The organism is Alkalibacterium psychrotolerans (assembly GCF_054784355.1).
The window spans coordinates 1-41,043 of record NZ_BAAGPH010000005.1 but is presented as its reverse complement, the minus strand read 5'-3'; the positions used below and the strand labels follow the sequence as shown (position 1 = coordinate 41,043).

The following is a 41,043-nucleotide window of genomic DNA, read 5'->3' as shown; positions in this document are numbered from 1 at the left end:
TATGCAAACCAACGGTTAGCTGAGAGAAAGAACAGAAAAGAAATAGCCGTGTAATTTTTAAAAAATAGTCATTTTGAAATTAGACGAGTGTTTCCTTTTTTAAAAAGTTAGTTATGAAATTGGTTCAGTTACATAAAAGAATATGTCTCTTTAATTTTAAACTTAATTACTTTTTAACTGCCTAATAGTACTCATACTTGACATGTCTACGGTCAGATTTGGGTACCTTATATTCATCTACGTAATTACCCACTCCGATAAACATTATGAAGTTTTCGTAGTCAGGAATATTAAACACTTCTCTCAAATTATCTTCCTGTTTAAGATTCAGAGATCCACTAAGCGGCACCGCTGCTATATCATAGTAATGTAACGCATAGAGTAGATTCATAGCGTACATACCGCCGTCGATATTAGCTTGGTTCCTCTCACGAATACGATCATAGTACTGAACATCTGAAGTGATTATAATGAACTTATCAATGTAATCCCCGAAACCACGATTCCCGTTCTGATTTTTCTGAATTGTCTTTTTCAATTTAGGATCTTCTACGACACGAACCCTCCAGGACTGGCGATTACAGGCTGATGGCGTACGTTTAGCTAGCTCAAGGGCTTTTTCCAGACTTTCTATGGACACAGGTACATCAGAATAGTCACGCACACTGTGTCTACTTTCAGAGAAAATCTTGAAATCCTGCTTCGACTGTTCTAGGACACTTTGCTTGGTCTTATGAAGTATACCGCCTGAACAGTTATCAGGTGTTCCCGTTTCAAGCTCTTTCACTTCTTCTTTCAATGAATCGATATTGAATCCAGCTTCATCGTGTACCGCAATATAACTGTGTAGATTACTTAAAGCAGTCTGATAAACATGAGTATCCAAAGGATAACCATTTTTCCGATATTCCTTCATTAAATCCAGTACATTATTCAGAACCTGTTTTCCGAAACCCAATCTCAGTTCTTTGTAAGACAACCCTTTTTCGATTGAGTGGTATTCTTTTGTCAATCGGGCTTCAATCTGATTGAAGGCGGATAAATCCTTTTTGCCAAAGCTGTACTTTAAAAAACGCTCCTGATCTTTTTTGATAAGCTTCTTCATCTGGTGCTCTTTAAGTTGCTTTATTATCAAGAGCCTTAGTGAATTTGGTATCAGTTTTTTAATCTTTTTTTTCATTATTTATTCCTTTCGATTGTTCTATTTACTCAATGCCAAGTTTTTCATACTAACCAATGTTTTCTTATCTATAAGCAGATAAGTAACTAGATAGGCGAATCCTCCTCCAATGACACTAATGATAAGCTCAACTAAATTACTAACATTTCCTGTCGAAAATAGCCTTATGCCGAGAACCACTACTATCAACATAACAGATGCAATGACAGTGTTTTTAAATAAAGCCAAGTAACTTTTAAATGTGGAATGCAAGTACATCGTTGTTAGATATTGTAGTGTCATGGTTTTTATAACCAAGTATACGGCATATAATACAACGATATAATAAATACCCAGCCCAATCAAAGAGAAACTAAGCAGTATTATGATGTAAACTGAATTAACGATTATATCAGTATACAATACCAGATTCGGTTTATTTACCGAATAGAGTAGAGATGTCGCCAGATTCGCTGTCAGGATATAAGGAATATAAGAGAGTGACAGTATAACAAAGAAATCAGCACTTTCTAGCCATTCAGCCCCAAATAGAACTGGAATAAACGAATGAGCAGTCAGTGCGATCCCTATAAATATTGGAAAGGCAAAGATTCCTAAATACTTAGAAATTTTGTTATAGGCATTTGTCAAGCGGGTCAAATCGTTTTTCACCTTAGACAATACTGGGAACATAACTTTTGCAAAAGATGTCGTAATCAGTATTCGTAGCTTACCAAGCATATTCTTGGCAAAGTGATATAGACCAAGTATCTCAGCTGAAAGAAAGTATCCGATGATTAGCTCGTCAATGTGATGAGTAATTTGTGTCATCAACTGTTTGGCAACAATATATACACCAAACTTGATGAAAGGTTTTATTTCGCTAAGTCTAAAATGCCAATAGAGATGAAGCAAGTCCACTCTATATGACTCGATCATTACTAGAATGGCCATAACTGCAACAGAAATAACTTGTCCGAGCACGACACCCAAGAGGCCGAAGTCCAATATTAGAAATAAGACTATTGTAACAACTAGTACAGCTTCACGAATAATTTGAATAATCGACAAGGCTTTAAAATGCAATTCTTTTTCTAGAAAAGCTGTAAAGAGTATAACCGGTGCATTGAAGAACACAGATAAACTTAAGATAGGTAACAAGCTTATCAAGGCTTCCATATCATAGAATGCTGACATGATTGGTGAGAACAGAATAATCAGAACCCCAATAACCACACTAAATGCCGTCTGAAAGACGAATAATGAAGAACGTTCATTTTTAGAAATCTCATCTCTTTGAATGATGGCTGTGCTTACACCGAAATTTTCCAATACAGAAATAAGTGATACAAAGACATTAATAATCGCCATGACACCAAACTCAGTTGGACTAAGGTATCTAGCTTTAAAAATAAGCAGTAATGGGGCAGCTAGCGAATTAATTACGGTTTTTATTGTAGTCCATTTTATGCTGCTTACTGCCTGTTTTTTCAATTTTGACATGTCATGCTTCTCTCCATTCGATCCTTAAAAAACTTTAAATAAATTGGTCGAATTCTGTACATCAGCCAACCTTTTTGAAATAACCTCGGATTCTTTTGAATGTTCATTTAATAATCTGATAACTGCTGCGTTTAATTTATCTTTATCCAAACTTTCACGTACATCAAACATATAATCGTATTGATTAAATAGTTTCAACAACTCATGATACTTAGTCGCCCAACCGATTGCTATACATGGCACTTGATTCTTGTAAGAGTGCACAATCGAATGAAAACGTGAGCCAATAATGAAATCAAGCTTTTCTACAAGAATATCAAATTCTAAAGAACTAATGTCTTTATCAAGCAGAATGACGTTCTTCTGCGGGAACATGTTTTTGATATTTTGACAGACTACCTTATCATTATGAGAATGTCTCAGGATATATATACTCTTTTTATTATCTAAAGCAGTTTCTATAACATACTTATAGGCAGCATACACGTCTTCATTCTTACCGTGCTTAAAGTTTTCTTCGTTGGGCACAATTGCAATAGCATTTTCAACATCTTTATAAGAAGGAAATTCCGGTACATCTGTATAAATATTATTAAGATTCAGATCTTTGTTCATTAGTACCATATCATATGTTCGTTCTACATTATTTAACCCTAGTTCATTCGTAAGAATATCATATCCTTCTTGTTCTCTAGCATAAATTTTGACAGGATACGGCATAGCTTTTTTTATAAGGTAGTTAATGATTACTCTGTTCTTGCCCTCATATGAAAATGGTCCAAACGACTGTGGCATTATAGCCATTTTGATATCATGACTTTTGGCTGTCAGAATACGCAAAAGAAAATCAAGCGAACGGTTGGAGGTGAACTGTGAAGATAACGCATACCCACTAATATCTATCCAAGCTACAACATTGTCTAACATTTTCCCAATCTTTTCTTTTTCACCCTGATATTTACTTTTTGATGGTTTCTTAACTAAATTCTTCAGCTTGTATAGTGACCCGATTGGTCCGCCAATATAATCATAAATCCAGCCAGTAGAAAAAGGCATGATTGTAAATTTATACTGTTTTTTTTCTTCTACAGAACGTTTGAAGTCACTAGTTGAGAGCAAGACGATTTCCGCATCAGGAAACCGTCTCTTCATCTGATCCACAGCAATAAAAGTCATCGCTTGTGCTCCCTTATTAAATAATTCTCCTCCTGAAATAAATACATATTTTTTCATAAGTCACCTCTGCTATTTTTTTAAAATCATGGTTAAACCCCATAGAAGCTGCATATGCTCAATGGGGTATATTTAAATAGTAATTTAAAGTAATTGATCAGTCATTGATTTGTACGACTTTGACAGGCAGATTATATGTGTCTGCCAACCTACGCTGTGCATTATACCATTTTTTTGAATCCTTTAGGCTATTTAATAAAATTACTACTTCTGTATTTTCTGAATGAATATACGCCTCAGACATTTTATTAACGTAACTGTAAGTTGACTTTTCGCTAATCATATTCAGTTTTTTATCTAGCTCGTTCTTCAAATCTTCTGGTAAAGCTGTATTGTGAATGATAACCTTATCATAGTTTAAAGGGTAGGCTATTAATTGAGCCGTTTCTCCTGCTTCAACTTTAGATGAATCATGTAGTAGAAAAATATCATCACTTCCTCTGTTATATGAGAAAGAATAAAGATCTTTATTCCTCAATACGCTCAACAGCAATAAACCAAGCATAGCCACTATCAAACCGAATAATGTTCCAACAATTATATCTGCAGTAAAACCACTAATAAAGTTACCGGGTAGTTCATCCGTTTCAGGTATTTCAGAATCAGATTCAATCAATAGTTGAGGTTCGCTCCATACATGGACCTCTTTATTTTCAAGAAAACTGACCACGCCATCAGTTAATCGATTATAATAAAAATTTGCAACCTCCATATTTTCCACGTCTGAGCCGACATTTACCATAATTGTAAAAACATTGGAATGATTACCTCTTATTACACCAAGCACACCTCGGTTGTTCCCTTGTTTTTCGAAACCGGATTCCTCAAGCTGTTCCATTCGAGATAAAATTGAGACACCAGTCTCATTTTCTGCTTCTCTAACAACTTCGGGTTGGATGACGTATTCTTCAAGTAAAGTTGTATTTGTATATGACCTACCATCCTCATACTCAATATAAATTTGAAAACCAGTAAAGTATTCTGCTTGCTCTTCTGTAATAATAGATGGATCATCGAAAGGTTCTATTTCATCTAATGTCGTATTTGAGCCCAGTAAAAAGTTTGTTGCAAGACTATAAGTGATTCCTACAGCCAAAGCAATTAACACTGCTTTTTTATAATTACGTTTAACAAAACGTTTTAGTTCTGTCCATATGATTTTATTCATTTCTCTCTCCTACTTTTTATAGATATATTTAATAGAGATTGTCAGATATTTCTCATTCCCAATTTAGGCTGTGATGAAATCAGAAGTGATTTCTTTCCTTTGTAAGCTGCACTCTTTTCGGTTGCTGCCTCTGATAAAAACAGGCTATACATAGGAGGGATTAGTGGAATAACAACTTCCCCTTTCACTTCAAAAATAAATAGTGTAAGGATGATAAGAAAAGCAAGAAATCTATTTTCCTTGCGCATCAAACCGACACCTATAGTCATTATTAGTGGTACAAGGTAACTAATAATCAATTGTGGTAACCCACCAAACAGAACTGGTCTCAGAAAACCGACATCCACTCGCATATAATAAGTCCCGGTCTGAAGATTAGTGTAGAACCCATCACCCAGAAGCAATGTTCTAAGTTCAGGAACAAAATACATACTCCAGAGATGGTCGGTAGATCCTACATTGAAGGATCCTGTTGTCACCAGATTCTGAATCGGTGTAACGACCCAACTATACCATTCAGCAAGGGTATCGTTATACTCACTCAGCACTGTAAGTATAAAAAAAAGAAGGATAAGGAGTCCGACAAAGGAAAAAGCCATCTGGATTTTCCTGTTTTTAACCATAATGTAGAGGACACTAATACCAATTATTGCTATCGAACTTAGCAGACCAGAACGTCCGTAAAAAGCATTCCCCAACAATAACAGTATCATATTTAAAAGATCCATCTTTTTAATAGGCTGCGTCGTATTAATATCTTTAACAATAAAATAAATTGTAAAAGCTACTGCTAGGGTCATCATGAATGTGACTGTGAATCCTGAGTATCCTGCCCACCCAAATCTTGCAACATAGGCGGGGTTGTTCCTTATGAGAGCCAAGCCTCTAGGGCTTTCAAGAATTATACTAATCCAAAACTCTCTTATTTGAGGAATTACTAACATGAGGATGGAAACTAATACATAGTTCCTTGCTGTTATTATGAAAATCCTCAGGAAGTTTTCTTTCATTCTGGCCCTTCCTAGCCACCTTTTAATCAGATCAAGTAGAACTACATAAGTTATCAGGTACGACAAGTATCTTACATGAACTGAAAAATATGTAAAATCATATGTCTTATATAGTAATGGAGTGAAGAATGATAATAAAACAGCTAAAATATAAAAAATATTTCCAAGGATGAAAAGCGTTTTGTGCTTTCCGATATTCAAAAACAGTTCATTGACACTCTTTAAGTTAATAATAATGTAGAGGCCTAAAATACCAAAAACAATAATTTGCTGAATAGCTGTACTCACGAAGTTAAAATAAAAGCGAAAGATGAAATAATGAGCAATGAGTATAATAATAAATTGTTTACTTTTTTCTGTCACTATTATCCTCCCTCCTTACATCTGTTAAAGAAATATAATCTTTCTTAAACTCTTCTGAAATTGTTTTCCAATTAAACATCTTGTACTTATCAATTGCGTTCTTTGAGAAAAAATTATAGTCGTTTATGATATCTGCCATTTTATCCGCAATATCCATAGAATCATTTGAGTTTACTGGAAAACCAATTTGGCCGTAATCAAATTGTCCGTCGAAACCTTGCCCTTTAGAATAGATAACAGGTAGTCCTTGGCTCATTGCTTCAGGATAAACAAGTCCAAAGGTTTCAGAATGTGACGGCATTACAAAAATATCATTGCTTCTATAAAGGTCCAAAAGCACGTCCCTGTCAGCCGGAGGTAGCAGTGTCACCTGTAAATCATCTACTGCTGCAAGTTCATCATATATTTCCTGGTCAACAGTTTTGCCGATGAATGTAGCTTCAGTTTGTATTCCATATTTTTCTTTAAGCTTCCTCATTGCCGCTAATACTCCTAGTGCATTCTTTGATTTCTTAAGTTTACCTACATATAGAAGTTTTACTGGACTCTCTGATGCCAGCTCCTTTGGTCTGTATTCATTCTCGAACCAGAATTGATCGATACCATTAGGAATGACCTTGGATTTTTGTTCAAAAGGTTTTTTATCTCCTTTTATGTACTCAGACAGGAGTGTTTGTTTATTGGCTTCAGAAAGAAAAACGATACGTGACGCATCTTTTAAAATTCTTCTGCCGCGAGGCCTTAAATTTATTCTCTTTTTGAAAAAACCATCTATATCTGTCATACCTCTCACAGTTACAATGTAAGGTACACCATACTTATTTGACAAGTATCTCGCTGCATTTCCATCTGTAAACAAAGTATGGGCATGTATAATATCAAAATCTTTGAAATCATACAATTCTTCCATTTTTCTAATTATCTTGTATTGCTTTAATGTAAATATATATTTGTCCTTACCCTTAAAAGTTATAGGTGTTTTTACATTGTATCTAGATTCATATAAAAACTCATCAATTGTTTCATTTTTTACAGGCATGTAAATTGTATTATCAATACATTTGTTCTCAAGTTGCTCAATTAGATTCTCGTGGAGTTTGGACGTTAAATAATTAGAATTAATATGAAAGACTTTTAACATGTTGTATCAACCTTCATTTCTTTTTAAGAACAGAATAAATTTTGTGTATAAGTAAAAATACTGATTTTAAAAGTGGAAGCTTTTCGATTTCTCTGTAAACTTTCCACTGATACTTAATTAGCTTCTTTTTATTTTTGGACAGAGAGCCTTTTCTGACTCTGTAATAAGTTAGCGCTTCTGGCAATCCATAAACATACTTCGCTTTCTTAATGACCTGCAACCACATAACAAAGTCATTTCTCCTTTTAATATCAGGAATAAAAAAAACACCAAGTTCCTTTGCATTATACATAACAGTTGAATTTCCAGGGCAGTATTTAAGGACTCCCTCATAATCTAATTGGGCATGAGATCTAATAACTGCTCCAGTCTCTTCACCAGATTCATTAATTTCCGCATAGTCCGTACTAGTAAACAGATAATTATTTTTTTTCATAAAATTAAGTTGTTTAGTCAGTTTTTCTTTATCCCATAAATCATCACTGTCGAGAAATGCAATGTAATCTCCTGTAACTTCCTTAAGTGCCGTATTTCTAGCAACAGCAGCACCTTGGTTACTTAAAAGCTTCACTAGATGAATCCTGTCATCGTCATATCCATTGATAATTGAAACAGAATTATCATCTGAACAGTCATCTACAATGATTAGTTCCCAATTCTCATGAGACTGTTCAATGATAGAGTCGATTGTTTGCATTATATACTTTTCTGCATTATATGTCGGCATCACTATCGAAACTAGATTATTCGTACTCATAATTATCCCCTACTATTATACTATTTATTGTCTTTATTGTTTAGCTTATTCACAAATCGTCTTAATTTATTCAATAATGGTCTTCTGTCTTCACCAACTAGTCCAATCAGCTCGATAAAAATTTCCAAACCTAATAATAATGCAATGGTAATTAATATTGATCCATATAATGATGATAACGGATATAGTAGCGCAATCATAGAAAAAATTCCAGCAATCAAATAAATAACCAGAACTGTTTGTTTGTGAGTCAACCCCAGTGACATTAATCTGTGATGCATGTGATGTCTATCTGCACTAGACATAGGCATATTATTAAGCTTTCTTCTTAACATGGCATATACTGTATCGGTAATAGGAATTCCCAAGATTACTATTGGAATTATAAGAGAAATTAGCGTGACATTTTTTAAGCCGTATAAAGACATGACCGATATCATAAAACCTAAAAACAGCGCTCCCGTGTCTCCCAGATAAATCCTAGCCGGGAAAAAGTTGTAAGGTAAAAAGCCGATTATAGCACCAACTAGTGTGAAAATAATAATTCCTGTAACAAAACTCGTTGATTCTAAAAAGAACACACCAATAATTCCCATAGTAGTCAAAGCTATGATTGAGACCCCGCTAGCCAGTCCGTCCAGTCCATCAATCAAATTAATCGAATTGGTTATTGCGAGAATCCAAAATATCGTTAGCGAAAAACCCATCCATGTAGGAAGAAAAACCTCATCCATAAAAGGAATATTTACTTGAACAACAGTAAGATCGTTCATCAGTACGATAATCACAGATGCAATAATTAACCCTAACATTTTCGCTTTTGGACTGATTTCTTTTATATCATCTATTATTCCAGTAAAAAGGACTATTGTAGAGGCGATAAATATAGGGACGGATATACTCAACTGAACAGGTTGTAAAACGAAAAGCGAGAAAAAAAAGGTTAGATATATTGATAAACCTCCCATAGAAGGCATCGTCTCTTTATTTACTCTGCGATTATTAGGTACGTCAACTGCGCCTATTTTAAATGAAAGCTTTCTAACTAAAGGTGTCATCAGCACGCTTATTAAAATTGTCAATATTACATTTACTATAACTTGATACATATCATACATAAAGTGTTGCCTCCTTTCTCTAATTCAATCATTACACTTATTCTTCGGATAAGCCATATAGAAATACAAACAGCAGAAATAGCCAGTATGCCGGATTTAAGTAGCCGCCTTTGGCCATATTCATAATCACAAAGAATGTGAATGTAGAAAAACTATTAATAAGTAAATAAATAGTTAATCCGAGATAAGGGATAAAACCGATTAAACCTAGATCACTCAACATGTAGGCGTAGATATTTGTTACTGGCGGAGTATGTCCGATTCCATTCCCCATCAGAAGTCTATTCTCATCCACATACATCCAAGCACCCAAGATGCGAATATTCGCAGATCCATCTTCCCCACTAAGAATATTTCTCGTCCGTTCAATAATCGCTACATCAATAAAATTCCAAAAATAAAATAATAGCACTGATAATAAAACTAAGGATAAAATATACCACTTTGACCACAATAGTTCTTTCTTTGAAAAGCGAGAAAATACAAAAACTATGTTAGTTAATAAGAAAACCAGAATCATACTGTAACTTAATGTGAGTAATATACCTGTTGCAAAAATAAATAGCACTGTTTTCTTTCTTTTAATTTCTTTAGACTTGATGTTGGAAAAGTACAAAATGTTCAAATAGTAACCTAAATGAGCTGGTTCAGAAAAAAAACTTCTTGACCGCACTATAGCTTCATTGCCTGCATAAAAATAACTTCTCGTATCTTGTCGAGTGAATGTCCAAACAAAATGAGGCACTTCTAAACTTTCCATATAGATAAATAAGGTCAAAATGAATCCAACCAAAACAGCACCTATAGCCAACAGATTATTCATTTTCAGGAAAGCAATACTAAGCTGATTTAGTTTAATATAATTAAATATAAGAATTATAGATATAGTATAGAAAGTTAGTTTTAGAATCGATAATAATGCCCTTCGTTGACTAAACCAGTAGTCATTGTAAAAATAAGACAACACAAAAGTTATCGCTAATATAGCAAATATTGCAAGTATTATTAGTATCTGATCATATCGAATATGAAACTTACCAAGAAAAAGTATCAATAAAACAGCAGAAGCCAAAAGAAAATCTCCGAAGGACGAATAGAGCACCACCCAGTCACTTACTAAGAATGTCAAAGATACAAGTAACAATATAAGCGCTGACCAGCGTTGACCATACTTACTGTAAAGTTTTGTTTCATTAAATGAAAATTCCAAAATTAGTGCCTCTCCTTCATCCGAAGTAATGAGCGATTTCATCAATTATTCTACTACTTGCGAATCCGTCTCCGTAGGGATTAACAGCTTCAGACATTTCTTTGTAAATTAGTGGATTGTCTAGCAATTTGGATACTTCTTTAATAATATTATCTTTTTCTGTTCCAATAACTTTTAAGGTTCCTGTCTCCAAACCTTCAGGACGCTCAGTTTTATTTCTCAATACTAAGACGGGCTTGTTTAAAGCAGGTGCTTCTTCTTGGAGTCCACCGGAATCTGTCAGTACAAAGTAGGCTTTATTTATAGCCTGATGAAATACATCTACTTCCAGAGGCTCGATTAAGTGTATCCGTTCATGATCTCCAAGAAGTTCACGCGCCACTTTCTGTACAACTGGGTTTAAGTGCACAGGAATCAGCACTTCTACGTCATGATGTCTATTAACAACTTCAACTATAGCCTCAAAAATATTTTTCATCGGTTCGCCGTAATTCTCGCGACGATGAGAAGTAAGCAATATCCATTTATGATCTCGCTTTGAATCCATTAATTCAAGCGCTGCATGATTGACTAGGCTATTTTTTGTGTAAAGAACAGAATCAATAACCGTGTTGCCCGTTACAACTATTCGCCTTTCATCCTTGCCTTCTGCAATTAAATTTTTTTTAGTAACTTCCGTTGGCACGAAGAACAGATCAGTAATTGCATCAATCAACTGTCTATTCCCTTCCTCAGGAAAAGGGAAATATTTGTCATGCGTTCGAAGTCCGGCTTCCACATGCCCAATTGGGATTTTATGATAGTAAGCAGCCAGAGCTGCCGCTAAACTTGTGGTCGTATCTCCGTGAACTAAAACCATATCTGGCTGTTCTTTGACTAATAAAACTTCTATACCTTTCAAGACATCAGAAGTAATATCTGAGAGAGTCTGGTAGTTTTTCATGATATTTAAATCGTAATCCGGTTTTATATTAAAAACTACTAGTACTTGATCAAGCATTTCTCTATGCTGAGCAGAGACAATGATGCATGTTTCAAAGTCATCCTGATATTTTTTCAATTCTTGAATGACTGGTGCCATTTTGATAGCTTCTGGACGTGTTCCAAAAACTATCGCAATTTTCTTTTTCTCCATCCTGTCTCTTCTCCATTCTGTGGCTATAAATAATTAGTAATAGCGTGCTACTGAGCGCTCAAAGATTGCCACAATCAAAAGCTATCTTACCATAAATCGAAACTCATCTGATAAGATTTCAGCGATTTTTCATAATCTAGTAATGGTATATGTCTTCTTATTCACTTTTTGTTCTTATATTTTAGGTGCTGCTTAAGTCGGACTCCACGAATAAATAATTTGTCTCTGAATGTAACAGACTTAAATTTACTAAGTTGGCGTTTCTGTTCAGGATGCACGTCACTCATTTGAAGTCCATTATAAATTGAAAGTAACTGCCGTTTAATAAAGCATCTCTGTAGATCTGAGTATTTTTCTTTCATATATTCTGCTTCAAGCGATTTAAATATTTTAATATATGAAACAAACGATTTCAACTTATGATGATTTGTACGAACCGTCATTGTTGAAGCAGTCCTGTAACGTCGGTGATAATAATTTTTGTCAAGGTATATCATCTTATTAAGATTCGCAAAAAGTACAGTTGTAAAGTATTCATCTTCGTGCAATGCTCCTTCAATAAACAAAAGGTTATTGCAGTCCAAAAATTCCTTTTTAACTATGTACAAACACGGTGATGGTGTGAACGATTTGATACTTTTCCTGAGAACTTCTTCTCCAATGTACAATCTTTTGTTCTCAAGTATTCCAGAAAAATTGTAGTTGTTTTCTTTGATAACTGATCCAATACCTTCATCGAAAGAGACTCCATTGAATCGCACAATATCAGTTTGCGTTTCTTCGAGCTGCTTGACTGCTTCTTCAACAGTCTCGGGTTCAATCCAGTCATCAGAATCCACAAAGTAGATATACTTGCCATTAGCAAGTTTCATTCCTTCGTTGCGTCTGGCGCCCTGGCCTTTATTGTTGCTATTTACAATTAATTGAATCTTGTCCTCGTATTGCTTGAGCAAGTAAACCGTCGCATCAGTGGATCCGTCATCGAGAACGATAATTTCGATATTTGTGTATGTCTGATTGAGCAGCGACTCAATGCACTCTTCGACGTAGCGTTCAACATTGTAAGTTGGTATGATAATTGACACGAGCGGCTGATTGTCTATTGTATTGGTTTCTTTATAAGACATATGCTGCCTCCTAACTGTTTACGTTAAGCGTTGGATTGTTTAAACTCTCTTAAAATGCGTTTGAATTCACCGGTTACAAGTAACCCACCTATCCATAGTACTACAAAATAGCTTCCTTTTATCACTAAATTAATGAACAAATTAAATGGCAAATCTGGTAGAAGTAAAAAGCCACCGAATTGAATAAGTGCCAGCATAAGCGGTTTAATTAGTACTTTGAAGAAAGTAAGTAGTCTGTCATTAAACAATTTTTTCATTAGAAGGTAATTTGCCTGGATAAAGTTCAATGAAAAGGCTAGAACTAAAAAGGCTGCGACTGTTTCAATTTGTCCAAAGAGTACGCCTGTCACAATGCCGGTAATATTAAATACTGTAGAGAGTACTCCTGATAATAGAAGCAGATCCGTGCGGTTACCCGACTGAAAAATGCCGCCAGTGCTGGAGAGAATCATCTGCAGCCAGACTGATAAAGCTAGAATCTGGAAGGTTAGAACACTGCCCTCCCACTGTGATCCGAAGAGAACAAGGATGACTTCTTCTGCCGAGAAAAACAGAAAGACCGATAAGGGCATCCCAAGTGTCGCCAGTAGATTAGAAATTCTTAAATACACGCGCATGATGCGGTCTTTTTCGTTTTCATAGTCCGAAAGAATCGGATGAATAACGGAAGTGACAACGCTAGTCAGTGTCTGATTCGGGTACAAAGACACTTTGTAGGCCTGGTCATAATACGCCAGAGCACTTGATGAGAAATACCGACCAATTAACAGGTTGTCCAAGTTTCTTGAAAAGTAGTTAATGAAGTTGAACAAGAACTGGTTTCGAGAAAAAGCATAGATTTTTTTGAGCGGTGCCCAGTTAAATTTCAGTGTAACGGTTGTTTCGGTATTCAAGTAGAACACGATAAAGAGAATAAAGGCTTTGGTCGCATTACCGATAATCATGGCATAGTAACTGAAGCCCAGCAAGGCTAGTGCAATAGAGACCACACCTGACGTTAATGCCCCGGCAACGGTGGTCAGGTTAACCATCTTGAAGTTCTTGTCCCTTAAGAGCAGTGATTGGGGAACAACTAGAATACCGTAAAAGAAGACCGCTATCGCAAGAATTCGACTGACTGGAATGAAGACGTCATTGCCGTAAAATAGGCTCATTGGATAGCCGAGGAAAAAGAACAGAACGGCAAGTCCGAATGCTATGTACAGGCTGAAAGCGAATATCGAGTTGATTTCGTCTTTTCTAAGGTCTTTATTTTGAATCATGGCCGGTCCAATACCGAAGTCAGCCAGGAGCTGAAAGAAGACTAAAAAGATGTTCACTGCTGCGACAATACCGACTTCTCCTGGTGTTAGGATACGTGAGATGACGGCATTAACGAGGAGCTGAACGATGACGATCGAGTATTTCCCCATGGCTGTGTAGATGATTCCACTTTTAAACTGTTGAAACATAGTGCATAAACTCCTGACTGTGCTGCTACATTTTTTTACAGTAGCGCTTAATTAATTCTTGAAAAAGGTTTTGATTTTTTGAAAGGGCTGACTATAGTTTTTCGCTGCCGAGTTCCTAGTTTTCATTAAGACCATTGCATTTCTTGCATTGTTTTTTTTAAGTTCGTACAAGAGTGCATAACGGAACGGATTAGAATCACCGGTTTTAAATGGTAAAATTTTGACAGGTCCTATTTCATCCCAGAAATTGTTAAGTCGCTCGACTTTCTCTTGTGTTGAATAGGGACAGTCCGGATAGACGAGATTAGCAGTTTCCAGATAGATGGCATGAAAATATTCTTCTGCAATTAAATCGCTAAAGATGTGGCCTGCTCCCCATACCTCAATGAGTGCTTCAAAACTACTGGCAATATTTTTCTCCATTTGATAACGATTGCTTCGGTAACTGTTCACGGCTGATCCTTCGTGAGAAACATAGTGATAATAGGCTTTTCTGTTTACCGATATGGATTCAATATGCTTATAGACTTCGATATTAAAGAGCGCATCCTGGCCTTGTCTCTGTGAGCCGAAACGAATGCCGTTCTGTTTCAAAAACTCGCGGCGATATAGCTTGTTCCACAAGGCATAAGGTGAGAAATGATAAATGTTTCTAAAATGCGTGCGAATGTCTTCTTGCGAGTCCATTTGCGGCAAGTTCGGTAAATGAACTTCTCTGTTTTTGGCATCGCCTGCTTTTTCCTGGGTATAGCCAAATACGACACAGTCCGGCTGCTTTTTCTTCGCTACTCGGCTGTTGTCCGCTATCAAATAGGGATCAAAGTAGTCATCCGGGTCGGCAAAGTATATATAGTTGCCTGTAGCTTGCTCCAGACCGGCGTTACGTGCAGGACCGGACCCTTGGTTTTCCTGGTGAATAACGGTAATCAGCAATGGCTCATTTGCCGCATACTCATCACATATTAAACCAGAATCATCCGTCGACCCGTCATTGACCAGGATAATTTCACATACCCCATTTTTCTGAGCCAAAGCTGATTCAATAGCTCGCGGTAAGTGCTCTGCCACATTATAAACCGGCATAATAATTGAAACATCAAACATACACAGCGCCCTTTCTTTAATAGATTATATAGACTTTCTCGTACGAATTTTACCTCTGGCCATTATACCATATAGACTAAGCTTTCAAATAGTTTTCATAAAGTCTTAATAATTTATTTGTTTTTAAGATATTTGTAATGGGTATTTGGTTTGGTGTTATGGGTGCAGTAAACTGCATATTTTAATGAAATAGTTAAGTTTGTTTTTCTTTAAAGGGTTAAACTACAGCCAGGCTGTAGTTTAGTCATTCTTTCCGGCCTAAACTAAACAGTTCACCTCCTTTTAGCCTTCTGAGTGTAGTTTAGAAAACTGAACTACACTATTATGTCAGTTTTGTTTAGTTTAGCGCTCAAATGCTTTTTCAAAGTGGAGCAATCTGGCAGTGCCAGATTGTCACCCAATATTCTAAACAATCCTTTCATTTTATACAGATAAAATGTGCAACTGCTGACTGGAATGTGATACAATAAGTCTAGGTAAAATTATAAGTAAATTTTAGTAAATACACTAACGAACTCAAAAAGGAGCGAGTATTAATGGCCATTTTAGTTACAGGTGGAGCAGGCTACATTGGGAGCCACACCGTTATTGAACTAATTGAAGAAGGATACGACGTGGTTGTTGTAGATGATTATTCCAACTCGAAGCCGCTGGTTATTGACCGTATTGAAGAACTGGCCGGAAAGCGTCCAATCTTTCACGAAGTCAATATTACAAATAAAGGTGCGTTAAAGGAAGTTTTCGAAGCGCATGATTTGGAAGCAGTCATCCATTTTGCCGGCTATAAAGCAGTAGGAGAATCCGTTGCAGAACCCTTGAAATATTATGACAACAACTTGAACGGTACCATCGTCTTGATGCAGCTGATGAATGAGTACAATGTCAAAAAAATGGTTTTCTCATCAAGCGCAACCGTTTATGGCATGACAAACAAAGCGCCGTTCACAGAGGATATGCCGCTGTCTACCACTAACCCTTATGGAACGACGAAGATGTTCATCGAACAGTTTATTCAGGATCAGTTTGTGGCAGATGACAACTGGAGCGCGGCTCTATTGCGCTACTTCAATCCAATCGGCGCTCACTCTTCCGGCCGCATCGGTGAGGATCCGAATGATATTCCGAATAACTTGATGCCATATATTACCCAGGTCGCTGTTGGCAAACGCGAGAAGCTGTCTGTCTTTGGTTCAGACTATGATACGCCAGACGGTACTGGCGTCCGTGATTATATTCATGTAGTCGATTTGGCTAAAGGCCATATCCGTGCTTTAGAAAGTGTCTTGAAAACAACGGGTGTAGAAGCCTACAACCTGGGAACAGGCGTTGGCTACTCTGTCCTGGATGTCGTTAACGCTTTTAAAAAAGCTAATAATGTAGACATTCCTTATGAACTAGTCGACCGCCGTCCGGGAGATATAGGAACGAGTTACGCCGATGTATCCAAAGCGAAGCAGGAGCTTGACTGGGAAGCCTCTTACGGCATCGAAGACATGTGCCGTGATTCATGGAACTGGCAGAAAACCAATCCGAATGGCTATGACGTATAAGTTTTTAAATTAAATGACAAAGTGCCTGACAGTGAGAATCTTCCTCACTCGTCAGGCACTTTTTTGTCTATTCGATTAATATAGATTACTTACGTCTAAAGTATTTCATTCCTAAGCCAGCAACTAAGCCAATCAAGCCTATAGCGCCTACAGTCCACAGGATGGTTGCTGTTTGAGGCAACCCTTCACCTTCAGCAGTCTCAGAGTCTTCTTCTGTTTCGTCTGATGCATCGTCTTCATCCGATTCATCTGCATCTGAATCAGCTGGTGCCGCACTTGCTTCATGATTGGCGTTAGCGTCTTCATATGCCCGGACATACTCAACTTCTACTTGCGCAGGAAATTCTGTTGTGTCATCCGGATCCCCACCGAACCAGCCTCCAACAGCCAGGTTCAGAATGAGGTGAAATTCCTGATCAAAGGGTGCGGGATATTCGCCTTCTTCACTATACCAGTCGCCTGTTCTATAGAAGAGTTCATCGTTAACGTACCAGCGGATCTCTTCCGGTTCCCACTCAACAGCGTAGGTATTGAATTCCTGGGTGCTTCCTTCATCAAATCGGTAGGCCCCTTCACTATAGGTATTGTTTGGATAGATGCCACCATAGTGAATGGCACCGCTGACCTGATTGGTTTCTGATCCGCGGTTCTCCATGATGTCAATCTCACCTGACGCTGCCCATCCGCCGTAGACATCGTCTTCCGGCATCATCCAGAAAGCCGGCCAGTAGCCCTGTCCTTCCGGCAGCTTCATGCTTGCTTCAAAGCGTCCGTATGCCTGAGTGAACAAGCCTTCAGATGTAATTTTCCCAGATGTGTAGTCGTACTCACCGTACTCATCTGAGCGTTCTTCTTCTCTTGCTTCCAGAATCAGACGGCCATCTTCTACACGGACATTTTCTTCATCGTAATACTGCAGTTCGTTGTTCCCCCAACCGGAAATCCATTCGCCTTCGTTATAAAATCCATTTCCGGTATCGATAGTCCATTTGCTGGAGTCCAGGGAATCGCCTTCGAACTCATCCAACCAGGTCAGTTCCCATTCTCTTTCGGCATCCTCTTCTTCCACCTCGCCGAGTGACTGAACAGAAATATTGTCAAAAGTCAGGGTGTGTTCTTCTTCGGGCGTTTCTACCCCGTCCTGATGAACGTTGCCTAAGAGGAAATTCAACATCATCGTCCCTGACTGAAGCGTGTTAAACTCCACTTCAAATGTCTGCATTTCTTCGGTAATCAAGTGATGGGACTGCGGATTTTCTGAGAGATTTGTTCGTTCAACAGTAATAGGACGTTCAACTGTCGACTTTGCATCAAAAGTGATGACATATTTTTGATTCGCTTCAAGTTCGATGCCATCTTGCTGGAACTGACTGGACCAGCTAATAGGCACGCCCCACTCCGGGTGCATTCCGGCAATGCTGTGTACCGTCACGACTGCCTGTTCATCTTCTACATCAAAGGAAGATTCGCCTCCCTCACCATTCCATGTCTCCCAGTGATCCGTTCCTTCGCTGAAATCACCATTAAGGATAAGGTTGTCTTTTGTTTGATTATCTTCGGCCGCCATAGCGGGTGTTTCGGCACCATAACTCGTGCTCAAAACTGTCGGTGCCATTAACAAAACACTGCTAATGAGTACTATCTTCTTTCTCTTTATCATCTTTTTCGCTCCGTATTGCACTGTCCATTAAATAGTTTATTTTGTGGGGTGAAAACTGTATTTCACTCGCTCATTTGTTCTTATTCAGTTTCGGTTTTATAGCCAGTTTTTAGGAAGAGCTATACTACCCTAATTAGGATGTTAATAGTTTATCTATAAAGAAGCTATAAGCATTTTTAAGACAAAAAGGCCTGACTTGGAGATATGCACAAACTTACCGAGCTTCTCTAGTCAGGCACTTCATGTGTGTTTTAACCTTTTAACCTTTGTTAGTGGTAACTATTTTTTATCGATTACTTGCGTTTAAAGTATTTGATTCCTACTCCTGATACAAGTCCTGTTAGGCCTAAAGCACCTACAGTCCAGATAGCAGTAGCTGTTTCAGGTAAACGCTCACCCAGAGTAGTGTTTGAATCTTCAACATCAGTATCAGCAGCTGTTTCATCTTCAACGTCTGTGTCTGTATCTGTAACGTCACCTGCATCTGTTTCGTCATCTACGTCTGTTTCATCTTCTGCATCTGTATCGTCATCTACGTCTGTTTCATCGTCTGCATCTGTATCGTCATCTACGTCTGTTTCATCTTCTGTATCTGTATCGTCGCCTACCTCAGTTTCATCATCTGCATCTGTTTCATCGTCTATATCATCTTCGTCATCTATTGGTTCTTCATCTTCAACGAATTCTACTGCGCGTAAGCTAACATTATCCAGAAGCATAGTATAAGGCACTTCTAATTCTTCTTCGTCTGGTAAACGACCCAGTCCAAACATCAGTCGGAATACGCCTTCTTCGGAAACGTTTAAAATAAACTCATAAGTTTCCATATCATCATTCACTTCAAATACATTTAGTGCTGTTCCAGAATCAACAAGTTCAACACGAGCATTTCTAGTTAGTTCAGAAGCCATATCAAATGACAGTTTGTATGTGCCTGCTGGTACATTGACATCCTGGAATAGTTGAATCTGCCACCAGTCCCAGCCAACCTGCTGGATTTCTGCATTTAAGACCTCATCTACCACTGAGAACTCAGCTAAACCTGCCCAGCCTTCGTAATCGCCTTGATTATGGACATTCCATGTCATCATATCTTCAGGATTGCCAAACTCAGTTGTCTGTTCAAATGTACCGTCTTGTACTAAGTTTTCACCAATATATACCCACTCGCCGTCTTCATCATCTGGTTGTGGTTCAGCTGGTGCTTCAATAAATTCTGCCGCATGCAAGGCTACATTATCCAGTGTCATGAGGTATGGTGTTTCCAGTTCTTCCTCATCATGCTCACGTCCGAAGCCGAACAAGAATTTGAAGTCATCTGCTTCTTGTACGTGGAATATGATTTCATGCGTATCCATGCCTTCATTTACGGAGAAGACTTTAACCCCTTCGCCTGAATCTTCAAGTCTCAAACGCATGTCTCTTTCATGTTCAGAAGACATATCAAATGACAGTTTATAGGTACCTTCAGCTAAAGTCAGGTTTTGGAATAACTGTATCTGCCACCAGTTCCAGCCTACTTGTTCGATTTCTACATTTAATACATCGTCAACAATAGAAAAGTTTCCTTTACCTCCACCTGGATCATGGTCTGATAGGTTAAATAGATTCCATGTAGAAAGGTTATTCTCATCCCCAAATTCAGTTGTCTCTTCAAATGAACCGTCTACAATCAGATTTTCTCCAACAGATTCCCAGTTAGCTGGATCACGGTCTAAACCGTCGTCTTCATCTTCTTCTCTTGGAAGTGATGGTGTTGTGTCATAGTCAGCATTAGCATCCTCATAAACACGGACATAATCCACTTCTACTTGAGCTGGGAATTCAGTTGTTTCATCGGCTGCTCCACCGAACCATCCACCTACTGCTAAGTTTAAAATAAGGAAGAAATCTTGGTTGAATGGTGCAGGGTATTCAAAGCCAGCAGTGTGCCATTCACTTGTACTGAAGAACAAATCGTCATTAACGTACCATCTAATTTCTTCAGGTTCCCACTCAACGGCATAAGTATTAAATTCTGTTGTGCTGCCTTCTGTGAAGTCATACTCACCGTGAGTATAGGTGTTATTAGGCCACAGTCCACCGTAGTGAATCGCTCCACTTGTTTTGTCTGTTTCTGATCCAGCATTCTCCATAATATCAATTTCACCAGAAGCTGCCCATCCACCATATGTGTCATCTTGGGGCATCATCCAAAAAGCTGGCCAGAACCCTTGTCCGTCAGGAAGCTTCATACTTGCTTCAAAACGACCATAAGCTTGATAAAATTTGTCTCGGGTCAAAATTTTTCCAGAAGTATAGTCATATTCGCCATGTTCATCTTCCATATACTCTTCTCTCGCTTCAAGAATCAGGCGGCCATCTTCAATACGAACATTGTCTTCGTGATAATATTGGTCTTCATTATTACCCCAACCTGAAATCCATTCGCCGTCGTTATAAAAACCATTCCCCGTATCGATAGTCCAGTAATCTAAATTTAGCCCATCGCCATCGAAATTGTCTTCGAAAGTAACTTGCCAATCAGGTACATGACCATTTTCTTCTGCCATAACACTTGTTTCGCTGATTTGCATGGTATTTAAAACAGCTGGCCCTACTAATAATAAACTACAAATGACTGCAACGCTTTTCTGATTTTTCATCTTTTCCCTCCGTATTTCTGATTTTTTAAAAGGTTAAAACTATGGATTGGGTGCTACCGTTCAGCATATGATTATAATTCTCTATTTTTCAATTATATGGCTGATTTTTAAGAAGGAATCTGGCTGGACCAGATTCTACATTAACAAAATCGTTAAGTTCGCGTTTCTGCTGAATGACTGAACTTCATAATTATTGGATTTGCTGCAGTTTAGCGTCTTTTGTCTTGCTTTACTTCATCAAGATTGAGGCTGATGAAGATCAGCGCTAATCTGCTCCACTCAACTAAACGGAATCTCAATTCTGTTCAGTTTAGCGCTTACATAACTCAGTGAGTTGGCTTTATAAGGACCAATCTGGCTCAGCCAGATTGAACTACTCTAGATTTCTACTCAACCTATTTGGGTTAAGCGCTTAACTTAAAGTGAAAATAGATAAGTGATTTTGCTGATGACCGCTGCTGTGTTCTTGGTATACTCCTGCGCAGTTTACCAGTGATGAAAAGAAGACTAAAGGTATGCGCTTTCAATAAAAGGTTTACTAATGGTTATTTTTACAGTTAGAATAGTTCCCGCGGAATTGTTTCCGCGGGCTTTCTTCAATCTAACTTTTAAAACTTTGATTAACCCTTCATTAGCCTAATTCCACTTCAATTGAAGCGACTTCTTTGTTACGGATCTGTTCTACAACGTCTCCAGTAACGCCTTCTGCTCCGAAAGTTTCTGTTGAACCGGATTTAAGAGTCACCGCGTAAGAAACAGGTTGCGCTTTATCGTTTCCGAATGTTCCTTTGTCGGTCGTATTCGTGTAAGTGACCGGGATGTTGCCGAACAAGGTAAAGCTGATTTTTCCTTCATCAAAGAAATCTGCTGGAAGTACTGGATTCAGTTTGAATGTCAGACCTTCTTCTGTCATCGTAAATGGCTTCTTGCCGATAAACAGTTCCACCCACATGTGCATGAATTCAACTGTTGATCCACTTAGTCGGGCTACGAAACCTTTTCCGTGCAGGCTTTCATCCGGGTTGGCACTGCTGGCGATAAAGGAAGAGTTTTCCAGTATGCTTCGGCCGTACACTTTCGGATCAGTAAAGACTACCAAACCAGTTTTGATTTCTTCAAAGAATTCGTCATGCAGTCCAACTTTAACTAATTCAAGCAGGTATTTGTAAGCCATGTGCAGGAAGACTGATTCGTTTTCAAGCCAACCTGGTGTGAAGAATTTCGCACGGCCCAATTCAATCGGTTCATCTTTTATGCTGGCACTGGTCTTGTACATGCCGAGTTTCTGGTCATACAAGTCGGATGCTTTAACTTTCTTATACAAGTCACGCGCTTCTGATACGTCGCCTGAAATTTTCATTTTCTTGACGATACCTTCTAAGAACGGCGTCACTGGATGAGGCGTCATCTCAGTAATGTCTCCGTCTTCGACCGTTGCTTCAAAGTAGATATAAGTCGGTACCACTTCGGTGTCCAAACCTTCTACTGACGCAACAGCTTTGTTAATCAGCTTGTCAAATTCGTTGATGAGTTCAACTACCGTATCTTGTCCAACGGTCGCCATTTCATAGTCAGTTGTCCCTTTGAATGCTGCACGGTAGGTTTCACGAACAGAAGTCAATGTCTTCCAAGCTTCTAAATTAAGCTCATCCATTTGACCAATCGCATTTTTCAGTTCCATCAGAAAGTCTACAGCTTGAATAGGCAAGTTGATGGCTTGTTTGTTTTCCACATCTAGCAGTCGTTCAACAAGACGCTTCACTTCAAACAGTTCAGATGTACCGGCACCAAACATACCTGGTAGGCCGTTCATCGCATCGTTCCAGCCTGGTTTGCCACCTTCCATCTCAACACCTAAACCATAAGGCGCTAATGAAGAGAGTTTATTGGCGGCTAGAAGTATTAGTTTGCTGAATAGGCTTGTTTCAACTGGTTTACCGTCTGCTTGAATCCATAATTGTTCGCCTTTAGCTTGCGCTTCCACGAGTTCTTCATTTTCCTTAACGGCATCGTACTGACGCCAGCCAAGTTTGCCTTTTTTCAGTTTCTCTTTGAGCGGCTGCACGGAGGCAGGACTGTTGAAGAAACGGTAGCTTTCGTCAAAGAAGGCTTCGTCAGCTCTATCTGGGAAAATAGCCAAGTAGCTGTCAATCAAGTCCAGATTATATGTCCAGTGATCGCTCCAGAACCCTTCGCCGTGAACGGCTTCAAGTGCTTCTTTGCTGGCACTCAAGACATTTGTCAGGAAAGCTTCAAAGGAGTCGTTTAAGTCAATGTTGTTTTCTTCAACGAATTTTTTCAGGCTGCCTGGTGTATAGCCGTTAGCTGATACGTCAAGCCACTGAGACTGCTGATCTTTTGAGAAACCATGAGCGGTAAAGTCAAAGGATTTATCTTCCAGTGTGTACTTCACCGTTTTGATCGCCAGCGGGTTATACCCATCCAGCTGAATCAGACTCATAAACTGACGCATATTGCGGTCAGCTACTTTAGGTTCAAAGAAGGTGTCCAGGCGTCTATTTTGATTCATGTCACGGTAGTTTCCGTTACCCTGGGAATAGTATTCCGGTGAGATGGAGAAGAAGTTATAGTCTCTTTCCAAATCGCCGTGCTTACGGGAGTACAGGTAAAATACTTGTTTCGCCTGTTCATTTTCAAATACGATTGGGAACCCACCACGGATACCGTTATCCAAGTAATTCTGTTTAACGTATGCATCAAACGCTTTGTTGGCTGTTTTGGTTTCGACACGTTTGGTGTATTCCTGAGCCAGTCCAAAAGCAGAGTCTTTATCGGCTCTAAGCTGTTCAGAATTGACATGCGTATCGATAAATTGTTCAGCCTGTTCTCTGTCAGTTGTCTGACCGAATACACTGGTCAACGTCATGCTTGCTTTTCCTGCCAAGTCCACATCAAATGGTGTGAAGGCTGCACTGACTTTGTTTGTACCAATCTGATTTGAAACGTCCAGTTTATCTTCACCGAAAAATGCTCTTGGTTTCTGCAAAGTTAAGTCGCTGCTGAATACACTGTCACGGTCAAAGAATGGGGTAACCAGTTTAGCACCGTTGGCTGTTTCAAGTAAGGATACATAGAAGTTTCCTTCATCATTCTGGTCTACTTTGGCATCATCCGCCGTACTCCCTCTTAGGAAGTAGTAAGAGAACTTGTCACCTACAACAGATGCATCAAACCAGCTCTTGAAAGTATTGGAGATACTCTTGTATCCTGCATCGTCCACATGTGCTGGGAACATGCTGGCCAAACCGTCTATTCCTTGTAAAGAAATGGGTTCATCGCGCGTATTGGTGAATGTTACTTCTCTTACCAGACCAGGAATCGCCTGGTGCGGCAGTGTAAAGTAAACGACTTTCATCTCAAGGCCCAGTTGCTTATGAGTATGAGTGAGTTCCAGATGGTTGTCCGCGATGGTCATTTCATCTGTGATAACACTGCTTTCTTCGTTAAAAGGTTCGTATTCCACTGTTTCTTCTGAACGTGTTGCTTTCAGAAATGTGCGAAACCCTTGTGTTGAGACATACTGGTAGGCTTTGTTGGCCGGTAAAAATTCCAGCATGGCATTGTCTTTATTGTCGACCCCAAAACTTGCCATTCCCTGTCCTCTGTTTACATAAAATGCCCAAAGCGGAATACCGTCTGTTCCAGAAATCCCCGGAAGGAAGCTGGCAAACGGACTGGCCGTCTGAAAATCTTTGATGTTAAAACGTCCGTCTTCTAATAATTTATACACACTTGTCAACCTTTCTATGCCTGTTCACTGACCACAGTTGTGATACTGTGTGCCGGTAAGTGAACAGTTGCTGCTTCATTGTTTAGATTTATGGATAATTCGGTCGCCTCATCCGTTTCATTCAGTAAGACAGTCGCAACTGATCCGTCTTTGTTTTCAAAAGAAACAACAGATAAATCTGCCCCTTTTAGTTCTGAATGCACACGTTTTGCTCCCGGTTTAATGAATCGGCTCAGGTGTCCGATGAAATAATATGAGCTGTTGTAGTGCGCAACTTTGTCGTTGGTATCAACGATAATCGGTGCATCACAGTAGTTACCGACATGGTTTGGGCCTCCCATTTCGTCCAGCACGATATTCCAGTCAAGGAACCCTTCCAGCCAGTTGTTCATGTCTCCGATAATATTTCTGGCATAGCGTTCGCCTGTGTGCCAGGCACCTAGTTGCACGCCACCTTCTATACAGCCTTCTGTGAAGATCAAATGTTTATCCGGGTATTTGTCGTGAACTTTTGAGAGTTCTTCGAAGTCTTCTGACATATACCAGTGATTGCCGACACCCCAGACGCCTTTGTTGGCTTCTTTATCTTTTAAGAGATCATCCGCTCGTTCAAAAATCAAATCACGGTTATGATCCCAGATGATGATGTTGACGTCGATGTTTTCTTCATTAAAGACTCTGTTCAGAACTTTGACCATTTCAGCTTCTTCTTCAGCTGTGTATTCACAGGAATCCCACGTTTGAGTTGCCGCCGGTTCGTTCTGTACAGTAATGGCTTCGATATCAAAACCTTTTGCTTTCATTTCCTTTAAGTAACGGGCAATAAACTGTGCCCACAAGGTATAGTATTCTTTTTTTAGCTTGCCACCGTTATTGCGTTCGCCGTTGGTTTTCATCCAAGCTGACGGGCTCCAAGGTGAAGCAAGTAAAGTCAGTGGCTGTCTGGCAATTTCCTGAGCACGTCTCAAGGTCGGCAGGACCCATTTCTCTTCGCGATCCATGTTGAAGGTTTCGAGTGTTTCGTCGTTTTCTTCAATATAGTCATAATTTTCAAGAGAAAAGTCACAACTGGCAATATGCAGTCGCCCAAGTGTGTAGCCTAGTCCACTTTCTTCATTATAATAAGCCTGCAGAATGCTTTCTTTCTTTTCTTCAGGCAGTTTGTCGAGTGTATAGGTAGCGGATTCCGTCAAGGCCCCACCGAATCCCATCCAAGTCTGGTAGGATTTTGTGGGATCAATCGTAACGGTTGCTCCTTTTGACTCGTCAGTTTTTTCTATAGAAACAGGCTGCCAGAAACTGTTTGTTTCTTTGACAGATTGAACAGCTTTAACTGTACGGTTCGTCATCTTTTTCATCATCCTAACGTGAGTGATTGCTCTTTTTATCATTAGTTCAGTCTAAATGAGAGTTTTTAATTCACAAAAAAAGTACTATGCTCTACAAAACACATAGATGATAGTACTTTTAATGTCATATTACCCTTTAACAGCACCTGCAGAAATACTTGAGATGATGTATTTTGATAAGAATATGAAGGCAACCATAATAGGCACAACTGAGATAGCAATACCCAGGTAAATTGCACCCAGGTTCTGCGCAACAGGTGATCCTTGAAGTTGTCTAATCATAATCGGTAAAGTATATAGTCTTGGCGAACGAATAATGACCAGTGGGAACAAGAAGTTGTTCCATGATCCGATAAAGGTAAAGATACCCATTGTCGCAATCGCCGGGCTTAAGATTGGCAATACAAGTCTATGGAACATGTAAGCTTCTCCAGCTCCGTCCATACGTCCAGATTCCAGAATTGACATCGGCATTGATGTAATCAGATACTGTCTAAAGAAGAACACAGTAAATGGCGCCGCAATTGCTGGAATAATTAGTGGCCAGTAGGTATCCAAGATACCGAAAGTAGCAGCCAGGTCATACAGACCAATCAAACCCAGTTGTCCTGGTACCATCATCAAGATGATAAAGGCAACAAAGATACCATTTTTACCTTTGAATTTGTATACAGCAAGTGCAAAGGCTGTTAATGCTGAGAAATACGCATTCAAAATAGTTACCGATAGTGCAATAAATAGACTGTTTCTGAATCCAAGCCAGATATTGATGTAACTTGTCAATGTTTCATAGTTGGCAAATAAAGCATCACTTGGCACAAGTGAGAATCCTCTTAAAATCTCTGAGTTGGAACGGGTAGCGTTGACAATCATCATGTAAAAAGGAATAAAACAGATGATAACTAAAATTATAAGGAAGAAGTATATCACTCCACGCGCTATTCTTAAATCTTTCATGATTATTTCTTCCCTCCTCTTTTAACTTTGACTTGACCACGGTACATTGTCTTGAACGTAACGGCTGAAAAGACAATCGTGATTAAAAACAGGCCATAGGCAATAGCTGCTGAGTAACCGAAGTTAGCAAAGCTGAAGGCTTGGTTGTACAGATAAAGTACCATTGTATTTAGTGCTCCACGAGGTGCACCTCGTCCATCTGTTAATAGCATTGGTAAATCAAAGATCTGAAGTCCACCAATGATTGACGTAATAAACACGTATAATAGGATAGGTTTCAACTGTGGCAAGGTAATTTTAGTAAAAGACTGCCACCAGTTAGCGCCATCAATAAAGGCTGCTTCGTAGAAGTCTTTTGGAATACCAGAAATACCAGCCATCAAGACGATAAAGGTATTACCAAACCACATCCATGCACCAATAAGGGCCGCCCAGCTTTGCGCATAAGTCGGATTGTTGAGCCAGTTAATTGGACGATCAATGATGTTTAGGCTTAATAGCATCTGGTTAAGTGAACCGAAGTTCCAGTCTAGTAAAATACTGAACAGCAGTGCAACAGAGGCTATTGTAATAATATTTGGTAAAAAGAATAATGCTCTGAACCAATTCAAGCCTTTTAATTTCAATCGAATATCCGTAAACAACAAAGCCAGTCCTAAGGCGATAGCAATCTGAATGGCAAAGTTCAGTCCCCAAATTCTGATTGTATTGAAGAAGGCCTGGAAGAAGAAATCATCCTGTATTAGTCGTCTATAGTTATCTAGTCCAATAAAGTCTGCGTTTTCGATTCCTCCCATACCCGTATAGTTGGTAACTGAGTAGTAAAACGTGAGTAAAATTGGATAAATATTAAACGAGAGAAATACGATAACAAATGGAGCAATAAATAAATAGGCTTTATTGTCTTTAGTCATAATCTATCTTTTCCTTTCTGTGCTGAGAAAAACAGGTCAATCCACTCAGACACTGAGAAGTCAAACTGTTACTTTTCTACTTTAATAAGTAATATAGAGGGCGCTAACTAAGTTAGCTAACCCCCTATGTGATTTTTTTAGTCTTGAGGAACGCTGATTTGAGGGAACGCATTTTGAACTTCTGCGTAGAACTCTTCTAAAGCTTCCTCTTGAGTCAAGTCCCCTTCAACGTATGCTCCAACTGCTGAACCAAACATTTGGTCTAGACGATGGTCATAACGAGTGATGTGGCTTGGGTCGATATTTTCTGCTTCAGCTAAGAAGAAGTCATAGTGGTTTTGTCCACCTAAGAACTCATCTTCGTGTCCGTCAGACACTTCTTCCATAACTCCAAGGTGGCTCAATACGTCACCAGTCTCAGAAACCCACTCTTTCAGGAATTCTTCGTCGTTAACAAGCATTTGAATAAAGTCGAATGCGACATCTGGATGATCTGTTCCTTCATAAATTCCGATCCAAGTACCGCCTCCGAAGAAAGAAGATGGTCCGTTTGTAACTCCCCAGTCGCCAGCTGTTTCAGTTGCGTCTGTTCTAAGAACGTGTGGCAGTCCCCATGATGGTAGAGATACACCGAATACTTCAGTTGTTCCATCAGAATCATCTACATCGTCAGTATCATCCCAACCGGCATTGTATGTGATTGGCTCATTGAATGATGCAAACCATGATGGTGACCATGCTGGAGCAAGTGCTGTGAACTGGTTGTCTCTCAGCTGACGTGCATAGTCAAAGTATGATAGACGTTCGTCAGTCATGTTCAAGTTGTCGTCTTCGTCTACCCATGGAGCCGGGTTGTTACCCATTGTGAATGGTGAGATAGATCCTTCATCTGGGAATAAACGGTAGCCAGCATCAGCTAACATTTCGCCTGCTTCCATTAAACCTTCCATAGTAGAGAACTGTTCGCCAAGTTCTTCGTGGTCGTCTGTGCCGAATACTTCTTCAGCGATTGAACGACGGTAGAAGATTCCACCTGGTGTTGTCTGCCACGATAGAGCTTTCATGTTTCCGTCTTGTGAACGGCCTAATTCCCATACGTATTCAACGTACTCGTCTGACCAGTCTTCAACGCCGAATTCACCTAAGTCCATCCAGTAGTCTTGTTCAATCCAGTCAAGCAAGTATACAATTTCAGCTGTGAAGATGTCTGGTGCTCCGCTTCCTGACTCAAGAGCCGGACGCAATGTGTCTACGTAGTTTTCAGTTGGGATGATTTGCAGGTCGATGTTTACGTTTTCGTTTTCTTCCATAAATCTGTCGATTGGGTACTGTAATTCGTCTGTGAATGAGTTGATGATCAAGTTAACTTGTTCGCCGTCTCCAGAACCGTTACCGTTTCCACTATCATTGTTAGAATCTCCAGTTGCGTCGCCGTTTCCGTTGCCACATGCTGCCAATAGTACTGCTGTGCTTAATAATCCTGCTAATTTCCATGAATTCTTCATTTTCTTCCTCCTAGGAATGTGTATTCGTGTACAACCTTAAGCGCTTAACTCAAGGTTAAAATAAAAAATTAGTGTTTACCGATAGAATACCTTACTTTGTTACCGATTACAATAGCAATATTAACTTTTTTCCCCCTTTTATCACCTCTTTATGTCAGAAATATGTCAAAATCGCTCTGCTTAAGCGCTTAATTGTTACATAAAATGATACCTTGCTTAAGCAAGGCGATGCACTGATTGACGTTTAACTAAACTTACAGGTACCATTTTTTTAACATCATTAGTCCTTTCTTCTTTGTTATTGATTTTATCCAGGAGCATAATTGCTGCCTGCTGGCCAATCAGTTCCTTATCCTGTCTGACTGTCGTCAAAGGCGGATCAATATGCTGGGCCAGTTTAATGTCGTCAAACCCGATGACTGAAATGTCTTCCGGTACGCGCAACCCTGATTCTTTGATAACTCGGATGGCTGCAATCGCCATCTCATCCCCTGCAGCATAAACGGCTGTGGGTCTGTCTTCTAAAGCTAGAAGACGAATCATCGCTTCTCTACCACCTGCTTGAGAGTAATACCCTCCGCTGACCATGTAGTCTTCTCTCACATCAATGCCTTTTGCTTTCATGGCATCCCTAAACCCCGCTGCCCGTTCAATACCGGCATAAGTTGTCTGGTCTCCCATGATATGCGCAATCTTTGTGTGCCCGTTATCTACCAGATGATTGACTGCCAGTCGGCTGCCAGTCCGGTTGTCACTGTATACAGAACCCGGTTCATTTGTCGGCCGGTCTATGTAGACAGTTGGAATGGACAGATTACTCTTGCGCAGCTCGTCATCACCAAATGACTGAATGACTGCAATGCCGTCAACACCCCGGTGAAGGAGGTGCTTGTAAGTCTCCTGCTGAAGTCCCATGTGCCGAGATACAAAAAGCAAATCATAGTTGTAAAGTTCGACATGTTTTTTGAAGCCTTCAATAACTTGACTGAAGAATGGATGGGCTAAACCGAATCCGAGGTTTTCATCGAAGACAATCCCAATCATCCATGACTTATTTGTCGCCAGTGTCCTCGCTGAGGAATTTGGCGTATAGTGCAGTTCATCGACTGCATCCATAATTTTAAGTCTTGCTTTCTCACTCACGTTTTTATTATTCAGTGCCTTTGAAACAGTGGCAATGGAATAACCTGAGTGTTTCGCAATATCATAAATTGTAACCATTTTATTTTTCTCCTGTCGAAAGCGCTTTACATATGTAACTATAACCTGATATTACAATTATGTCAAGTCAGTTTTCTAAAATTATAAAGATTTTTTTCTAACGTTTATACGCTTGAAAGCCTTGTTCATAATCCATTCTGTTATAAAGGCATAGAGTGTCAGCGAAAAGAACAGGAAAAGCCCTGGTATATAGCTCATGATAAAGAATTGAAGGAGAAAGGCATGCAGGATAACAATGATGCTTATAGGTGAAATTAAGGTCACCCAAAAGCCGTTTTTCAAGGCGTCAATCATTTTCCCGCCATACTCTGCGTAATATCCTAACGTAAACGTTGCTAGAACAATAACTAAAGCGGTTAAGATTAGCAGCGCCGGAATGACCAGAAGTTGAATAAGATTGGATTGAGGTAAAGCCTCAACAATGCGGAAGTCTACATATAAGAATGCAGCCGCCCCAAATGCCATGGCTGTGTATATGCCGCCTTGCTTAAATTCTTCTTTATATATCGTTCTGAATTTTTTGAATATGTGAGACAGATCTCCTTGACGCAGTTTTTTACGAATTAGGCGGTAAACAGCTATCGTAGCCGGTCCGAAGCCAAAAAAGATAAAACCAACTAATGTAAAACCCAGCCACAAAATGTTTAAGTAAGCCAAGGTCATAATCCATTCGAGTAGTTTCATGAAAGAGTTGCCTGATTCATATTTTTGATATTCCATAATAAGTCCTTTCAGTAAGAAGTTTTAGGTGATGTGTGGTACTGGCCAGCTTGCTAAGTACTAAATGACCAGCAAACCGACACCTTATTGTGTGCGTTTGACTTCAAGCAGTCTCGTCAGGCCGACTTTTTTAAGAAAACGGACGAACTTGCTGTTTTCATTTTTCTCACCGATGTGCCCTTCCTGCATTTGCATGAATGTGGCATTAATTGATCCACCAGCCAGTATGGCTAAGGACATTTTCTGCAGCAGAGCCAACAGAACCATAAAACTACCGGTCAGCGTAAAGAAGGTTGAGTCTTCTGGAAGCTGATTCAGAAACAGCCGGTAACCGATAATGGCGACAAGTAGTGCAGCTGTTGAAAAGAGAGCGCCCGGGATGACGTTTCTGATGCGCTGTATCACATTCGGTACAAGGTAGTACAGCATTGCGAAAGTAACGAACGTTAATGGCAAAAACAGTGCCCATCTGCCTAAGCTGCTTGTAGTCACGCCGTTAATTACAAAAACGATTAAGGTGATCCAAGCGGCAAAAACAAATGTCAGTAAAAAGGCCAAAATACGCAAGACGACAATGTTTTTCCTCTGTTTGACGCCATACGCCCGGTTCAGACCCATCAAAGTTGAAGCCATCGTCCAGCTGACGGTCCAGACTGTTGAAATGGTCGCCACCAGCAGCACTCCAACGTTTGAGCTTTCATAAATCTGCACCATATCCTGAATTATCTGCTCGGCTAGTGGGTAGGGTGCAATGCGGTAAACGAACCATACCGGTGCAGCCAGGCCCTGTTCGAACTGCTGCAGCCAGTTGATGATACCAACAATTAGTGGAAAAGCAGTCAGCAGGACATAATAGGTGACAAAAGCGGAATGCTGCCAGATTTCCCCTTTTCTCACACGGCTGGACATATCATTAATCCAGTCCAGTTTGGGGATGTAGTTTAAAAGTGGGTCGAGATTCATAGTGTATCCCTTCTATAGTGCTTACTCTAATTGGTTTAAAATTTCTCCACGGGTAAGTTTACCAGACAAAAATTGATTAAGCTATAGCAAAAACTGAGGAACGGCTTCACTGCAGCCTTCAAAAGCAAAATGTTTAAACTTTCTTCATACTTTTATAGGCGTGGTTCCCTGCTTCTATTTTTATAGTATGAAGATCAAATCTCCTGTACCCGATTCCATTCTATTTACATTCTTTCCAGTGCGTTCAGTAAAAACTCATCCATTCTTCTGATCAGTTTTTCTTCAGTTAAGTCATTGATTCCAAACGTTTCCCAGCCACTGTATACTTCCGGTCGTTCTTCAGTAAAGACATTCCCCAGCGCTTCCAGGTCCCAATATGCATCATAACTGAAGCTGGGGTTGTGGCGATGGTAGGCTTCTAAAAAGGCTTCCGCTGCCTGTTGACCAAACAGCATCGCCAGATTCCACCTGCAATGGCCGATATCGATTTCTTTCGGACCCAGACAGGCATTCGGCCAGTCCACGATGCCGGATACTTTTCCAATTTCAAACAAGACGTTTGTCGGGTGATAGTCTCTATGGATGAACGAAGGGGTAAAGTCCGGCTGATTCTGCTGCTTTAACAGTTGAAAAGCGGCTCGCCATTTGTTGGGTAAGGCTGACCATTTAGCTTTGACCGGCTGGTTAGTGTTGAAATAACGAAAATATTTATGCTTTATTGAGGGATTGTTAATTTCGTGAACCACAGTGAGGGCTCTGGCCAGCTGATCAAGCCAGCTATCGAAATCCTTGGGCTTCAAATCGACCTTTCCCTCTACTTTACTCATCAGCAGGCTTGGCCAAGTTGTCTGAGTCGCATCTCCGTCTACGGCAAGACAAACGGGCGTTGGTATAGTCACTTTCTCGGCCTGCTTTAAGTTTTTTGCTTCCTGAAAAGCAATTTGCGGTTCGGTCTTAAGCCAGTCTGCATTCGTGTATTCCCTCAGCACCACTTCTTCTAATGTATCTTGATTTGTCTTTATCTGAAGCAAGGACATTTGCGAAGAGGTTCCGCCGGGCATGGGCTTAGTCGATTTAATTTTCCCTTCCAACTGGTCTTCCACCCACTTTTTGGTCTGGTCGCTTATCTGATGCATCTACTTTTCCCCTTTGTCCTAAGATATGTAAAAAGCACGGCTCGTCCGGCACGCTGTGTGCTCCTGTACAGGACTGAGTTACGTGCTTTTATAGTTAGTATTGTGTCTGCCAGTCGTATTCCATATGCTTAGCTGTGTGTCTGGCCGTTTCAAGTGTTGTGAGTTCGGCCACTAAATGCAGCGCCATTTCAATCCCGGCAGAAATTCCCGCTGACGTGATGACTTTTCCTTCATCGACAAATTTCACTTCGCGAATAACTGTCAGTTCCGGATACTCTTTTTCCATCCGGTCCAGAGTCGTCCAGTGGGTGGTCGCTTTTTTGCCTTTGAGGAGGCCCGCTTCAGCTAAAATGAACGCACCTGTACAGACGGAGGTCATTTTTTCGACCTGTTCGTGTTGCTGTTTAACCCAGTCAACCAGAACGGGATTCTTGCTTTCGACTTCTCTGGCACCGTATCCACCGGGGACTATCAATGTATCCAGTGGCGGATGCGTGTCAAAAGAATAGTCAGGTGTGACCCTCAGACCGTTTCGCGCGCGGATTTCTTTTCCGGTTTCAGAAATGGTTACGACGTTAAAAGGTTTATCCTTTTGTTCATCTTGTGTGACCGAGAGCACCTCATAGGGTCCGGCGAAATCCAGAACTTCCACATCATCAAACAATAAAATCCCTACAGTATGAGTCGCCATCCTAGTCACCCTTTTCTGAAAATGCTTTAAACAGCAGACAAATGCCTGAAACGAGACTGATTAAGCCGCCAATTGCTAGAAACTCCTGCTTTGTCGGCATGCGGTATTCCACACTGAAACCCATTTCTCTGTCTTTGTTCTCATAATGAAAAGTCTTTTTAGCCATCATGGTGCCTCCTTTCAGAAGTTGTTATTCACCTTTTTGCTGCGTTAAAATCTTTGGTCCATCTTTCGTGATGGCAATGGTGTGTTCATACTGACAACTCAAGCCGCCGTCCTGCGTGCGAGCTGTCCAGCCATTATTGTCCATTTTCGACTTCCATGTACCGGTGTTGACCATGGGTTCGATAGTAATAACGAGGCCTTCTTTCAGACGTGTGCCTTTATTGGCTTCTCCGTAGTGAGGCACGCTTGGGGCTTCATGTAAAGTCGGCCCAATGCCGTGTCCGATAAATTCGCGAACCACTGAAAAGCCTTCTGCTTCAACGTAAGTTTGAATGGCATGGCCAATGTCACCGATACGGTTGCCTAGTTGCGCCGCTTCAATCCCCTTGTATAGAGCTTCTTTTGTGACGTCCATCAGCTTTTGAATTTGATCAGTCGGTTCGCCGACGCTGTAGCTCCAGCATGAGTCCGCGAGCGCGCCATTTAAGTTGATAACCATGTCCACTTTGATTAGATCGCCTTTTTGGAGGACATCCTGACGCGGGAAACCGTGACAGATTTCATCGTTGACACTGACACAGGTCGAGTATTCATAGCCCTGATAGCCTTTCTGTTCGGGTGTGGCACCAAATTTTTTCATTAATTTTTCAACGAAATTTTCAATATCCATTCCCGTAATGCCCGGTTTAATAAAATCGCGCAGCTCTTCATGAATGGCGGCCAGTACATCCCCGGCTTTATCCATTGCTTCGATTTCTCTCGGTGATTTCAATGTAATCACAACTGCATTCTCCTCTTCTAAACTGTTATCTCTATTAGTATAGCGAAAAATGCCCGCTGAAAAAAGCTATTTTGAGGAAATGGTGGCGGCTTATGTTGGCTCTCTGGCTGCCATGTTTTCAGACGATGCCTCTTTTTCATAGTAAATAGCCCGCGATACGCCATGCATGATAAAATTTGTTTTCAGAAATTTACTGATTCGTTCTTTGGAAACGAATCCGTTTACCCATTTGTATAGAAGAGGTGTAGTTAGATTTTCATTGGGAAAAAGCAGCATCAGTTCGTCAGTATTTCGGTACAGTGCTGCAGATACAGTTTCCTGCTGCGTACACTTCAAGCATGTAATCCGACGCTGCGTTCGTAAAGGGTCAATTGTACTGCACCCTTTGCATGAGAGTCCTTTTTTCAAGATTTCCCAGTTGTAGTGAGGATACTCCTTTTGATGAGGCAATTCACTGAGTGAATAGTTCAGCAGCTTATCCGCCAGAAACTGATGACCTTGCTTGATGTGTCTGCTTTGACTGGATAACTGGCTTAAAAAGAGTTCAATCTGGGTCGGCAATATAAATGGATAACTCGGTTCGCCGACGTATAATGTGAAGTGGTTATTGACGAATACAATATGACCATTAACATCAAGATCAATTCCCCACTCATTCATCAGCTGGCGTATCAACGATAATGTACGGTTTAACTGTGTTAATGGATTGGCAATTTCAATTCCCTTCAAGCTGATCATCTTATTTTTTGAATAGCTATATGAACCAGAATAATTCTTTATTTCGAACAATTCAATTGAGTGCTGTGTAATCAGCAGCGAATCAATCTGGGTACTGCTGCCTCTGTAGCTAATCTTTAAATCATTTAACACTATACCTTCGCCACTATAAAACCTCTTAAGGAGATTATCGAAATGCAGCTCTCCCTCGTATCCTTTCTCAAAATTTATCAGTATCTTTCGGTATTCATCTTCCAGCGTCATTCGCTTATTAAGTATTTCTAGTAAGTTATGCAGGTCAGATTTGTTTCTCTCTTTAACTATTTGCATTTAATCACCCTCCTGCTTTATATATTGACTAATTAAAGAAATTCTCACTATTTTAGTCAGGGAAAAATGCCTTTTACGGGTAGAATCGCTTTTTTGAAGCGATTCTGACCTTTTGAGGGGTACTCAGCAGAGAAATACAAATGAGTAACTGGGCAACGACTATTAGAACCGGAACTCACCTGATAAAAATAATTGAGTTACTGGTCAAACTCATTTTCACCAGCAACCCAAAAGCTTTAAGTTAGTCAGTACAGGGGCAACTGGGGGTTGCCCCTGTACTCACCATAAAAAATCTCTTGACCTTCTGGCTAAAGAGAGTTGACCGGTAAGTCAGTTTAAATAATGGTTTGGGTAACAGGGCAAATTGGCTTTGCCCTGTTACCCAAAACAATTTGAAGTTTGAGTCCCGGTCAACGCACCAATAAAGTAAAAAAGACTGGTTGAACTGACACTTTTCTCTGCACCACCACACCCAAAGGCTCTTCAAGAAGGAACACACGCGACGGCTGTCGCGTGTGGACCACTTTAAAGGGCTGATATGAGGTGAATCAGCTGGTCAGCAGCTGATTTTTCCATAAAAAAAGAAAGCACCCGGTTTAAGCCGGGTGCCTCTTCATTGTCAGTTAGTCTATTAATTCAATCTCAAAGCCTTGCGTTTCGAAAAATTCTGCAATTCTATCCTGGCGCTCTGAATTACCTGGAATCATCATGATTAAATCATCTGTTGAGTTGTATTCTTCGAATAGAGGAACCTCACTGGACTCGACCCCAATGGGATTGTCGTAAATATCCGGCTGGTAGAATGCTTCCTCATCTATTCCATTTAATCTAAATTGCTGCATCGAGCCGGAATCTGAATACTGTTCATAGAACTCTTCATCCATCATAACAACGTCGTATTCTCCAGCTGAAAACTGGGCGACAAAACGTTCATACAGGCGTCCTGGAGGCGTAAAGGAAACGAACACCCTTTCATTTTCCCCTTCCGGCTGCAGAAGTTCTGTCATATCCTGAGCTAGCGCTTCTTCTTCATCAAAGTTAACTTCCGGCGCAAGCACAGCGACATGGAAGTAACTTATCGGACGGTTAACCCAGTCGTTAATCATAAACACCGCGAAGCCAAGCCCAACTAAGAAAATTGCGACATGCCATTTGTAGTAACTCCAGAGGTAGTTGAGTTTTTCTCCCGTCGATTCTTCTGATTTCAATATTTCTCTTACTTTTGTTTTTGCCATTTTATAGTCGTCCTCTTCACTTTTCAAAAATTATGTCTTTCACTAGTTTAGCATAGTGAAAAAGCGTATTCAATCTGAGAAAATTTCAGGACTTTTTTGTGACCTTTCTAAATGATGGTTAAGACTTAGTCTTCGGAATCATTATCCGGTACAAATACGTCCATATGACCCGCCAGGACTTTTACGATAACAGGCAGCACGTCGCCTTCGTCTCCATCCACATTAGTCACAATGGCTTTATCATAGGACTCGCTTAGTGCTATTCTACCTTTTTTAAAGCGTCGGTAGAGAATGTTTTCGTCATCAGTCACTGTCCCGGCGAAAATTTTCGGTATCAAATTCACTTTTTCCGCAATAGTATCCCCTTTGACCACAGCCAGATGAAGGTAGCCGTCATCCACATCGGCATCAGGTATCATCGTCTGAATGCCGGCAACTGAATTTGTTAGAGCCACGAGCACCAGGAAAGACTCTGCTGAAAGCTTTTCTCCATCCATCTCAAACTCAAAGGGATAGACTTCTTTTTCATTCAAGGCTTTCATGCCTTCCATCACATAAGCTAATGGACCGAGTTTTGTCTTCTTTTCAATCGGTACTTCGTGAACCGCATCCGGAACTGAGCCGATGGCGACAATGTCTACAAAATACTGGTCATTGATTTTTCCGATATCAATCGTCCGCTTCTTCCGGTTAGTCAGTTCCTGAATCGCTTTTTTTGGATTCATTGGAATACCCAGCACACGCCCAAGATCATTGACGGTCCCCAATGGGATAAAGCTGAAGATTGGTCGGTTGGCTTCCGGAGCAATGCCGTTTACACACTCATTGACGGTGCCGTCCCCTCCCATGGCATAAATGGCATCCACATGCTGGCGGCAGGCTTCCCGCGCAAATTCGGTCGCATCACCCTCACCTTCCGTCCATTTCAGTTCCACTTCATCGTAGAGTTTTTCCAGTTCTTTCTTGACGGCCGGGCCGTATTCTTCCCCTTCTTCTTTTCCGGATGTGGGATTCACGATTACTACTGCCTTTGTCACCTTCATCGACTCCTTTTTCTCAACTATATTTGTAGTCTTAGTTTACTTTACTGCAGACTTTTAGTCGAAAAAAAAGCTCTAAAGCAGTCAGAGTGAGTTATTTGTCTCACTACTATCTGCTTTAAAGCCTATTTTACTCTTTACTTTTTAGAGTTCTTCACCATTTGTTTCCATAACTTTTTTGTACCAGAAGTAACTGTCTTTCTTATAGCGTTTGAGTTCTTTTTCATCCAGTTCTTCGCGGTCAACATAGACAAAGCCGTAACGCTTCTGGTAGCCATTCATCCAGCTCAACAGATCCGTGTAGCTCCAAGTGCAGTATCCCAGTACTTCTACGCCATCGGTAATGGCTTGCTGAATGGCTTTGACGTGGTTGCGCAGGAAGTCGATGCGGTAGTCATCATGGATGCTGCCGTCGTCTTCAAGGTTGTCGTAGGCCCCCAGGCCGTTTTCCGTAATCAAAATAGGCAAATCATAGCGGCTGGCAATGCGTCTCAAGCCAATGCGCAGACCCATCGGATCAATAGCCCAGTCCCAGTCTGTTTTTTCAACGTATGGGTTTTCGGCTGATTTATAGACACCCGGCAGGCCACTTGCTTCACTCGTGCCTTTTTTACCGGTGGTGTTGATTTTACCTTGAGCGACGCCATCCAGCGGATTCTCTTCCACTGTAGCTGTCTGATAGTAGTTGACACCCATGAAATCCGGCTTGCCGTGTTTGAGCAGTTCCATGTCGCCTTCTTCAATCGTCGGAGTCAGGCCGTGTTTTTCCAAATAATTCCAGACCGTTTTCGGATACTTCCCAAAGGCGTACATATCCATCCACCAGTGCGCGTTAAACGCTTCATTATTTTCGGCAGCGAGCTGGTTCAGTGGGTGACTGTCTTTGGCGTAAGTTGGTCCATAAGCAAAACTCGGTCCAATCATGCCGTCCATTTTCAGATCTCTGAATTTTTTTATAACCGATGCATTGGCCAAGTTGGCAATGTGGTTGGCTTCATACATGCGTTTTTCATCGGTGACATTTGGCGGATGCGCTGCCATTTTGTAGCCGAGTGAGATGAAAATATTCTGTTCATTCAAGCTGATCCAGTATTTAACTTTGCTGGCGTAACGTTTAAACAAAATTTCTGAGTAGCGGGTAAAGTCTTCGATAACTTGTCGGCTTTCCCAACCGCCGTACTTATCCTGTAAAGCCTGCGGAATATCCCAGTGGTAAAGAGTTACGAGTGGCTCGATGCCGTATTTCAGCAGTTCATCAATCAGGTTGTCGTAAAACTGCAGTCCTTTTTCGTTGACTTCACCGTCTCCATCCGGAATGATACGGCTCCAGGCTATAGAAAATCGGTAAGCTTTCAGTCCTTGTTCAGCCATCAGCTTGACGTCTTCTTTGTAACGGTGATAATGGTCAACGGCTACTTCTCCCGTAGTCCCTTTAAACGTTTTTCCAGGAATTTTAACAAAACGGTCCCAGACAGACTCGCCTTTTCCATCTTCTTGTGCTGCCCCTTCTATCTGATAGGCTGCAGAAGCTGATCCCCAAAGGAAGCCTTCCGGAAATTTATCCAGTTTTTCGTGATACATCGACTCACTCCTCATCTTAATCTTTTTTCAGTATACCTTTTTCAAAATAAACTGCAATGTGAACTACATCGGCACTAAAGTACCGAGCTTCTGGGAACACCTTTAACTTGCCTGCTTAGCACGAATGCTCACAGGCAGCGGTTTAGGCTGTTTGACCAAGGCATGTCCCATGCCAATGGAAAGGATGTTTTTTGCAGCGTTCACATCACGGTCATGATGAGCCTGACAGGCTGGACACGTCCATTCTCTGACAGCCAGACCGTGTTTGCCGTCGTCATGTCCGCAGGACGAACAGACTTGAGAGGTCTTGTATGGGTTGACGACAAGGAGTTCTTTGCCGTANATCTCCCGCCAGGACTGTGCCGCAATACTGCGTGCCAGGTGATGATTTTTCATCATGTTGGCGGTGCGTAAATCTTCCAGTACGATGACATCAAAGTCACGAACCAGTGCGGTCGTTAGCTTATGCAGGCGATCGAGCCGCTGGTTTTTTTCTTTCTGAAACACCTTAGCGCGCTGTTGCTTAGCCTTCTGGTAGTTTTTAGCGTCAGACAGCGGTATGCCTTTTGCTTTTGCTAAACGCCCACGACGTGCCACGCGCTGTTCCCAGTACGTCCGTTTCCCAGAAAGCTGCTTGTCGTAACGAATCGTAG

General features: G+C 40.4%; 33 protein-coding genes. 1 reads left to right on the top strand and 32 read right to left on the bottom strand.

Features of this window, described 5'->3' with window-relative positions:
* Positions 1 to 181 precede the first annotated feature (181 nt).
* The 13 genes from ACYVLS_RS01115 to ACYVLS_RS01055 all read right to left on the bottom strand — a co-directional run bounded on the left by ACYVLS_RS01115 (position 182) and on the right by ACYVLS_RS01055 (position 15,479).
* The gene (locus ACYVLS_RS01115; protein WP_460320260.1) at positions 182 to 1,105 is read right to left on the bottom strand and encodes a nitroreductase family protein; all 924 of its coding nucleotides are present in this window, start codon (positions 1,103 to 1,105) and stop codon (positions 182 to 184) included.
* A gap of 96 nt (positions 1,106 to 1,201) precedes the next feature.
* Positions 1,202 to 2,662 (bottom strand): oligosaccharide flippase family protein, encoded by a 1,461-nt coding sequence (locus tag ACYVLS_RS01110; RefSeq protein WP_460320257.1) that lies wholly within the window; start codon positions 2,660 to 2,662, stop codon positions 1,202 to 1,204.
* Positions 2,663 to 2,686: 24 nt separating this feature from the next.
* Complete coding sequence (locus ACYVLS_RS01105; RefSeq protein ID WP_460320255.1) at positions 2,687 to 3,895, bottom strand: polysaccharide pyruvyl transferase family protein; 1,209 nt, start codon at positions 3,893 to 3,895, stop codon at positions 2,687 to 2,689.
* Between the two features lie 97 nt (positions 3,896 to 3,992).
* Positions 3,993 to 5,063: a hypothetical protein gene (locus ACYVLS_RS01100; RefSeq protein ID WP_460320252.1), complete on the bottom strand. Its 1,071-nt coding sequence runs from the start codon at positions 5,061 to 5,063 to the stop codon at positions 3,993 to 3,995.
* Between the two features lie 41 nt (positions 5,064 to 5,104).
* Positions 5,105 to 6,436, bottom strand: coding sequence for a hypothetical protein (locus ACYVLS_RS01095; protein WP_460320249.1), 1,332 nt, complete (start codon positions 6,434 to 6,436; stop codon positions 5,105 to 5,107).
* The gene (locus ACYVLS_RS01090; protein ID WP_460320246.1) at positions 6,420 to 7,577 is read right to left on the bottom strand and encodes a glycosyltransferase family 4 protein; all 1,158 of its coding nucleotides are present in this window, start codon (positions 7,575 to 7,577) and stop codon (positions 6,420 to 6,422) included. Before ACYVLS_RS01090 ends, ACYVLS_RS01095 begins: the two co-directional genes overlap by 17 nt.
* A 13-nt stretch (positions 7,578 to 7,590) precedes the next feature.
* Positions 7,591 to 8,334 carry a glycosyltransferase family 2 protein gene (locus ACYVLS_RS01085; RefSeq protein WP_460320243.1) on the bottom strand — a complete coding sequence of 248 codons (744 nt, stop codon included), beginning with the start codon at positions 8,332 to 8,334 and terminating at the stop codon, positions 7,591 to 7,593.
* Between the two features lie 20 nt (positions 8,335 to 8,354).
* On the bottom strand, positions 8,355 to 9,443 hold the full coding sequence (locus ACYVLS_RS01080; RefSeq protein ID WP_460320265.1) for a glycosyltransferase family 4 protein: 1,089 nt from the start codon (positions 9,441 to 9,443) through the stop codon (positions 8,355 to 8,357).
* 46 nt (positions 9,444 to 9,489) lie between these two features.
* Complete coding sequence (locus tag ACYVLS_RS01075) at positions 9,490 to 10,662, bottom strand: hypothetical protein (RefSeq protein WP_460320240.1); 1,173 nt, start codon at positions 10,660 to 10,662, stop codon at positions 9,490 to 9,492.
* A 16-nt stretch (positions 10,663 to 10,678) separates the two neighbouring features.
* Positions 10,679 to 11,797 carry a non-hydrolyzing UDP-N-acetylglucosamine 2-epimerase gene (wecB, locus tag ACYVLS_RS01070; RefSeq protein WP_460320238.1) on the bottom strand — a complete coding sequence of 373 codons (1,119 nt, stop codon included), beginning with the start codon at positions 11,795 to 11,797 and terminating at the stop codon, positions 10,679 to 10,681.
* A gap of 161 nt (positions 11,798 to 11,958) precedes the next feature.
* Complete coding sequence (locus ACYVLS_RS01065) at positions 11,959 to 12,924, bottom strand: glycosyltransferase family 2 protein (protein WP_460320235.1); 966 nt, start codon at positions 12,922 to 12,924, stop codon at positions 11,959 to 11,961.
* 23 nt (positions 12,925 to 12,947) lie between these two features.
* Positions 12,948 to 14,375 (bottom strand): lipopolysaccharide biosynthesis protein, encoded by a 1,428-nt coding sequence (locus ACYVLS_RS01060; RefSeq protein WP_460320232.1) that lies wholly within the window; start codon positions 14,373 to 14,375, stop codon positions 12,948 to 12,950.
* 51 nt (positions 14,376 to 14,426) lie between these two features.
* Positions 14,427 to 15,479 carry a glycosyltransferase family 2 protein gene (locus ACYVLS_RS01055; protein WP_460320229.1) on the bottom strand — a complete coding sequence of 351 codons (1,053 nt, stop codon included), beginning with the start codon at positions 15,477 to 15,479 and terminating at the stop codon, positions 14,427 to 14,429.
* Between the two features lie 536 nt (positions 15,480 to 16,015).
* Here ACYVLS_RS01055 and galE point away from each other — a divergent pair.
* A complete protein-coding gene (gene galE / locus ACYVLS_RS01050; RefSeq protein WP_460320226.1) occupies positions 16,016 to 17,029 on the top strand; it encodes a UDP-glucose 4-epimerase GalE in 1,014 nt (337 codons plus the stop codon).
* Positions 17,030 to 17,114: 85 nt separating this feature from the next.
* Here the strand turns inward: galE and ACYVLS_RS01045 are convergent, their stop codons facing one another.
* From ACYVLS_RS01045 to ACYVLS_RS00955, 19 genes are all read right to left on the bottom strand, one after another.
* Positions 17,115 to 18,644, bottom strand: coding sequence for a family 16 glycosylhydrolase (locus ACYVLS_RS01045; protein ID WP_460320224.1), 1,530 nt, complete (start codon positions 18,642 to 18,644; stop codon positions 17,115 to 17,117).
* A gap of 338 nt (positions 18,645 to 18,982) precedes the next feature.
* Complete coding sequence (locus ACYVLS_RS01040) at positions 18,983 to 21,334, bottom strand: glycoside hydrolase family 16 protein (protein WP_460320222.1); 2,352 nt, start codon at positions 21,332 to 21,334, stop codon at positions 18,983 to 18,985.
* 631 nt (positions 21,335 to 21,965) lie between these two features.
* Positions 21,966 to 25,085 carry a hypothetical protein gene (locus ACYVLS_RS01035; RefSeq protein WP_460320219.1) on the bottom strand — a complete coding sequence of 1,040 codons (3,120 nt, stop codon included), beginning with the start codon at positions 25,083 to 25,085 and terminating at the stop codon, positions 21,966 to 21,968.
* A 14-nt stretch (positions 25,086 to 25,099) separates the two neighbouring features.
* Positions 25,100 to 26,443, bottom strand: a complete 1,344-nt coding sequence (locus ACYVLS_RS01030; RefSeq protein WP_460320217.1) for a glycoside hydrolase family 30 protein — start codon at positions 26,441 to 26,443, stop codon at positions 25,100 to 25,102.
* A 120-nt stretch (positions 26,444 to 26,563) separates the two neighbouring features.
* Positions 26,564 to 27,391, bottom strand: a complete 828-nt coding sequence (locus ACYVLS_RS01025; RefSeq protein ID WP_460320215.1) for a carbohydrate ABC transporter permease — start codon at positions 27,389 to 27,391, stop codon at positions 26,564 to 26,566.
* A gap of 2 nt (positions 27,392 to 27,393) precedes the next feature.
* Entirely contained in the window at positions 27,394 to 28,305 is a 912-nt protein-coding gene (locus ACYVLS_RS01020) for a carbohydrate ABC transporter permease (RefSeq protein WP_460320213.1), read from the bottom strand.
* 137 nt (positions 28,306 to 28,442) lie between these two features.
* On the bottom strand, positions 28,443 to 29,810 hold the full coding sequence (locus tag ACYVLS_RS01015) for an ABC transporter substrate-binding protein (RefSeq protein ID WP_460320211.1): 1,368 nt from the start codon (positions 29,808 to 29,810) through the stop codon (positions 28,443 to 28,445).
* Positions 29,811 to 30,026: 216 nt separating this feature from the next.
* Positions 30,027 to 31,031, bottom strand: coding sequence for a LacI family DNA-binding transcriptional regulator (locus tag ACYVLS_RS01010; RefSeq protein ID WP_460320209.1), 1,005 nt, complete (start codon positions 31,029 to 31,031; stop codon positions 30,027 to 30,029).
* A gap of 81 nt (positions 31,032 to 31,112) precedes the next feature.
* A complete protein-coding gene (locus ACYVLS_RS01005) occupies positions 31,113 to 31,751 on the bottom strand; it encodes a YesL family protein (protein ID WP_460320206.1) in 639 nt (212 codons plus the stop codon).
* Between the two features lie 84 nt (positions 31,752 to 31,835).
* The gene (locus ACYVLS_RS01000; RefSeq protein WP_460320203.1) at positions 31,836 to 32,714 is read right to left on the bottom strand and encodes a YihY/virulence factor BrkB family protein; all 879 of its coding nucleotides are present in this window, start codon (positions 32,712 to 32,714) and stop codon (positions 31,836 to 31,838) included.
* A gap of 224 nt (positions 32,715 to 32,938) precedes the next feature.
* Positions 32,939 to 33,850 carry a phosphotransferase family protein gene (locus ACYVLS_RS00995; RefSeq protein WP_460320201.1) on the bottom strand — a complete coding sequence of 304 codons (912 nt, stop codon included), beginning with the start codon at positions 33,848 to 33,850 and terminating at the stop codon, positions 32,939 to 32,941.
* Positions 33,851 to 33,944: 94 nt separating this feature from the next.
* The gene (locus ACYVLS_RS00990) at positions 33,945 to 34,541 is read right to left on the bottom strand and encodes a DJ-1/PfpI family protein (protein WP_460320198.1); all 597 of its coding nucleotides are present in this window, start codon (positions 34,539 to 34,541) and stop codon (positions 33,945 to 33,947) included.
* A 1-nt stretch (position 34,542) separates the two neighbouring features.
* Positions 34,543 to 34,707, bottom strand: coding sequence for a hypothetical protein (locus ACYVLS_RS00985; protein ID WP_460320196.1), 165 nt, complete (start codon positions 34,705 to 34,707; stop codon positions 34,543 to 34,545).
* Positions 34,708 to 34,731: 24 nt separating this feature from the next.
* On the bottom strand, positions 34,732 to 35,487 hold the full coding sequence (map, locus tag ACYVLS_RS00980) for a type I methionyl aminopeptidase (RefSeq protein ID WP_460320193.1): 756 nt from the start codon (positions 35,485 to 35,487) through the stop codon (positions 34,732 to 34,734).
* Between the two features lie 90 nt (positions 35,488 to 35,577).
* Positions 35,578 to 36,534 carry a nuclease-related domain-containing protein gene (locus ACYVLS_RS00975; protein WP_460320191.1) on the bottom strand — a complete coding sequence of 319 codons (957 nt, stop codon included), beginning with the start codon at positions 36,532 to 36,534 and terminating at the stop codon, positions 35,578 to 35,580.
* A 623-nt stretch (positions 36,535 to 37,157) separates the two neighbouring features.
* Positions 37,158 to 37,769, bottom strand: a complete 612-nt coding sequence (locus ACYVLS_RS00970) for a hypothetical protein (protein WP_460320189.1) — start codon at positions 37,767 to 37,769, stop codon at positions 37,158 to 37,160.
* A 125-nt stretch (positions 37,770 to 37,894) separates the two neighbouring features.
* Positions 37,895 to 38,812 carry a diacylglycerol/lipid kinase family protein gene (locus ACYVLS_RS00965; RefSeq protein ID WP_460320187.1) on the bottom strand — a complete coding sequence of 306 codons (918 nt, stop codon included), beginning with the start codon at positions 38,810 to 38,812 and terminating at the stop codon, positions 37,895 to 37,897.
* A 141-nt stretch (positions 38,813 to 38,953) separates the two neighbouring features.
* Positions 38,954 to 40,390 carry a glycoside hydrolase family 1 protein gene (locus ACYVLS_RS00960; protein WP_460320185.1) on the bottom strand — a complete coding sequence of 479 codons (1,437 nt, stop codon included), beginning with the start codon at positions 40,388 to 40,390 and terminating at the stop codon, positions 38,954 to 38,956.
* Between the two features lie 102 nt (positions 40,391 to 40,492).
* Positions 40,493 to 40,987: an RNA-guided endonuclease TnpB family protein gene (locus tag ACYVLS_RS00955; RefSeq protein WP_460320263.1), complete on the bottom strand. Its 495-nt coding sequence runs from the start codon at positions 40,985 to 40,987 to the stop codon at positions 40,493 to 40,495.
* Positions 40,988 to 41,043 lie beyond the last annotated feature (56 nt).

What these genes read in the sequence shown, in the direction of transcription:
- ACYVLS_RS00970 (WP_460320189.1), bottom strand. Translation starts at nt 37,769, where the DNA reads ATGGCAAAAACAAAAGTAAGAGAAATATTGAAATCAGAAGAATCGACG.
- galE (WP_460320226.1), top strand. Translation starts at nt 16,016, where the DNA reads ATGGCCATTTTAGTTACAGGTGGAGCAGGCTACATTGGGAGCCACACC.
- ACYVLS_RS01040 (WP_460320222.1), bottom strand. Translation starts at nt 21,334, where the DNA reads ATGAAAAATCAGAAAAGCGTTGCAGTCATTTGTAGTTTATTATTAGTA.
- ACYVLS_RS01025 (WP_460320215.1), bottom strand. Translation starts at nt 27,391, where the DNA reads ATGAAAGATTTAAGAATAGCGCGTGGAGTGATATACTTCTTCCTTATA.
- ACYVLS_RS01005 (WP_460320206.1), bottom strand. Translation starts at nt 31,751, where the DNA reads ATGGAATATCAAAAATATGAATCAGGCAACTCTTTCATGAAACTACTC.
- ACYVLS_RS01090 (WP_460320246.1), bottom strand. Translation starts at nt 7,577, where the DNA reads ATGTTAAAAGTCTTTCATATTAATTCTAATTATTTAACGTCCAAACTC.
- ACYVLS_RS01000 (WP_460320203.1), bottom strand. Translation starts at nt 32,714, where the DNA reads ATGAATCTCGACCCACTTTTAAACTACATCCCCAAACTGGACTGGATT.
- ACYVLS_RS01080 (WP_460320265.1), bottom strand. Translation starts at nt 9,443, where the DNA reads ATGTATCAAGTTATAGTAAATGTAATATTGACAATTTTAATAAGCGTG.
- ACYVLS_RS01060 (WP_460320232.1), bottom strand. Translation starts at nt 14,375, where the DNA reads ATGTTTCAACAGTTTAAAAGTGGAATCATCTACACAGCCATGGGGAAA.
- ACYVLS_RS01055 (WP_460320229.1), bottom strand. Translation starts at nt 15,479, where the DNA reads ATGTTTGATGTTTCAATTATTATGCCGGTTTATAATGTGGCAGAGCAC.
- ACYVLS_RS01030 (WP_460320217.1), bottom strand. Translation starts at nt 26,443, where the DNA reads ATGAAAAAGATGACGAACCGTACAGTTAAAGCTGTTCAATCTGTCAAA.
- ACYVLS_RS01045 (WP_460320224.1), bottom strand. Translation starts at nt 18,644, where the DNA reads ATGGCACCGACAGTTTTGAGCACGAGTTATGGTGCCGAAACACCCGCT.
- ACYVLS_RS01020 (WP_460320213.1), bottom strand. Translation starts at nt 28,305, where the DNA reads ATGACTAAAGACAATAAAGCCTATTTATTTATTGCTCCATTTGTTATC.
- ACYVLS_RS00995 (WP_460320201.1), bottom strand. Translation starts at nt 33,850, where the DNA reads ATGCATCAGATAAGCGACCAGACCAAAAAGTGGGTGGAAGACCAGTTG.
- ACYVLS_RS01110 (WP_460320257.1), bottom strand. Translation starts at nt 2,662, where the DNA reads ATGTCAAAATTGAAAAAACAGGCAGTAAGCAGCATAAAATGGACTACA.
- ACYVLS_RS01115 (WP_460320260.1), bottom strand. Translation starts at nt 1,105, where the DNA reads ATGAAGAAGCTTATCAAAAAAGATCAGGAGCGTTTTTTAAAGTACAGC.
- ACYVLS_RS01010 (WP_460320209.1), bottom strand. Translation starts at nt 31,031, where the DNA reads ATGGTTACAATTTATGATATTGCGAAACACTCAGGTTATTCCATTGCC.
- ACYVLS_RS00965 (WP_460320187.1), bottom strand. Translation starts at nt 38,812, where the DNA reads ATGAAGGTGACAAAGGCAGTAGTAATCGTGAATCCCACATCCGGAAAA.
- ACYVLS_RS00975 (WP_460320191.1), bottom strand. Translation starts at nt 36,534, where the DNA reads ATGCAAATAGTTAAAGAGAGAAACAAATCTGACCTGCATAACTTACTA.
- ACYVLS_RS00990 (WP_460320198.1), bottom strand. Translation starts at nt 34,541, where the DNA reads ATGGCGACTCATACTGTAGGGATTTTATTGTTTGATGATGTGGAAGTT.
- ACYVLS_RS00960 (WP_460320185.1), bottom strand. Translation starts at nt 40,390, where the DNA reads ATGTATCACGAAAAACTGGATAAATTTCCGGAAGGCTTCCTTTGGGGA.
- ACYVLS_RS01065 (WP_460320235.1), bottom strand. Translation starts at nt 12,924, where the DNA reads ATGTCTTATAAAGAAACCAATACAATAGACAATCAGCCGCTCGTGTCA.
- ACYVLS_RS01085 (WP_460320243.1), bottom strand. Translation starts at nt 8,334, where the DNA reads ATGAGTACGAATAATCTAGTTTCGATAGTGATGCCGACATATAATGCA.
- wecB (WP_460320238.1), bottom strand. Translation starts at nt 11,797, where the DNA reads ATGGAGAAAAAGAAAATTGCGATAGTTTTTGGAACACGTCCAGAAGCT.
- ACYVLS_RS01105 (WP_460320255.1), bottom strand. Translation starts at nt 3,895, where the DNA reads ATGAAAAAATATGTATTTATTTCAGGAGGAGAATTATTTAATAAGGGA.
- ACYVLS_RS00985 (WP_460320196.1), bottom strand. Translation starts at nt 34,707, where the DNA reads ATGGCTAAAAAGACTTTTCATTATGAGAACAAAGACAGAGAAATGGGT.
- ACYVLS_RS01015 (WP_460320211.1), bottom strand. Translation starts at nt 29,810, where the DNA reads ATGAAGAATTCATGGAAATTAGCAGGATTATTAAGCACAGCAGTACTA.
- ACYVLS_RS01100 (WP_460320252.1), bottom strand. Translation starts at nt 5,063, where the DNA reads ATGAATAAAATCATATGGACAGAACTAAAACGTTTTGTTAAACGTAAT.